The organism is Pseudomonas sp. LB3P93 (assembly GCF_054898025.1).
Genome location: NZ_CM142713.1, coordinates 6,532,753 through 6,590,423 on the forward strand (window position 1 = coordinate 6,532,753; position 57,671 = coordinate 6,590,423).

The following is a 57,671-nucleotide window of genomic DNA, read 5'->3' on the forward strand; positions in this document are numbered from 1 at the left end:
TGTAAGGCATGCCGTTGTTTAAAGCGTTTGCGAAAGAGTGCCTAACATCTCGTTAGCGGTAGAAATGACCGTTGCTGCCGCTTCACAGTTTGGTCGCAGAGTATACGTCCGCGTTTTCTGCGCGCGAGAATTTGAAACCAGTAATTGCAGCGTTCGCAATATTATTACCGGTGACCTCCAACTTTCTGTTGGCTGCATAGAGGCCGCTTCGGCCATTAAAAGACATACCTGCTCCACTTCTTGCCGTTTAGATTGACAACGGAGAAACCCCGTCTCCGGCATTTCTGCAGCGGGTTGCATTGTGTGCAGGGGATCATGTTGTTTTGCGGGAGGTTTTGTGGAGAAACGGTGGAGATGAGGATTTTTTACTAAGAACGGGGTATGGGGGGCGTAATAACCGTTACGGAGTTGAAACGGCCATCGGTTTTTTTAATTGTTAATAAAAAATCCGTGGTCATAACGCAAGGAAGCACTGTCTTTGGATATCTGGGGTATCGCACTCCGATAGAGCTAGCGATTGCTCGAGCACTTCTCGTGGCAGCAATGGATACTGCGCGCGCATATGCACAACATCTTCCGAAATTCACACACGGAGAATCTGGAAGATAGCTCAGCCAAAAAAATGGAAACCCCCGTAAATACGGGGGTCTTTGGATTTTGAGAATTAAAGCTGTCGCAGGTGGCCCCGCATTCCGCGGCCTGTAGCCCAGTTGTAAACAAACGCAAAACTGTCGCAGCCAAACACGCCGCGGCCTTCCGTCCGATCATGAGAATTCGTCGAGGGAGAGGCTAACCTAAGGTGTCGGCTAATCTTCCTGGCTTCCTGGCTTCCTGTTTGACCAGACTCCGCCTCACCCAAGACTCTTAGCCACTGTGAGTGATGGCACGAAGCCTTCCATCAAAGACCTGTGCACCCTATAACACACCCTGGGCTACTTCCGTGCAGGAACCTCTTCAAAACCAGCGGCGATCAGATTCGGGCGAAGTGCTTTCAAGCAAGTATGTGGCACGGCCAGCCAGAACAGGTTCCGCGCTCTGGTCACAGCAACATACCCGACGAAATATGCCCCTCCGTTTTCAGGCTCCCGATCGGCTTCATCCTCGCGGCCACAGAGCGAGTTGGCGATGGTGATGATTGGAGGCAGTGAGCGGTAATTGCGCGTGAGCTTGAAATCCTTCACCCCAGCACGGTTGTAATAAGTGCTCAGAAACGAACCGTCAGCTCCTGCGAAGCCGTAAATGCCCTGGTTCACGTCACCAATGAGCGAGACATGGACTCCAGCCTTGATGAGCAATTCCAAGATAGCCTGATGCAAGGTGCCCAGGTCCTGGGACTCATCGACCAAAAGCTGCGGATAGCGGGCGGCAAGCGCGCGCAAGATTGCAGGTTGCCCCACCAACGTTCGGTACACCCAGTACCAACCAAGCTCGTGCGTGTAGGCTCCAATGCGACCCAGGCGTTTGCGCGCCAATGTCGAGAACGTGCTGGACAAGCGTTACTGGAGTTCCGCCGGCGCTTCCGATGACAGCGAACCGGGGTTGACGCTGTCGACACCTCGGACTTATCTGCTGTCGGCGACTGTGGACTTCTGAGCAAGCAAGTTACATCGGCAATTGAATCAGGGCGGTGTGACACCGCCCTGATTGCTTTACACGCGTTACCGATCAAGCGTCGGGGATGCTTTGCAGGTCGCGGATCATCTGCTCGATGACCTGTCCTGCGTGTTCGCCATAGCCATCGGCGTCCATGTCGATCCGCCCTGAAATATGCTCGTTATGCTCATCCAGAGTGATCTCGAAAGCGACCCGGCAGGTATCGTTCGGCAATAGCTGGAGGCTCATCCACTGGTTGTCACCCAGGTCGATGCGACTGCCTTCGCTGCGTGAGTTCCAGGCGTTGAACAACTGGGGAAACGGCAGTTCGAAGCCGGCGGTACGCGTAGACATGCCTTCGGGATACAACGCTGCCGGTTCGATGTGCTGCCGCGTCGCGGCATTGATCACCGCCCGCTGCACCCGCTTGACCACTGTTGCCAGCGGTTCGTCGGGTTCATGCCGGGTACTGACCGGGATGGTATTGGACAACGGCCCCACCACAGTCTGAGCGGCAGCATCCGGGCGATTGGCGAAGGGCACTCCCGTCACTACGGTCGCGACCCCACTGACGGCACTGATTGCCCGTTGATAGATGGCCAGCAGCAGCGCAAACGGCGTCACGCGCAAGGTTTTGGCATAGTCCAACACCCGGCTGCGGGCAACGGGGGCGGTGAACTTCAGACTCTGCATGCGCCCCTTGCCGCTTGTGTTTTTGCTGCGCACTGCATCAAGTCCGTAGGGGCCTGTTCCCGGGTAGATCTCCAGCTGCTGCGCTGTGCTCACGGGCTGCTCCGGCAGGTGCAGCCCCTGGCAATAGTCGTTCCATTCCGTGCAGGAAACCGGGGGCAGGCCCCGGTAATACCGGGTGATGTCATCGATCAACAGATCAATCGACGCGCCATCGCAGGTATAGATCCAGAAACCGATCCAGACATGCAGGCCAGCCGCGTCGACCGCCGACGCGATGCGCAGCCCGGGTTCGCCGGCGTGCCGGGCGCGATAGGCGAGGAAGTCCTGATCGCTGAGCGTGGCCTGCACCTGGCCCAATTGCTCACGCAACGCCTGACGCAATGCCTGCTCAGTGGGGGCTCGGCCGATCAGGTGTTCCTGTTCCAGCTCGAACCGGGCCGCGAGGATTGGATGTCGCGCCAGGGTCTGGGCCACGGCATCGAATACTTGTGCCTGGTCACACTCTGCGCTGAAGTCCAGACGCAGGGCGCCGCAATAGGCGCGCCCTGTCTGGTCAAGCATCGCCCCGGTCCATTTTTCCCGCAGTCCCGCGACGCTGGACAGCGTCGTGAGGGGGCCCTTGAAGGGCGGGATCAGGTAGTTCTGATGCATGACGGTTTCCTAAGGCTGGGGGCTCGACGGGGCTGGCTCGAGCGCCAGGGCATTGCGTCCGGCCCATATCAGCAAGGCGCCCCCGAGCATGGCCAGCGCCGACACGGCGAAGGCGGCCACAAAACCGTTCGCGGCGATGGTCGGCACGCCACTGTTGTCAGAGACCGCCAGCGCCACGGCTGCCAGCAGGGTGACCCCGAACACCTGGAACAGTTGCTGAAGGGTGGTGGTGATGCCCGACCCTGCACCGGCGTCGGCCTCGCTAAGGTCGCTGGTGGCCAACGACTGGGCGACCGGGGCGACACAGCCGAAGCCGATGGAGGTCACCAGCATCGCCGGAAGCATTCCCAGCCAGTAGCTGTGCAGGGGCACGCCGAAGGCAAACAAGGCGAAACCCAGAGCCGAAATTGCCAGGCCGACCACGGCGGCGGCCTGCGGATTCCAGCGCTGCATGACGAACTGCGAAAGGAAGATCCCAGGGAAGAAACCCAGGCAGAAGGGCAGCCACGCCAGGCCCGTCTGCATCGGCGTCAGGCCGAGATAGTCTTGCAGCAACAGCACGCCCAGATAGAACAGGGCGCCGGAGGTCGCTGCGAGAATAGCGACGATGGCGTAACCAGCCATGCGCGGAGAGCGCGTCATCAGGCGTGCCGGAATAATGCCGTTTTCCGAACGCTTGCAACGACGCAGTACCACCGCGATGCCCAAAACGCCCAGCAGCAGAAGCGCCATGCGCTGGCCAGGAAGATGCTCAATGCCAGAACCCATCACGGCCATGACGGTCGCGGCGACGGCCACGACCAGGATCAGCGCGTTGCCCAGATCCAGAGAGGTGGAACTGCGGTGGCTGAACTTGGGAATCATGACGGCGGCAGCCACGATCAGGAGCATGACAATCGGTACGTTGATCCCGAAGACCCAGCGCCACGAGAGATAGTGCGTCAGTACACCGGAGAGCAATACGCCGATGATCGAGCCCAGGCCGCCCAGTGCTGCCCAGATGCCAAACGCCTTGCCGCGTTCGGGGCCGGAAGGAAACAGCAGTGACACCATTGCCAGTCCGGTGGCTGACGCCAGGGCTTCACCGAGCCCCTGACCGGCACGGCTGATGATCAGCACGGTGGCGTCTTGGGCGAAGGTTGCCAGTAAGGAAAATCCGCCAAAAATCACTACGCCGACCTGAAAGGTGCGGCGCACCCCGAAGGCATCGCCGATCCGTCCGCCCAGCAGCAACAGCGAACCTGCGGTAATGAGGTAGGCATTGACGACCCAGGTCAGGGATCCGTCCGTGAGTCCCAGGTCGTGTTTGATCCGTGGCAGGGCGACGTTCACCACGGTGGCATCCAGCAGCAGAATCAACTGGATGATCGAGATGACAGCGAGTGCCTGCCATCGTTTTTCGTGCAGCGTTGTGTTGGTTGGTGTGTGCATCATGTTTATCCAATCCTTAGATTTAAAGAGGTGTCGACCGGCTTCCGGTCGGCACCCAGGGCTTTCTTCTTGAGCGATCAGCCCATGGCGTGGACGTTGGCCAACGCCAATGAGTTACGGATCATTTTGATCCCGTGGGCGGTGCCGACGCTCTCGGGGTGAAACTGCACGCTTTCGATCGGCCGGGTACGGTGCCGCGCCGCCATGTTGACGCCATCGTCCGAGTACGCCGTGGCCACCAATGGGCTTGATGTTTGCGGCTCGGTGATGGCCAGCGAGTGGTAACGCACCACAGTGACGGCCGACGGTACATCCTGGAAAACGCCGCGGCCGTCATGATGCACCTGGGCGTATTTGCCATGCTGGGTGGTCGGTGCACGGCTGAGCTTCCAGCCGAAATGTTCGCCCAGTGCCTGATGCCCCAGGCAGACACCGAAAATGGCCTGCTGCTCATCCATCGCGCGAATGATCTGCGGGTAGCCATGATCTTCGGGAGTGCCCGGCCCTGGACCCAGAACCAACAACTGCGGTTGCCACTGTCGGTATTGGGTGATCGGATCATCGTTGACGCGAACGACCCGGGTTTCTGCACCCACGGCCGAGTAATACTGCTCGATGACATACACAAAGCTGTCAAAGGCGTCGATCAACATCACTTTCATGCGCAGGCTCCCATCGCTCGGGAAAATGACTTGATCTTCGCTCCCGCTTCATTCCATTCATCCTCGGCCTCGGAGTCAGCGACGACTCCCGCCGCCGACTGCAACACATAGCGTCCGGCGTTGCCGACAATGGTGCGGATCGTCAGTGCCAGCACCGCGCTGTTGGGCCCGGTGATATAGCCGACACACCCGGTGTACAGCCCGCGTGCGGTGCCTTCCAGCTCGGCGATGATTTCCATTGCGCGGACCTTGGGTGCGCCGGTCATGGTTCCCGCCGGGAAATTGGCCACGATCAGATCCCAGACATCGCATTGCTCGCGTACCCTGGTTTCCACAGTGGACACCAGGTGCAGCAAGGACCCGTAAGTGTCCTGCTGCATGAACGAACTCACCTGGACGCCCCCGGGAACCGCGCACCGGGCCAGGTCGTTGCGCGCCAGATCGACGAGCATCAAGTGCTCGGCGGCTTCCTTGGGAATCTTGTCCAGCGGACTGCCGCGCTGATCCTCCCGGCTCATGGTGCCGGCGATGGGCCGGACCTGGGCCACGCCGTCCTGCAGGCGGATCATCAGTTCAGGACTGGATGACACGACATGCAGGTCGGCAAGGTCGAGGTAGTACATGTAGGGCGCCGGATTGACCGTTGCCAGACGCTCGTAAAGATCGACCGGAGCAATCGTCGCGCTGGACACGGCACGCCGGCACAACTGCACCTGATAGATGTCACCGGCGCGGATGTACTCCTTGGCCCTTAAAACGGCGGCACAGAAGTCCTCGCGATCAGTGACGTCCTCGATCACCGCGACTTCAGTGCCGAGTCTTGCAACAGGTGCAGTCACCGGCGGATTGCGCAGCACGGCGAGCAGGGCATCCAGTTGCGCTGCCGCGTTGTCGCCGGCATTGAGTACGTCGATCCGCGCCGGACCTTCGGGAGCTTCGTAGCGGACGACATGCCGATAGACCCGCACCACCACCTCCGGGACATCTGGCTCGATGGCAATCTCCGGCAGGTTTTCGACAAACCGCGCGGCGCTGTAGCCCAGCGCCAGCACCAGCGGAAAGCCCTCCGGCAGGGCCAGCGTCTGGGTGACGCGTCGCAGGCGTTCGCACAGGCTCGCCTGCGAATTGTTCAGCAACTGCTCGCACGCGGCCAGGGCCCACTGGAACGGCGCACCGGTCGACAAGTGCCAGGTGTCGTTGACCAGTTTCAACTCCAACAACAGGTCGATCATGAAGGTGGTCTGGTTGCCGTCGACCGGCAGAAAACCCGCACCGGTCTCGAACAATGCCGGGCACGGATACAGCCCCAGCAGGCCTCGCCGCACCTGGGCGAGCGGCGCCGCATCGCTGATTTCGTGGTGCTCCACGCTCCACAGGGGGATGGGTTGTAATGAGCTCACAGGGCGGGCTCCCGTTGATCGCGGATACGTGCGTGCTTCCAGGAAATGTAGGCACCGGTCTCGGTCCTCGGGTCCAGGTTCTGTGCCAGTTGCAATTGGACCGAGGTGCCGAAATGGCCGGCCATCTGCTCCTGTACCTCGGCCAGCGAACGCTCACCGATCCCTGCCACCATCGACACCTCGACATGGTCGCTGCCGTCGCTGGCGGAACAGATCCTGACCTCGTAGCCGGAGACCCACTCGGCCGCCGTCAGCACCGCCGACTCGATCAGAGCCGGGAGTACCTGGCGACCGGCCAGGGTCATCACATCACTCACCCGGCCAAAGACCCGCAGGCAACGCGAACGATTGCCGCATCCGCATTCTTCGGCAGAATGCAGGCGCGCCAGGTCGCCGGTGCGGTAGCGGATCAGCGGTTTGGCGCCGGGTACGAGCATCGTCAGGCACAGCTCGCCGATATCGCCGTCCATCCCGGGCACCGGAAGAATCTCCGCCAGATAGTTGGTCTCGGAAAAGTGCAGGTTGCCGTTCGGGCAACCGGTGGCCACCGCGTGGGCTTCCTGAGAGCCATACAGGCCGTGGGTGCAATGCGCATCCCAGACCCGGGCAATATTGCTCAGCATCTGCGGCGTGCACAGTTCGCCCAACACCATGATCTGCCCGACTGCTGTCGCGCGCGGATCGATCCCCTGACTCACATAGAGGCGGGCCAGGGCCAGCGCGACGGCGGGTGAGCAGATCAGCGAGCGGACACCGAGGTCGTTGATCAACTGGGCGGCTTTGACCAGGCCGACCCGAGGGCTTTCCGGCCATAGCCGTACGTAAGGAATGCCCAGATTGCGGCAGACCTCGCCATAGGTATCGCCGAACGCGTAGAGCTCCGACGGCCCCATGATCGCGGTGAGGGCATGAGTGGTGCCGAAGGTCGACTGATACAGGTCGGCAACAGCCTTCTGCACATAGGCGCCGCTGGTTTCGACATCGATCGCCGCGCGCGGGCAGGGGGTTGGCAGCCCGGTGGTCCCGGTGGTCTCGTAGTACACCGCGATCTGGTCGAACGGCAGGCTGCAGACCGAGCGGCCCACGGCGCGCAGGTCGTCCTTAGTGGTGAACGGTACGCCGTCCAGCGCCGGCAAGGCGCTCGGACTGCCCGCTTGCGAGCGCAGGTGATCGGCATAGAACGCCGAGCGTTGCGCGACATAGCGCAAGACTTCCCCGGCCCGTTGCTGCCCGTTGGCCTGCAGCGTCTGCGGCGTCGTGCGTCCATCCAGGTAGGCGTCCACATCATCCAGCCATTGCTGGTGCAGGTTGTCTCTGATCATGACTGGGTCTCCGCGTTCAGGCACTTGGCGAACTCATCGATGGTCTCGGTGAGCATGAGGTCCTCCAGCTCAATGGGCTGTGACAACCTGGAGCCAAGTTCGACCTTGATCTTCATTGCCGACAGCGAGTCGCCGCCCATGTCGAAGAAGTTGTCGTCGGGCAGTACTGGCTGTCCGAGATGCTGGCTGATCACACCAATCACGATGCGCAGGGTGGATTGCGAAGCCTTGCCATTGGGTTCTTTCATGTCATTCCTCATGGTTTCTCGCAGGGCCAGCACATCCACCTTGCCGTTCTTCGACAGGGGCAAGCGGGGCAACGACTGGACAGTTTTCGGCACCATGTACGCGGGCAGCCGTTGGCTCAGGGTCAACGTGATTGCAGGCGCCAGTCCGGGCTCGCCGACATACACCAGGGCAATCTGTTTGGGATGCCCGTCGGGCCCCGGCAGTGCTATCGCACAGGCCCGCGAGACGCCGGCGCAGGACTCGGCGACGCCCTCGATTTCTCCCAGCTCGATGCGCAGACCATTGAGCTTGATCTGGTTGTCGATACGTCCGAGGATCTCGATTTCGCCGTTAGGCAGGTAACGCCCAAGGTCGCCGGTGCGGTACATGCGCCGCCCGCTGCGCGGGTGCTGGACAAAGGCCTTGCCGGTCAGTTCCGGCTGGCCGATGTAGCCACAGGCCAGGGAAACATCGCTCTCCACCAGCATTTCCCCGGGCACCCAATCCGGGCAATCGGTCCAGTCGTCGGCCACGATGTGGTAGGCAGAGTTACGCATGGGCGCGCCGTAGATCACCGAACGCACTCGCTGGCCTTCTTGTTCGTCGATCTCGTGCAGCACCGACCAGTTGGTGGTCTCGGTGGGACCTCCGCAGGAATACAATCGCGCGTTCGGATACAGCGCCCTGGCGCGTGGCAACAGTGGCAGTGGAATCCAGTCGCCCGCCATGACGATGTTGGCCAGCGAATCCACCGCGCAGAAACTCCGTGCAGTTTCCGCAACACTGCACAGCAGGTCCATGATCGCCGGAACACAGGCCCAGAAGGTCACGCCGTGACGCCGCTGGAGTCGTAGCCAGGCATCGGGGTCCGGGCCCGCCGCCTGAGCTGGCACCACCACCGAGCCGCCGTGCAGCAGGGGGCCGAAGATATCGAAGACCGACATGTCGAAATGCAGGGCGGCAGTGGCCAGATGGCGAGTGGAGGCATCCAGGCCAAAGCGCTCGACGACGTCATAAACGTGGTTGACTACTGCGGCCTCCGGGATCTCGACACCCTTGGGATTACCGGTAGAGCCGGAGGTGAAGATCACATACGGCGAGTAGTCCGCAGCCAGAGGTGCGAGAGTCAGCTCCGTGTGCTCGGCAGTCCAGTAATGCAGGTCCTCATCGGTCAGTACCAGCCGCTGGATCTGCTCCGGCAACGGGGTATCGATACCGGCGATAACCGTGTGCACTCCGGCCTGCGACAGCACTGAACGAATACGCTCGGACGGCAGATCGATATCCACCGGCACATAACCGACCCCGGCCAGCAGGCAGCCATAGACAGCCGCGTAGTGGCCGCTGCCCTTGGGCAGGACGATGCCGACAAAACGTTCATCAGGGTTACGGGTGTGTTGGATCATCTTGCTGATCCGTGCTGCGGCCCGGCCGATATCACCCCAGCTGTAGCTGCGCCGGGTATCGATCACTGCGGTTTCCCCGGCGCGCTCGGCAATCCGTGCCAGTAGCAGGTCACGCAAGTGAACCTGCGGCACGGGGGCCTGAGTCGCGTTTACGGCGCGGCGTGCGTCAATCTGCGCGGCGGGGCGCAGGTCAAGCCAGGTGCGTTGCCAGATCTCGCTGTCGTCGGCCAGTTGCTGCAGCAATGTGCTGAATGCGCCGAACATCGACTCCACGACTTCGGGACGAATGACCCCGGTGAGGTAATCCCATTTGAAGTACAACGTGCCTTCGGATTCGCGCAGTTGCACATCGAGGGTGACTTGCGGTGTCTGCGAGACGCCGTAAACCTCTGGCCCAAGCAGCGCCGCATCATGGCGTCCTGGGTGCCCGAGCAGGCTGGTGAGGACGATCGGCATCAGTGGCGCGCCGCCACTGCGCCGGACCCGGGCCAGCTCGCGCAGCACCTCGACACCGTTGAACAGGCGATGATCCAGTGCCTGCCATATGGCGCCCTGCAGTTGCTGGCCACGAACCTCGAGGGTGTCGGCGGCCGCGGTTTCATAGGGCACCAGCAAGGTGTTGGTGAAGTCACCGACAACCTGGTCGATATCGGCAGTGACGGGCATCCGGTCGGAGACCGGGAAGTTCAGGGTGAAGCGGTCTTCTTCGCTCCAGCAGCGCAACACTTCGCACAAGGCCAGCGCGACCACGCCGGACGGAGAGATGTTGCGCGCCTGCGCCCGGGCCTGCAGTCGCTCCCAGGCATCGACGGCGAGGGTGCCTTCGTGTCGCTCGAAGCGCGACGTGCCGCTGAACTCTCCAGGTTCCAGTTGAGGCAGGCGCGGGGCTGCCGGCAGGTGATTGATCTTCTCCAGCCAGTATTCACGGTCGGCCTGGTACTGGGCGCTCTTGAGCACTTTTTGCCGATAGGCGACGTAGTCATGGAAGCTGGTCTGCAGCACCGGCAGTTGTGGATCATCTTCCAGATACAGATCAATCAGGTCGGGAATGATCACCTGGAAAATCGACCAGGCGTCGGCGATCAACATGTCGATGCACAGATGCACCCGGCTGGCGCTGGCACTGATGCGACTGATGCGGAACTGGAACAGCGGCCATTGCGTGGTGCCGATTTCTTCGTTGGCCATGCGGTCGCGAACCGCATCGATCTCGCGCTCGATCTGCGCGCCGTCCAGAGCACTGAGATCGACATATTTCACCGCTTGCGTGCCGTCGACGTCGCCGATGCTCTGGCGGCCGCTGGCATCGATGGTCATGCGCAGCATTGGATGGCGTTGCACTAGCAACCCCACAGCACGGGTGAAACGCTCGCTATCGAGGGCTTGCACTTCCCACTCGAAATACCCCTGGCAGCCGACGCCGCCGTAGTCGTAGAACGAACCACGACCGATCCACAGCGCCTGCTGACTTTCGTTGAGCTCGAACGGCAGCCATTGCTGCTCTGCCGGTAAGTGCTCGAACGTCGGCAACTGAGTGTTGTGCGAGGCATTGGCCAGGCGCACCAGATTCGCCAGGACCGGCTCCTCGAGGAACGCCCCCATTTGCACATGAATGCCATGCTTGCAGGCCAGTTCGCCGACCATGCGCAAGGCGCGCAGGGAATCGCCACCGGCGTCGAAGAAGCTCGCCTCCAGCATGGCTTCGTCACAGAGCGTCCAGGCCAGCCAGCAGTCACGTACCGCGTGGTCTGCCGGGCTCTGCGGGACAAAAACGGTCTGGTTCGCATCGCGCTCGATCGGGCTGACCTGCAACGCGCTGTAGTCCACCTTGCCATTGCGCCCGAGGGGCAGGGCGCCGGTCACGATCTGGCCGGGTTGGGCGGCCGGGTGCAAGCGCGCGGCCAAGTGCTGGCGAACCCGGGCGACCACTTCTTTGGCACCGGGAGCCAGCTCCAGGAACAATGCCAGCGTCGCGCCGAGGTCATTGCTCAAGCAATTGGCCGCGGCCTTCACCACGCCCGGAACTTGCAGCGCGGTGATCTCCAGTTCAGTCAGGTCGACCCGATGGCCGCGGATCTTGACCACGGAGTCGGTACGGCCAAAGATTTCCACGGTGCCATCGGCCGCCATGCGCGCCCGGTCGCCGGTGCTGTATTGCAAGGCCGACGTGGCGTCCAGAGTGTTGCCACGAAAGGCTTTCCTGGTGTCCTCGGGATTGACATAGCCCACCGACAGCGTTTCGCCGGTGATGATCAACTCACCGACACAACGGGCCGGCAGTTGTTGGCCATTGCGGTCGACCACGTACATCCGGGCGCCAGGAATCGCGCGGCCTACCGAGGGCAGCAAGGTGCGGCGCGGGGCGCTCAGGTCTTCGATGGAGACTACGGCGGCTTCTGCGGAGCCGTAGACATTGATCACCCGGTAGCCGAGGTCGCTCGGCGGCCATTGCTTGCAGCGTTCACCGGCGATCAGCATGGTGCGCAGACCGGTTCGGGTGCTCGTGGCCCACAATGCTTCGGCAATGGAAGTCATGGCCAGTGTGTGGTTCATGTCGCCTTCAAGCAGCCAGCGTGCCAGCAGGTTGACGTCCTGCAGCACCTGGGGCGAAGGGATGCATACCGTGCCGCCGGCACACAGAACCGGCAGCGGGTCGACTTCGACCATCCCGTAGCCGGGCGACGACAGCCATGAGCCGCGGCTATGCTCGCCAAGTCCGGCCTGCTCGATGACAGCGTCGAGGGTCGCGGCCATCCCCCGATAGGACAGGCAAACGGCTTTGGGCCGTCCGGTACTGCCGGAAGTCCCGGCGATAAAACAGGCTTCATTGGTGCTGTCGACCCACTTGCCGTGCTCCCAATCGACGAGGGTAGGACGGACCTGCACCTTATCGATATCCAGCAGCGGAAAGGTCAGCAGCTCGCGCGCGCGTTCGGTGGTGCTGCCGGCGGTCAACACCGCATGCGGACTGCACTCTTCGATGAAGGCACGGATGCGTTCATCAGGATGCGCCGGGTCGATCAGCACGCAGGTACCGCCCATGCGTTGCACGGCGATGATCGCGGCCAGATGCTGCCAGCCGCGTTCCAGGAACAACGCCAGGCGCGGGCTCGAACGGCGGGAGGTGACGCGCTCGCGTATGTGCTGGACCAATGCCTCGGAGGCGCTCCAGAGTTCGGCGTAAGTCAGGGTGCGATCGCTGTTGTCATCGACGATTGCCGCAGCCGAGGGTTTGCTCTGCACATGCCGGTAAATGCGCTCCACGAGAAACTGGCGCTCGACGGCTTCGGCCGGGGCCGGGCAGCCCGGTTGGAGCGCGGGCGCCGGCAGGGCCTTGGAATCAAGCACACGGGCGCAGGCGAAGGCCACCAACTCCAGCAATTCCAGGCTTACCGCCGGGGTCATGTAATCGCTGCGTACCGACAGTTGGCAGCGGCCCTCGTGCACCAACAGCCAGACCGGTGTTTGCGCCGCTGGCAGGTGCTTGCCATCGCTGATCTCGATATCGGCCCGCAATTGCGGCTCGCCATGGGACGCTTCGGCACTGTTGCGCAATTGCGAGATGTAGTCGCGAGCGTCTTCTGCAAGGTTCAATGTCATGCAATCAACGCTGAGCAGTGACGGCTTGGCGTCATCATGGATTGCCAACGTCAGCCGGCCTTCCGGACTGAGCAGGTAGCCCAGAACCGCGGCGACCGTGACCAGGTCATTCATGGTGGCCGTCAGGCCAGCGGGCAAGACGATCTCTTGCTGTTCTCGGGTGTTGTCCGCTGATTGCCCGGCCTGTGGCTGCGCAAACGCGTCCCACAGGCTGCGCTCACTCCCTGACAGCGATTGTGGCGCTTGGGGTACTGATGTCATGTCGTCCCTCATCTTGTTCATGCTTCCCTGTTTTCACGCTGTGAGTTCGTTTTCGATCTGGTGAATAGCCCCGATCTGCTCCGCCAGAACCGTGGCAGCCTCAAGCACGGCTGCACGTTCCTGGTCAGTCAGTGTCGAGGCATCGACTGCGATGACGCGTTTGCTGCCCTTGGCCGCCGTGTGCCAGGTTGCGGCAGCCCGGCCACCGATGAGCACCACCGGCCGGCCGTTACCGGCCGGGTCGTAGCCGCCGATGCGTTCCAGTTCAAGGCAGTCGCGCTGCCTGGAACCGGGCGCATAGCCCATGACCAACGGGTCCCAGGCCGGCAGAAAGCGGATCTGCTTGCTCGCGGGTTTCTGCTCGCGTTGCAGGAACTGCTCAAGACGCGCTTTCCCGGCCTCGCTATGCCACATCTGATCGGCGACCTGGCAGGCTGCGCAGGCTTGAAGCAGCGTGCGCGCGGTGTCCTTTGAAACCGCGAGCCACCAGGCGAGGTCATCGACCGTGACCGGTCCGTAGTGCTCGACGTAGCGCCCAGCGATGTCACGCAGCAACGAGTCGCGGTCCAGTGGCACACCGTCACCCGGCAACAGGCCTTCGGGTGCAGCCGAATACAGCCAGCGATTCGACCAATGATTGGCCGCCGGTATGCGAACCAACGCGCCGTCATAGGTCGCCACTGACGTCAACGCCCGCGCCTGGGGCGCCGGCAGCTCGAGGGCACTGGCGATGTCTTGCAGACGCACGGCGGCGCCTGTGCTCAAAGTGATCAGCGCCGGCAGCAGGCGTCGGTAATCGTCCAGGCCAAGCCCGACGTCCCGTAGCCGCCACTCGTGGTTGGTCAACGGCAGGCGAGTGGCCGCAAAGACGTTGCCTGCCAGCTCGCCGGGCAGCAGGAACTTGGAGCGCCGCATACCCGGGATACGCAACAACTCGCTGTCGTTTTCTTTCGCCAGTACGCTCTTGCGATCGAGGTTTTGATTGCGTGCCATGACCGCCAGCCAACTGGTGGGCCGCGCCGAATAAACGCCGACATAGGCCTGTGCTATCTGTGCCACCGTTGCTTGTGCCAGGCGCTCGAAGTGTTCCGACACCATCCATTCCCGCAGGAGAGTGTCGGTGAGGCCATTGCAGGCAGTTCTAATGCTCATATGATTCTCGATTGGCTCTGGGGCTGCGCTGTTCAGTCTCCGACGACATCGAAGTTGCAACTGCGAGTGGCCTCGACCTGGTACATGTCGGACTTGGTCGGGACGAAGAACTTGCCGTCGTTACCCTCGCGATGGCGTTCCCCAGGCACCGAGACCGGCAGCGCCGGCTGCCCGGTGAGTTGTTCGTAGTCGCGGATCAGACGCGTCATGGACACCATGCGATCGAGCATCCGACGCAGCATCTCCATGCCTTCCTTGTCACCCAGCACTTCGCCTTTCTTGTCGCCCACGAGCATCGCCGGGAAGCCGTAGCCGACCATGATCATGCGGTTGAGCAAGGCGCACTGGAGCATCTGGTTGTAGACCTCGACATGGCCCATGCGCCGACCAGTGACCATGACCCCGGCCACTTTGTTGGTGAGGGTGCGGTCGTGGCGCAGGAACCCGGTGCCGACCCGTTCCAGGAACGCCGACATCAGGGGGGTTGCGCCAAAGCCATGCACGGCACAGGCGAAGATCACGCCATCGCTGGCTTCCATGAGGTGCACGGCGCGCGCGGCGTCATCTTTCTGGGCGCAGGGTTCGTTGCGAAAATTGCAATCACCGCAGGCCCCGCAAGGGTCGATTTTGGCGTTGGCCAATGAGAAAACTTCGAGAATGACATCCTGTTTTTCCAGGTACTCGGCCGCCCACTCCAGCGCCCTGGCATTGTTGCCATCCACCCGTTCCGAGCCATTGATGGCGACATACTTGATCTTGTCCGTCATGGTGCTTCTCTCTCCTTAGAGTTTTACCTGTTCCCGGGCACGACGATCGGCGGACCGTCGTGCCATGCCTCCAGCGCTGCCGGAGACTTTTTTAGCGTGCGAGGTAATCGGCGATCGGATACTTCGCGCAAAGCGCCTCGGCCTCTGCGCAGAATTGCTGGCGCAGGAGCGGATCGAGGGTGAACTCGCTGTCACCGAGCGGCGTCACCGCGTCCAGGATCCGGCAGAGCAGGTCGACGATCTCCCGGCAACCCTGTGGGTCGACATGACGCTGGGCGAGGGCGCCGGTACCGATGCGCAGGCCACTGGTGACGAAGGACGAGCGGGTTTCGCCGGGCACACGGTTCTTGTTGACGACAATTCCACAGTGCTCCAGCGCGGTCTCGGCGATAGCGCCGGTCATCGCTGCACGCAGGCGGATCAGAATGGTGTGGTTCTCGCTGCGACCGCCCACCACTTCATAGTCCCGGGCCTGGAATTCGCTGGCCATTACGTCCGCCGCAGTGCGGATGCGCTGCATCTCGGCATCGAACTCAGGGGTCATGGCGTAACCCAGTGCCGCGGCCTTGGCAGCCATCATGTTGACGGCCGGTGCGCCTTGCATCCGCGGGAACACCGCCAGTTCGAGCACGCGGCTGAACGTCGCTTCACGGCCAGGGACTTTTCCGTGGGCGTCACGGCCCGAGAGAATCAGGCCACCACGCGGGCCGGCGAGCTGCTTGTGGGTACAGGTGGTGGTGACGTGCGCAGCGTCGATCGGGCTCGGATGCCGCCCGGTTGCCACCAGACCGGCAATGTGCGAGATGTCGGCCATCAGGATGGCTCCGGCTTCGTCGGCGATCCGGCGGAAGCGCTCGAAATCCACGACTCTGGAGTAGGCCGTGGCACCGCAGATGATCAGTCGCGGCCGATGTTCCAAAGCCAGCCTGCGGACTTCGTCGTAGTCGATCAGGCCTTCCTTGGTGGTGCCATAGCCGATGGCGTTGTAGTAAGTGCCCGAGAACGTCACGGGGCTGCCATGGGTCAGGTGGCCGCCGTTATCCAGAGCCATGCCCAGCAGCGTGTCGCCAGGCTCGAGCAAAGCCGCGAGTACCGAATAGTTGGCGCTGGAAGCCGAGTGCGACTGCACACCGGCGTACTGCGCAGAGAACAGCTCGCGGGCACGCTGGATCGCCAGAGACTCGACCAGGTCGACGTTCTCGCATCCGGCGTGATAGCGGCGTCCGGGCACACCTTCGGCGGTCACGTTGACCAGCACGGAGGACGACGCGGCCAGAGTGCGCGGCTTGACAGCGCAGCAAGAGGCCACCAGAGAGAGCGTGCGTTGCTGGCGAGCGACCTCGGCGTCGAGGATCCGCGCCAGTTCGGCATCATGTTCCTGCAGATCGGCCAGGCCACGCTTGAGCAGATCAGCCTGGGTCAGAAGTGGTTGATGATTGACTGTCATGACTTGCTATCCCTTCCTTTGGTGTTGTGTGCTGCAAAAGACAGCACGGTTTCCTCGACCTCGTGCGCATGGGTACGCACGAAGTAGTGCCCGCCACCGGCGAGGGTGGCGGCTTGGGTGACGTTGATGAACTTGCCCCATTGCGCCAATACGACTTCAGGCTCGGCGGTGGCCGGATCCTCGTCGCCCAGCAGCACCAGTGCCGATACGCCATTGGCCGGGTACTGCGTCAGGTAGCGATAGGCTTCGCAGGCGATCAGGTGGTCTCTTCGACCGCGAGCCAGCATGCTCTCGACCTGACTGTCGAGCAGTCCGGTGAAGGCCCCCAGCGATCGCAAGTAGTCGGTCCAGATCTGGTCCGAGGTGGTTTCAGCCGCACGAATCGCGGCGTCTGCATCCAGCACCGGGCGCGAGGCGGCCACCACCAGAGCGAGGTGGTTGTGGTGGGCGGCCATGTTTGAGGCAATGCACGCGGCGGTCGCCGCGCCTGCGCAGTGGCCATAGATCACCAGATGGGCAGCGCCGATTTCTTCGATGTCGCTGGCAAGGCTGTCGAGCAGACTTTGAAAATCCGCGGCGTTCTCCACCTCGGTATCACCGAAGTCCACGCCGAACACCTGCACATCCGGATTACCTTGAAACAGATTGCGGTAGGCCGTGGCGTCTCCGCCGCCGAAAGGCACCGCAATCACCGCGGTCGAACCCGCGGCTGCTTGCACGTCGCCAAAACAGACCAGACGTGCGGCTTGTCGGGCGGCGGCGCAGACAATGCGTTGAGCAAGACCCGCTGCCGTCGGGTGCTCGAAAAGAGTCACTATGGGCAAATTGCAAGACAGCCGCGACATCACGCGAATCGCGTCAAAGGAGTCGCCGCCGAGGTTGAAGAAGTTGTCCTCGTGGCCGACACTCGGCAGGTTGAGCACCTCGGCAAAAGTGGCGCAGACGCGAGCCACTTCATCAGCCAGAGCGTGTTCATCAAGCTGGATGTTTTCAGTCATTCCATTCACTCCTATCCATAAATACATCAGCGAGTTCATTGAGCAGATTGGTGGCTGCGCTGGCGTTGCAAAACGGTCCCTCGAGTTCCAGGAGCAGTTGCGAAGCGCCGGTACGCCGTATGTCGATGCCGACCGGAAAAGCGGCACTCATCACGTGTGAAGCCGGGATGCCGCGTCGACCGGCACCATTGATGAACAGCTCGGACGCGCGGCAGCAGGCCAGCGCCTGGCGCGCAGCCGGAGAGCGACGGGCGCATGCTTCAAGGCTGATTTGCCCGGGAAGCACAAGCGCTCCAAGGGTCGCCACGGAGTGTGGAACAAGACCCGTCATCATGCCGATGGCATCCTGCTGGTGAGCCTCGCGCCAGTTGTGCGACGAACACAGGGTGTCGCCCTCGGCGATGACACCGGCCCGCTGCAGGCAGCCCAGGAGTTTCGCCACGGGCGGCTTGTCGGCATTGATCGAGGCGATGTCCAGGGTGCGTTGCAGGCTGATGCGCTGCCGTTGGATGTCGAAGGCCAAGCGCCCGGTTTGCAGCAAACGCACGGGGGTCATGGCGTGCGCCGCAGCGGTCAGCTGCGCGCCATCAACTTCCGCGAGCTGTGCTTGTGCCTGGATGTATTCGCCATGGCGTTCGCGCCCTCGACGCATGCACATCAGGGCCGAGTCGATGTCTTCTGTTTGTAGCTGTCGTGCCAGCACCTCAAGGCTATGTTCGTCGGCCAACCCATGATGGATCGAGACCAGGCAGTGCACTCCAGTGCGGGTGGTCAGGCTGCCGGCGGCAAATAGCGCAGTGCCGGATCTGACAGCCAGCTGAACCTTGCGCAAGGCCTCTGGAGCGCCGTCTCCCCCCAGATCGAGCACTTCAAGATACTGGCCAAGCGCTTCGCCCCATCCAGCGATCACCAACTGACGCAAAAGTCCCAAATCCGGATGGATCGCAGTTTTGACCGGTATGACGATGGAAACTTCCTGAGCGACCCCGGCGTAGATGCCTTGGGCGACCATGGCCTTGGCCTCGACACTCAGCCTGGCATCGGCAAGTGCTTGCGTCATGCTCATCTGCTCGGTCGAATCTTTGGTCGAGCGTTCAACTGTTATTTTTGGCATGTCAGATCCTCGACGCACAGGCAGCAGCCGGCGGCGATCTCGATCCATTGGGGAGCACATTCCCGGGCACTCGCATCTCTCCCGTTCAGCGGGAAAGACATAAAACGCGCACAGGTTTTTGTACGACAGACTCAGTCAGTCATGTCGTAAAAATGTGTCGGTGATTTACTGGCTATGAGCGGGCCAATCAATTTCTAAGGCGCACGCTAAGGAGAGAGCCTGACGTCATCTCGGGCACGGCTCTGAGGGTATGGGAGTTATTGCTTACAGCAGTTCGCTCATGGGATGAGGTGCTGAAAGCCGGGGACACAAGCGAGTGCGGCAGGCATCGAGCCACAGTCATGTCGGCAGAGAAAAACATTTAGCCATTCCTTAGCTTTGGTCGAAAAGTGTCGCCTCTTGGCGATCTCAATAATGCATCCTTTGACACGGCTCCAAACTCGTCCTTATGGAGCCAAGGAACCCCTACGCGTCATGCGGAGTAACCTTAGTCGGAAATGTCGTAACCGCAAGTAAGATTTTTCCGATTATTAAGAATAATTGTCGGACGATCTGGAACTGCGGTTCAGCAGTGGAGAACAAACAGGGGTTGTTGTCAGTGCAGTATTGGAGGAGTGGTTCAACGGTGAAGTGCGCTACGGCCCGGTAACAGGCCGCAGCGCCGAGGTGAGGGGAGAGATAGAGGGAAGGGTTCAGCCGTGAATATGTTCAGCCGCATGCATGGCCAGGTAGGCATCCAGCTTCTTGTCGTTCAAACCCAAGGTGTCGAGAATTTGCGCCATGAAACTGACCGGCGCGCTGCCGGGAGCCGTGACCACACCCTGGTCGGCAACGGCGTACGGTACGTCCTGGTAATAATCTGCTCCGCGATAATGCACCTGCTTCAGGTTGTCAACGGAATTGGAGGTGTGCTGCAAGTGATCCAGCACTCCAGCCTTGGCCAGTACGCGGGTACCGTCACAGATTCCCGCCACGACGATGTTCCTGTCGTGGGCCTCACGGACCAGCGCCTCGATGGCGGGTGCCTTGTCTGTTTTCCAGATCGGGCCTCCCGTCACAATCAGCAAGTCGACATCGTCCAGCCGAATGGCCTCGATGGCCAGGTTGGGGATGATGGTCATGCCTCCGGATGATGTCACTTGCTTGCCACCGGGAGCGGCAAAACAAGTCTCGAAGCCATAGTAGGCGCGGCCCGTGGAGTTGATCAGCGCGGGCTCCCAGTCAGAAAAATTCTCGGTGAGAATAGTAACGGCACGTACCATTTGAGTGTCCTTCTCAAGTTTCCATGATAATCAGCAGCAACCTGCCCAGCAGGGTTGTCCTGGTGGGCATGGCCGTCGAGTGTAGACGCCAGCGGGGCTGATGAATGATGTGGCTGAGTATTGGCAGTGTGTGTTTCAACTGACAATGACAGTGATCAACGCGGCGGCATATTCAGGCGTGAAACGTTGAGAGGGTGTTTCGGTACGCTGCGCAGCCCGCCGTTCTTACCTGGGAGACTTAAAGCCAGACGCCCAGGTTCAAACAGGCTCCATTCGGGAAAACTGGCTTCTCAACCACGTATAGAGTTGCGAAACGGCAGGAGAAATCTGCTTGCGGTGCGGACAGACCATGCTTAACGGCGAAGCGTTGCCCGGATGATCCGCCAGCAACACGACCAGTCGCCCGGCGCTCACGTCAGCGCTGACGTCCAGCCTGTTGGCGCCGGCGCCGAATTGACCCAGTTGCCGAGATATCACTGACCCGGGCAGACTCCTCGATAACCACTACTTTTACTGGATTTGTGTTGACTTGAGGGTGGGTTAATCGCACGTCAGCACGTGGGTCAATTCAGCGTTGGCGTTAACACCCGTGCGCTTATCAATTCTAGAAAGATTGTCGAATGGCGAAGATAAACAGGCAGTCTGCACATCCTTCAAAGTTACGATATCAACAATAAATAAGTTACTGCGTTCCGAACCGCATATTCGAGAGCTGTGGATGGCTCAGAGGAAATCGTCTAATACGAATGCTTACAGACAGGCATGGCTATCGGCGATGGAATCTTATCCTGACTTTGGTGTTAAACGAGTGCGCTCGTATATTCCTCACGCATATATCTGGCTCTATCGTAATGACCAGCTATGGCTAAACTCACAGATAGAGCAACTTCCCAGCGACCGGCGAGGAAATCATTCGAACATAGATTGGTTGAAACGGGACGCTGAATTATTCGAATCCATTCAGTGAGTTGATCGATACGCTTGTAGGTCTCATAGAGCGAAATCAGGTCTCCTTGTACCATGACGTCCAAAGGCGAACGACCGTCGAAAAACGCGTTGCCGTTTGGAATCCCTGGACAGTTCGTAACATTCGCCTGGTTGGCAAAAACCGTCCGCAGCGTGGCGTGGATGCGCAGGATAAGCCCGATTCGCTGCTGGTCGACGTCCAAACTGAGGGCGGTGCGTATTTCCTCTTCGGCGCGGCGGAGGGTAGAACGAGAAATTCGCAGGATCTTACAGGCGTGCCCAGGCGACGCCTGCCAGCCGCGGATTATCCGAAGAACAGTCTTGAGTCCTACCGTAGCCTGCTCTTGGGTTAGCTACTGGACGCTCATCACACTCTTCAATTAAGGTTTGTGGTTAAGTCTATCTCTGGCTCTCTGAGCTGTCAGAGGCAGCTCACGCCCGTCGACGCCACCATCGGAATTCCGGGGAGTGGTGCGACTGTGATCGGCTTCAGGTCATTCAGCCTACCTGTAGGGTGCGGGAGGTTGTAGCACGGGTAGATTTTTTGGCGCCGGCAGCAGTAACCGTCAGCGCTAGTGTGCTCGCCCGAGTGCGGACTGGGATTTGGACAGGACCAATATCCCACGCCGTGCTCATAGTTTTCATCGACAAAATGGGCTGACTCGCTGCCGCCTGATTGGTAGGTGCACCACAGTGAGTCGGCAGCCCGACCGCCCTGCGCCAACGATCTGAGGTCCGCTGCAAAGTCATCACAGCTCTCATACACCCCCACCACCGCATCGCAAATCCGAGCATTCACGTTGGCCATAATTTGGTCCCTGCCACCGGTCCGCGTGGCCTCCAGCGCGTTGCGTAACATCCCCAACTCGTCGTGCAGGGACTCCATTTTTGCAGCTGCTGCACCTTGCATATCTGGGATGAGTGCAGCGGCTTTCTCCCAAGCAGCGTCGGCCGCATGCACATTGGAAATGTGACGGGTTGAGGTGCAAAGCTGGTGGTAGATCTTTGCGCGACGAAATGCCGTGGGATCTTCATTGGGTACCGTAGGTGTGTCAGCGAGGTGCCGGCCGCGGCACTTTCTCCACATGACATCGAGGTCATGCCCCACGCGGTTGAAAGGCTTATCACAGAATGGGCACTGATGATGGAGGACTGCGTTGTGCTTGAAGCATACGGTCGCATAGGGGGCGACGTACCGCCGCCAGTAGGAGAAGCCGCGAACCTTCAGGTCCTCACGGACACATTCTGGACAGAACGAGGCATCCCACACGCTGAAGCGTTCACCTTCAGAAATGTACTGCTTTCCTGAGTAGGCGTGGTCCCAATGTCCTTTGAAGACGTGAGTCGACGCCATCATGGTGTGGCTGTGAACTAACCGATTGAAGCCGTAGCATCCTGACCAACCCATGGCCTCCGCGAGCCTTTTCACATCAATGGTTTTCAGCACGTGACGAGTAGCAAGCTGCTGGAAGGTGGGGGGAACGTTGATGTGCCAGCTGAGAAGAAGGTTACGCCGCACGTATGACGCGAGCGATTCATCGGGTTGTATTTGCAATGGCATTGAGGAGCGCCGAAGCAAGTTGCGTGAGAGGCAACGGTGAGGAAGGAAGACCGTCTCGAGAGAGGAAGTCAGGCGCGGCTCCCTCCCTCTGCGACAGTCTTTAATCTTTAGCGACAGTTTTTAATCTTCAAGATCAGTATCGTGCCCCTGCGTCTTTCGAATTACTCCACCGTCACCGACTTCGCCAGGTTCCGCGGCTGGTCAACGTCCGTGCCTTTCAACACCGCCACGTAGTACGACAACAACTGCAGCGGGATGGTGTAGAGGATCGGCGACAGGATGTCGTGGATATGCGGCATGTGCACAACGTGGGTGCCTTCGCCATTGGTCATGCCAGCTTTTTCGTCTGCGAAGACGATCAACTGGCCGCCACGGGCGCGGACTTCCTGGAGGTTGGACTTGAGCTTCTCCAGCAGTTCGTTGTTCGGCGCCACGGTGACCACGGGCATGTCGTTATCCACAAGCGCCAACGGGCCGTGCTTCAGCTCGCCCGCCGGGTAGGCTTCAGCGTGGATGTAGGAGATTTCCTTGAGTTTCAGGGCGCCTTCCATCGCTACCGGGAATTGCGCGCCACGACCGAGGAACAGGGTGTGGTTCTTCTCGGCGAACAGTTCGGCGATTTTCTCCACGGTGCTGTCCATGGCCAGGGCTTCGCCCAGACGGGTTGGCAGGCGACGCAGTTCTTCAACCAGGGTCGCTTCGACGCCTTTGGCCAACGTGCCGCGAACCTGACCGAGGGACAGGGTCAGCAACAGCAAACCGACCAATTGAGTAGTGAACGCTTTGGTCGAGGCCACGCCGATTTCGCGACCGGCCTGGGTCAGCAGGGTCAGGTCGGATTCACGCACCAGCGAGCTGATGCCGACGTTGCAGATTGCCAGGCTGGCGAGGAAGCCCAGTTCCTTGGCGTTGCGCAGGGCGGCCAGGGTGTCGGCGGTTTCGCCGGACTGGGAGATGGTCACGAACAGGGTGTCTGGCTGGACCACGACTTTGCGGTAGCGGAATTCGCTGGCGACTTCGACCTGGCACGGGATACCGGCCAGTTCTTCCAGCCAGTAACGGGCAACCATACCGGCGTGGTAGCTGGTGCCGCAGGCAACGATCTGCACGTTGCGCACTTTGGCGAACAACTCGGCAGCTTGTGGGCCGAAAGCTTGTACCAAGACACCGTTGGGGCTCAGACGACCTTCGAGGGTGCGTTGAACCACGGCCGGTTGCTCGTGGATTTCTTTGAGCATGAAGTGGCGGAACTCGCCTTTGTCGGCTGCTTCGGCGCCGTCACGATACTGCACGGTTTCGCGCTCAACGGCTTGGCCGTTCACGTCCCAGATGTGCACGCTGTCACGGCGAATTTCGGCAATATCGCCTTCTTCCAGGTACATGAAACGGTCGGTGACCTGACGCAGGGCCAACTGATCGGAAGCGAGGAAGTTTTCACCCAGGCCCAGGCCAATCACCAACGGGCTGCCGCTGCGCGCTGCTACCAGGCGATCCGGCTGATCGGCGCTGATAACGGCCAGACCATAAGCACCGTGCAGCTCTTTGACGGTGGCTTTGAGGGCCACGGTCAGGTCGCGCATGTCCTTGAGTTTGTGGTTCAGCAGGTGAGCGATGACTTCGGTGTCGGTGTCGGAAGTGAACACGTAACCCAGTGCTTTCAGTTGTTCGCGCAGGGCTTCGTGGTTTTCGATGATGCCGTTGTGCACCACGGCCAGGTCGCCGGAGAAATGCGGGTGCGCGTTGCGCTCGCACGGCGCACCGTGAGTGGCCCAACGGGTGTGGGCGATGCCGAGGCGACCAACCAGCGGTTCGGCTTCAAGGGCGATTTCCAGCTCGCTGACCTTGCCTGGACGACGCATGCGCTCAAGCTTTTCATCGTTGGTGAAGACCGCCACACCGGCGCTGTCATAGCCACGGTATTCCAGGCGCTTGAGGCCTTCGAGCAGGATGGCGGTGATATTACGTTCTGCAACTGCGCCGACAATTCCACACATGCTATTTCTCCTGACTGACAGCCGCGCAAATCAAATTGATGCCGCGGGCCTGAATCTGATCGCGTGCCGCAACCGGCAGGCGTTCATCGGTAATAAGGGTATGGACGCTGCTCCAGGGCAGTTCCAGGTTGGGAATCTTGCGGCCGATCTTGTCGGCCTCCACCATCACGATCACTTCACGGGCGACATCAGCCATAACCCGGCTCAGCCCCAGCAATTCATTGAAGGTGGTGGTGCCGCGAACCAGATCGATGCCATCGGCACCGATGAACAACTGGTCGAAATCGTAAGAGCGTAATACCTGCTCGGCGACCTGCCCCTGAAAGGATTCGGAATGCGGATCCCAGGTGCCACCGGTCATCAACAGCACCGGTTCGTGTTCGAGTTCGCTTAATGCATTGGCAACGTGCAGGGAATTGGTCATCACCACCAGACCCGGCTGCTGGCCGAGTTCCGGAATCATGGCGGCGGTGGTGCTGCCGCTGTCGATGATAATCCGCGCATGCTCGCGAATCCGCGTAACGGCGGCACGGGCAATGGCTTGTTTGTATTTGGAGACCGGTTGGCCGATATCGGCGACCAGTTCCTGAGGCATGGTGATCGCTCCGCCATAACGGCGCAGCAACAGGCCATTACTCTCAAGCGCGGCCAAATCCTTGCGAACCGTAACTTCCGAAGTTTCGAAGCGCTTGGCCAGCTCGTCCACACTGACTTCGCCCTGCTCAGTAAGCAAAGCGAGGATATTGTGGCGGCGTTGGGGTGTATTGCGTTTCGACATGAGCGGGTAAGTTTCGATTCGAAAGATAACGGAAGCAATCAAAACCTATCGGCGAAATTTCGTCAAGCCTGCGCAAGAAAAATTCTGTGGATAAAAGCATCGCGGGCAAGCCCGCTCCCACAAGGTCCAATAAAAACTTTGTAGGAGCGGGCTTGCCCGCGATTACAACTGATCAGGTTGTGAATAACTCAAGCCTGAGAATCCATTGTGGATAACTCAGCTCTTCTTGATCTTCACAGGCCGTTTCCAGCCATCAATGTTCTTCTGACGAGCCCGACCCACCGCCAACTGTGCGTTATCCACATTCTGGGTAATGGTCGAACCGGCCGCGGTGGTCGCACCGGAAGAGATATCCACAGGCGCCACCAACGAGTTGTTGGAACCAATGAACACATCCTCACCCAACACGGTTTTCCATTTGTTGGCGCCGTCGTAATTGCAGGTGATGGTGCCCGCACCAATGTTGGTGCGCGCGCCGATCTCGGCGTCCCCAAGGTACGTCAGGTGACCAGCCTTGGCGCCTTCACCCAGATGAGCATTTTTCAACTCGACAAAGTTACCCACATGCGCGCGCGCCTCAAGCACTGTACCTGGACGCAGGCGTGCGAATGGACCGGCATCGCTGCCTTCGCCCAGAATCGCGCCTTCGATATGGCTGTTGGCCTTGATCACTACGCCTTTGCGCAGGGTGCTGTCCTTGATCACGCAGTTCGGGCCGATCACCACGTCATCTTCAATGACGACCTTGCCTTCGAGGATCACGTTGATATCGATCAGCACGTCGCGGCCAACGGTGACTTCACCGCGTACGTCGAAACGGGCCGGGTCACGCAGGGTCACACCTTGAGCCATCAAACGGCGACCGGCGCGCAATTGATAGTGACGCTCGAGCTCGGAAAGCTGCTTGCGATCGTTGGCGCCCTGCACTTCCATGGCGTCATGGGGTTGCTCGGTGGCCACCACCAGACCATCGCTGACCGCCATCGCGATCACGTCTGTCAGGTAGTACTCGCCCTGGGCATTGTTGTTAGAGAGACGGCTCATCCAACCGCCCAGTTGCGCGAAAGGCAGCGCCAGGATGCCGGTGTTGCCTTCGGTGATTGCGCGCTCGGTTTCGTTGGCGTCTTTCTGCTCGACGATGGCCGTGACCTTGCCGGCGGCATCGCGGACGATGCGGCCATAACCGGTCGGGTCGTCCAGCTCAACGGTGAGTAAGCCCAGTTGCTGTGCAGCGACTTTCTTCAGCAGACGTTGCAGGGTTTCGACTTCAATTAACGGTACGTCACCGTACAGGATCAGCACGGTGTCGGATTCGATGAACGGCACAGCCTGAGCCACCGCATGACCGGTACCCAACTGTTTGTCCTGCAGGACGAAATTCAGATCGTCCGCCGCCAGGCGCTCGCGCACCGCTTCGGCGCCATGGCCAATCACCACGTGGATGCGCTGTGGATCAAGTTGTCGGGCGCTGTGGATAACATGGCCAAGCATCGAATTGCCGGCAATCGGGTGCAGGACTTTTGGCAATGCCGAACGCATGCGAGTGCCTTGGCCGGCAGCGAGGATAACGATTTCAAGAGACATGACTGGCTACCAATCCTGGGTGGTCAGCGGCTGCGACCAGTTTATGAAAGTCGGAAAAGAAAAAAGGGTAGCCGAGGCTACCCTTTTTAATCAATCGCGCAACAAGCAATGGCCTATTAGTGGCCAAACTTCTTGCGGATCTGCTGGACGGTGCGCAGCTGAGCTGCAGCCTCGGCCAGACGTGCGGCAGCAGAACCGTAATCGAATTCCGCGCCCCGCTCATGCAAGGCCTTCTCGGCAGCCTTAACGGCTTCCTGAGCGGAGGCTTCGTCCAGGTCGGCAGCACGTTGCACGGTGTCGGCAAGAACCTTGACCATGTTCGGCTGAACCTCGAGGAAACCACCGGAGATGTAATACACCTCCTCTTCCCCGCCCTGCTTGATCAGGCGGATCGGACCCGGCTTGAGATTGGTGATCAGCGGCGCGTGACCCAAGGCGATACCAAGATCACCCAGTGCACCGTGCGCAACCACCATCTCGACCAGACCGGAAAAGATTTCTCCTTCCGCGCTGACGATATCGCAATGGACTGTCATAGCCATCTGATTGCCTCAACCTAAATGAGCGCCCGTTGCCGGGCGCCGGGATTACAGTTTCTTGGCTTTCTCGATCGCTTCTTCGATGCCGCCGACCATGTAGAACGCTTGTTCTGGCAGGTGGTCGTAGTCACCGTTGAGGATGCCTTTGAAGCCAGCAATGGTGTCTTTCAGGGAAACGTATTTACCCGATGCACCGGTGAAGACTTCAGCCACGAAGAACGGCTGCGACAAGAAACGCTGGATCTTACGAGCACGGTTTACCAACTGCTTGTCGGCTTCCGACAGCTCGTCCATACCCAGGATCGCAATGATGTCCTTCAGTTCTTTGTAACGTTGCAGAACATACTGTACGCCGCGAGCGGTGTCGTAGTGGTCCTGGCCGATTACGTTCGGGTCCAGCTGGCGCGAAGTCGAGTCGAGTGGATCGACCGCTGGGTAGATACCCAGGGAAGCGATGTCACGGGACAGAACGACGGTAGCGTCCAAGTGGGCGAAGGTGGTCGCTGGCGACGGGTCAGTCAAGTCATCCGCAGGTACGTATACCGCTTGGATCGAGGTGATCGAACCGTTCTTGGTCGAAGTGATACGCTCTTGCAGAGTACCCATCTCTTCGGCCAGGGTCGGCTGGTAACCTACTGCGGAAGGCATACGGCCCAGCAGTGCGGATACTTCAGTACCGGCCAGGGTGTAACGATAGATGTTGTCGACGAACAGCAGAACGTCGTTACCTTCGTCACGGAACTTCTCGGCCATGGTCAGGCCGGTCAGTGCTACGCGCAGACGGTTACCCGGCGGCTCGTTCATCTGACCGTAAACCAGTGCCACTTTGTCCAGAACGTTGGAATCCTTCATCTCGTGGTAGAAGTCGTTACCCTCACGAGTACGCTCACCCACACCGGCGAACACGGAATAACCGCTGTGCTCGATGGCGATGTTACGGATCAGTTCCATCATGTTTACGGTTTTGCCTACACCGGCACCACCGAACAGACCGACTTTACCACCCTTGGCGAACGGGCAAACCAGGTCGATAACCTTGATGCCGGTTTCCAGCAGGTCGTTGCCGCCCGCTTGTTCAGCGAAGGTTGGCGCAGGACGGTGAATGCCCCAGCGCTCTTCGGTGTCGATCGGACCAGCTTCGTCGATCGGGTTACCCAGAACGTCCATGATCCGGCCCAGAGTCGCTTTACCGACCGGTACGGAGATGGCAGCGCCAGAGTCGGTGACTTCCAGACCGCGCTTCAAGCCTTCGGTGGAACCCATCGCAATGGTACGAACCACGCCGTCGCCCAGCTGTTGCTGAACTTCGAGGGTGGTTTCAGCCGCGCTCACTACTTTCAGCGCGTTGTAGATGCTCGGTACGCTGTCGCGTGGAAATTCCACGTCGATAACGGCGCCGATGATTTGAACGATACGTCCGCTACTCATAGCTGGATCCTCTGAATATTTGAACCGTTAAACCGCAGCAGCGCCGCCGACGATTTCCGAGATCTCTTGGGTGATCGCAGCCTGACGCGCCTTGTTGTAGACCAGCTGCAAATCGCTGATCAAATCACCGGCGTTGTCGGTAGCGTTCTTCATCGCGATCATCCGCGCAGCCTGTTCAGCCGCGTTGTTCTCGACCACCGCCTGGTAGACCTGCGACTCCACGTAACGGACCATCAAGCCGTCAAGCAGCTCTTTGGCGTCCGGTTCGTACAGATAATCCCAGTGGTGCTTGAGTCCTTGATCCGGGGTTGCCACCAGCGGAATCAACTGCTCCACCGTAGGCGTTTGCGTCATGGTGTTGATGAACTTGTTGGACACCACGGACAGGCGGTCAATACGGCCGTCCAGGTAGGCATCCAGCATCACCTTGACGCTGCCGATCAGGTCATTGATCGACGGCTCTTCACCCAGGTGGCTGATAGCTGCAACGACGTTACCGCCGAAGTTGCGGAAGAAAGCCGCACCCTTGCTACCAACTACACACAGATCGATCTCGACGCCGTTTTCGCGGTTTACCGCCATGTCCTTGACCAGGGCCTTGAACAGGTTGGTGTTCAAGCCACCACACAGACCACGGTCACTGCTCACCACGACATAACCGACGCGCTTTACTTCACGGTCGAGCATGAACGGGTGGCGATATTCCGGGTTGGCGTTGGCCAGATGGCCAATAACCTGGCGGATGCGCTCCGCGTAAGGACGGCTAGCAGCCATGCGCATTTGTGCCTTGCGCATTTTACTGACCGCCACTTTTTCCATGGCGCTGGTAATCTTTTGCGTGCTTTTGATGCTCGCAATCTTACTGCGAATCTCTTTTGCGCCTGCCATGTAACACCTATCAGGTTAGCAAGCGGGAGCCTTTCGGCCCCCGCTGCGGCTTACCAGGTTTGGGTGGCCTTGAACTTCTCGATACCGGCTTTCATGCCAGCGTCGATTTCGTCATTGAAGTCACCCTTCACGTTGATCTTCGCCATCAAATCGGCGTGATCGCGGTTGAAGAAAGCAATCAGCGCTTGTTCAAAGCTGCCGATCTTGGCGATTTCGACGTCAGTCAGGAACCCACGCTCAGCGGCATACAGCGACAGCGCCATGTCAGCGATCGACATTGGTGCGTATTGCTTCTGCTTCATCAGCTCGGTAACGCGCTGACCATGCTCAAGTTGCTTACGGGTCGCTTCGTCCAGGTCAGAAGCGAACTGGGCGAATGCCGCCAGTTCACGGTACTGAGCCAGAGCGGTACGGATACCACCGGAGAGCTTCTTGATGATCTTGGTCTGAGCGGCACCACCCACACGGGATACCGAAACACCGGCGTTCACAGCAGGACGGATCCCGGAGTTGAACATGGCCGATTCCAGGAAGATCTGACCGTCGGTGATGGAAATCACGTTGGTCGGAACGAACGCGGAAACGTCGCCAGCCTGGGTTTCGATGATCGGCAGTGCGGTCAGGGAACCGGTTTTGCCGGTCACTGCGCCGTTGGTGAACTTCTCTACGTATTCTTCCGAAACGCGGGATGCGCGCTCCAGCAGACGGGAGTGGAGATAGAACACGTCGCCTGGGTAAGCTTCACGGCCTGGTGGACGGCGCAGCAGCAGGGAAATCTGGCGGTAAGCCACTGCTTGCTTGGACAGATCGTCATAAACGATCAGCGCGTCTTCACCGCGGTCGCGGAAGAATTCACCCATGGTGCAACCGGAGTACGGTGCCAGGAATTGCAGTGCTGCAGATTCCGAAGCGCTCGCTGCCACGACGATGGTGTTAGCCAGTGCGCCGTTTTCTTCCAGCTTGCGAACCACGTTAGCGATGGTCGATTGTTTCTGACCGATTGCTACGTAGACGCAGAAAATGCCGCTGTCTTTCTGGTTGATGATCGCGTCGATCGCCAGAGCGGTTTTACCGATCTGACGGTCACCGATGATCAGCTCACGCTGGCCACGGCCGACAGGGATCATGGCATCGACAGCCTTGTAGCCAGTCTGTACAGGCTGGTCTACCGACTTACGCCAGATCACGCCTGGAGCAACTTTCTCGACCGCATCGGTCTCGGTGTTGTTCAGCGGACCTTTGCCGTCAACTGGGTTACCCAGTGCGTCGACTACGCGACCCAGCAGTTCCTTACCAACCGGAACTTCGAGGATGCGGCCGGTGCACTTGGCGCTCATGCCTTCAGCCAGAGACTGGTAGGAGCCCAATACAACGGCACCTACGGAGTCTTGCTCCAGGTTGAGAGCCATACCGAAGACGCCGCCCGGAAACTCGATCATCTCGCCGTACATGACGTCGGCCAGACCGTGAATCCGCACGATACCGTCAGATACGCTGACGACAGTGCCTTCGTTACGGGCTTGGGAGGTCACATCGAGCTTGTCGATGCGGCCCTTGATAATTTCACTTATTTCGGAAGGATTGAGTTGCTGCATTGCTCTGCTGCCCCTTCAAACTCAAGATTTCAATGCTTCGGCAAGGCTCGCGAGTTTGCCGCGAACCGAGCCATCGATAACCAGGTCGCCGGCGCGGATGACAATGCCCCCAATAAGGGATTTGTCTTCCTCGACTTGCAGGCGCACTTCCCGGTTGAGTCGTGCACTGAGAACCTTGGCGAGTTTGTCTTGCTGTTCTTGGTTCAATGCAAAAGCACTGGTGACTTCAACGTCTACCGATTTCTCTTGTTCGGCCTTGTACAGGTCGAACAGAGCGGCGATCTCCGGCAACAGCGGGAGACGGTCGTTTTCGGCAACGACGTGAATGAAGTTCTGTGCCTTGGCATCAAACTTGTCGCCGCACACGTCAATAAACGTGGCGGCCTTGTCTGCGCTCGTCAGTCGCGGGGCCTTGAGCACGCGCTGCATAGTGTCGTCTTGCGACACTGCTGCAGCCAGGCCGAGCATGGCTGACCAAGAGGCCAGTTGCTGGTGGGCCTGGGCGTGCTCGAAGGCTGCCTTAGCGTAAGGTCGGGCCAACGTGGTCAATTCTGCCATGATCGCCCTCGCTTAAATTTCAGCAGCCAGTTTGTTTACCAGCTCCGCGTGCGCGTTTTGATCGATTGTGGAACCCAGGATCTTCTCGGCGCCGGAGACTGCCAGGCTACCCAGTTGGGTACGCAGCGCGTCTTTGACACTGTTCAGTTCCTGCTCGATCTCGGCCTGAGCCTGAACCTTCACACGGTCAGCGTCGATGCGGGCTTTTTCAACAGCCTCTTCGACGATCTGGTTACCGCGTTTCTTGGCTTGCTCAATGATTTCGGCTGCCTGAGCTTTTGCTTCGCGCAGTTGCTGACCCGCTTTATCTTGGGCCAGCTCCAGGTCGCGAGCTGCTCGGGCGGCAGCGTCCAGTCCATCCGCGATCTTCTTCTGACGTTCGTGCAAAGCCGCGATGACCGGAGGCCACACGAACTTCATGCAAAACAGTACAAAAATGAAGAACGCAACGGACTGGCCAATCAGGGTTGCATTAATGTTCACGCCAACACCTCGCTCGTTCGTTGCACATCACACCAATTACTCGAAGGTTCGAGTAATTAGCCAGCGAGTTGACCAACGAATGGGTTCGCGAAAGTGAAGAACAGAGCGATACCAACACCGATCATGGTTACGGCGTCGAGCAGACCGGCAACGATGAACATTTTAACTTGCAGCATTGGAACCATTTCTGGCTGACGCGCTGCGCCTTCCAGGAACTTGCCGCCCAACAGGCCGAAACCAATTGCGGTACCCAGTGCGCCCAGGCCGATCAACAGTGCAACAGCGATAGCGGTTAGACCAACTACAGTTTCCATCTTTCCTCCCGACTTTTACGTCGTATGGTTTAGGTTTTTTAGATTTTAAAGCGGTAAAACAAATCGTTTCATAGCCCTGTTCGGGCACCCACTCGTTTGACCGAGTGGGACATCAGACTAGTCGAGACTGGTCTTAATGGTTCTCTTCGTGCGCCATCGACAAGTAAACGATGGTCAACATCATGAAGATAAACGCCTGCAGGGTGATGATCAGGATGTGGAACACAGCCCACGCCCACTGCAGAACTACGCCCAGGCCGCTAAGCCAGAGCAGACCGCTGCCGAACATCACAGCAATCAGAATGAAGACCAGCTCGCCGGCGTACATGTTGCCGAACAGACGCAGTGCCAGGGAGATAGGCTTGGCGATCAGCGTCACGAACTCCAGCAGGAAGTTCACCGGAATCAGCAGCGCTTGAAGAAAGATATTCTTGCTGCCGAACGGGTGCAGGGTCAGTTCGCCGATGAAGCCGCCGATGCCCTTGACCTTGATGCTGTAGAAAATGATCAACGCGAACACCGACAGGGCCATGCCCAGGGTAGCGTTCGGGTCAGTGGTCGATACGGCACGGAAAGGAATGTGCGCATCACCAGTGATCAGGATGGCCAGCTGAGGAATCCAGTCGACCGGGATCAGGTCGACGGCGTTCATCAGGAAGACCCAGACGAAGATGGTCAGTGCCAACGGTGCAATCACCGGGCTACGGCCATGGAAGCTGTCTTTCACGCTGCCATCGACGAATTCGACCAATACTTCAACGAAGTTCTGCAAAGCACCAGGCTGACCCGAAGTCGCCTTCTTTGCCGCCATGCGGAAAAGAAGAACGAAGATCAGACCCAACGCGACCGACCAGCCGAGGGTATCGACGTGGAAAGCCCAGAAGCCCATTTCTTTGGCTTCTGCTGCGGTGTGGGCAAAACCCCACCCGCCAGTTGGGTGCTGACCGAAGGTCAGGTTCTGCAAGTGGTGCTGGATATAGCCCGAAGCGGTTGTCTCTGCCATGGTTGCCTCAAACGCCCTAAGGTCTCGAAAGTCTTGTTCTCATCAGCAGGGGCGCGAACCAGCTGACCAGTTGGGTCAACACGAAGACGCCGAATACAGCTAGCGGCGCCAATGGCTTCACACCTGCGAACGTCAATGCAAAGAGCACTGCCGTCAAAATCAGTTTGCCCGCCTCACCGGCATAAAAAGACCGGACGATGGCTTGAGCTGCTCGGGCGCCGGAAAACCGAAATGCCCTGTGAGCGAAATAAACATTGGGCAGCAAGGCTATCAGGCCTCCGCAGAGTCCTGAGTACCCGGCTACGACTCCATGCCAGTACCAGAGCGCCAAAGCGGCCAGTACCAAAACGACAAATTGAGCCAGTAAGACCGGAAAAACTGCCAGGCGATGGAACGGCAAGCGGTTTGGCGTGCGGCTCTCCATCGTTTTTGCTCCCCAATGATCGGCTGCCAGAATTCAATAACTTGGCATAATTTGTGCCGACAAAATGCGCGCAGAGTATAGGGGCGGTTCAGCCCCTATTCAACTGTCAGGTAGTGATTTCCGACTGCACGCTACATGAGGAAATGTTTCAGCGAATGTGCGCGAGCACACCCTGAAGCTCATCGAGGGAGTTGTAACCAATGACCAACTGCCCTTTCCCCTTCTTTCCGTGGCGGATCTGCACCGCAGAGCCTAGGCGTTCAGCCAGGCGCTGCTCGAGTCGGGCGATATCCGGGTCCGGTTTAACCGGTTCAGCAGGCTCCTGTTTGCCACTCAACCACTGGCGAACCAGTGCCTCAGTCTGGCGCACAGTCAGCCCCCGTGCGACAACATGTCGCGCCCCTTCAACCTGTTGATTCTCCGGCAAACCGAGCAAAGCACGGGCATGACCCATTTCCAGGTCACCGTGCGACAGCATGGTTTTGATAACTTCCGGCAACGCGATCAAGCGTAGCAGGTTGGCCACGGTCACGCGGGATTTGCCCACGGCTTCGGCCACTTGTTGCTGAGTCAGCTGGAATTCCTGCTGCAAACGCTGCAAGGCCACGGCTTCTTCGATCGGATTGAGGTCTTCACGCTGGATGTTTTCGATCAGCGCCATGGCGATCGCGGTTTCATCCGGCACATCGCGAACCATCGCCGGGATGGTTTCCTGGCCAGCCTGCTGGCTGGCGCGCCAGCGGCGTTCACCGGCGATGATTTCGAAGCGACCGCTGCCGATCGGACGAACCACGATCGGCTGCATCACGCCCTGGGCCTTGATCGACTGCGCCAGCTCTTCCAGCGCCTGAGGATCCATGTCCCGACGTGGCTGGTACTTGCCGCGCTGGATCAGGTCCAGGGGCAGGTGCTGCAGCTCACGCTGATCAGCCTGCACCGCTTGTTCTTCCAGCGAGCTGACAGTCGGACCACTCAGCAGTGCATCCAGTCCACGTCCGAGACCTCGTTTCTTGACGGCCATGGGGATTCCTTAAGTTGCCTGAGCGGCGGCGGTGCGTGAGTTTTTGCGTTGACGGCGAACCATCTCGCCCGCCAATGCCAGGTAGGCAATGGCGCCCCGTGATGTCTTGTCGTACGCCAGCGCCGGCATGCCATAGCTTGGCGCTTCGGCCAGGCGGATGTTGCGCGGAATGACGGTGTCGTAGAGCTGCTCGCCGAAGTGTTCCTTGAGCTGCGCCGATACGTCGTTCATCAGGCTCAGGCGCGGGTCATACATGGTCCGCAACAGGCCTTCGACTTTCAGGTTCGGGTTGAGCAATTCAGCGATGCGTTTGATGTTATCCACAAGGTCGCTCAAACCTTCGAGCGCAAAGTACTCGCATTGCATGGGGATAATCACCCCGTCCGCCGCGACCAAGGCATTCAGCGTGAGCATCGACAGCGACGGTGGGCAGTCGATCAAAATGTAATCGTAGTTTTCACGGATCGGCGCCAGCGCACTGCGCAGACGGCTTTCCTTCATCTGCATTTCCAGCAGAACCACTTCGGCAGCGGTCAGGTCGCGGTTGGCCGGCAACAGCTGGTAACCACCGTGCTCGGAGTAGTGCATGGCCTGGGCCAGGTCGCACTCGCCGATCAACAGGTCGTAAACCGAGTTTTCCAGCCCGTGTTTATCCACACCGCTACCCATGGTGGCGTTGCCCTGTGGATCGAGATCGATCAACAGCACCCGGCGCTTGGTAGCGACCAGGGAAGCTGCGAGGTTGATGCAGGTGGTGGTTTTACCCACACCACCTTTCTGGTTCGCTATCGCGAATACCTTAGCCATTCTTGCTTGTGTTCCCAATCATGCCGTGCGGCGCAGTATCAGCAGATGGCGTTGGCCTTGGCAACCAGGTACGGCCAGGGCGTGTTCGCTATCGAGGTGGAAGTCTGCCGGCAATGCTACCAGCTCATCGGCCGGATGAACGCCCTTCATTGCCAGCCAGCGTGTATTGGCGTCGCCGAGGTGGCGAGTCCAGTTACTGAAGTTTTCCATGCTGCTGAACGCCCGGGAAATGATCCCGTTGAATGGCTGTGCAGGCTGGAAAGCTTCGACACGGCTGTGGATAACTTGCAGGTTATCCAGTTTGAGTTCGAGTTTGACCTGGGTCAGGAAGCGGGTTTTCTTGCCGTTGCTGTCCAGACAGGTCACTTGCGACTCTGGAAACAGGATGGCCAATGGAATACCGGGCATGCCGCCACCGCTGCCAACGTCCAGCCAGCGACCGTTTTCGACGAACGACATCACGCTCAAACTGTCGAGCAGGTGACGGGAGACCATTTCATCCGGATCGCGAACGGCAGTCAGGTTGTAAGCCTTGTTCCATTTGATCAACAGGGCCAAGTAACCCAGCAACTGCGCGTGCTGGGCTTCTGTCAGCGTGACACCGAGCTGGCGAGCACCTGTGGATAACTCTTCGGCATGTTGCGAGGTGACCAACGAACTCAAGCGCTTTGCTCCAACTGACGGCCCGCGCCGCGTTTTTTCAAATGAATCATCAACAGCGAAATCGCTGCCGGCGTTACGCCCGGGATACGCGACGCCTGGCCCAAGGTCTCTGGACGGGTCGCACCGAGCTTGCTCTGGATCTCTTTGGAGAGACCGGAAATGTTCGTGTAATCGATATCCACAGGCAGTTTTGTATCTTCGCTGGCCCGCAGACGGGCAATTTCGTCCTGCTGACGATCGATGTAACCGGCGTATTTGGTCTTGATTTCAACCTGCTCGGCGACTTGCGGATCTTCCGCGCCCCCACCGGTCACGGCGATCAGACCAGCGTAGTCGATTTCCGGACGGCTCAGCAGATTGAGCAAATTGTATTCGTGGGTCAGCGGCGTACCGAACTTCTCGGAAATCGCATCGCCCTGCTCGGTGCCCGGGCGAACCCAGGTGCTTTTCAGGCGTTGCTCTTCCAGGGTGATGCTTTCGCGTTTGGTGCAGAACGCCGCCCAACGCGCGTCATCCACCAGGCCCAGCTCGCGACCTTTTTCGGTCAGGCGCAGGTCGGCGTTGTCTTCACGCAGGATCAAGCGGTACTCGGCGCGGGATGTGAACATCCGGTACGGCTCTTGAGTACCGAGGGTAATCAGGTCGTCGACCAACACCCCGATGTACGCCTCATCGCGACGCGGACACCAAGCGTCTTTGCCTTGCGCACGCAGTGCAGCGTTGGCACCAGCCAGCAAACCCTGGGCGCCGGCTTCTTCGTAACCGGTGGTGCCGTTGATTTGCCCGGCGAAAAACAGACCGCCAATGACTTTGGTTTCCAGGCTGTATTTCAAGTCACGCGGGTCGAAATAATCATATTCGATGGCGTAGCCCGGACGAACAATGTGCGCGTTTTCCATGCCGCGGATCGATTGGACGATCTGCAATTGCACGTCGAACGGCAAGGAGGTGGATATCCCGTTCGGGTACAGCTCGTGCGTGGTCAAACCTTCCGGTTCGATGAAGACCTGGTGGCTTTCCTTGTCGGCAAAGCGATGGATTTTGTCTTCGATCGACGGGCAATAACGCGGGCCGATGCCTTCGATCAAGCCTGCATCGGAATACATCGGCGAGCGATCAAGGTTGGCGGCAATGATTTCGTGGGTACGGGCGTTGGTGTGGGTAATCCAGCAGCTCACCTGTTTCGGATGCTGCTCTTTGGAACCCATGAACGACATCACCGGGATCGGTGTATCTCCGGCTTGTTCGGTCATGACCGAGAAATCCACAGTACGACCGTCGATACGCGGCGGTGTACCGGTTTTCAGACGACCAACGCGCAGCGGTAATTCACGCAAACGGTGAGCCAGGGCGATTGATGGCGGATCACCGGCACGGCCACCGGAGTAGTTCTGCATTCCGATGTGGATAAGTCCACCGAGGAAGGTGCCAGTGGTCAACACCACGGAATCGGCGAAGAAACGCAGACCCATTTGGGTGACAACACCGCGCACTGTTTCCTGTTCGACGATCAGGTCATCGGCAGCTTGTTGAAATATCCACAGGTTCGGCTGGTTTTCCAATGCTTCGCGGACAGCGGCCTTGTACAGAACCCGGTCTGCCTGAGCGCGAGTCGCTCGTACGGCCGGGCCTTTGCGGCTGTTCAACACGCGAAATTGAATACCACCTTTGTCGGTGGCCATGGCCATCGCGCCGCCAAGGGCATCGATTTCCTTGACCAGATGGCTTTTGCCGATCCCGCCAATGGCGGGGTTGCAGCTCATGGCACCAAGGGTTTCCACGTTATGCGTCAGCAACAGGGTTTTTGCACCCATACGTGCTGAGGCCAGTGCTGCCTCGGTACCGGCATGACCGCCGCCGATGACGATCACTTCAAAACGGGAAGGGAAATCCACCACGCACCTCGTGCCTGCTTCAGTAGGTAATCAGGAATAGTTTGAGCTCAGGTTTCTATACCTGGTCGGCAAGTATAGGGACTTCGCCCTTCCTAAAGAACCCTTTGCACAAAATTTAACCAGCTGTGGAGAAGTCGGGGTTATAGAAATTAAAAAGAGAGAAATTTATTAAATCTTTGTTTTTATGTTTATTTCTACTGAGGCACCTTTCTGTGGATAGATCTCTACAGGCCTTTATATTCAATATGTACGGAGATTCAAAACCCTGTGGCCATGTACCAAGGAGGCCCTTGGATAACCGGTTTAAGCCTGTGGATTAAAGGGTTGGTTATCCACAGGGACGGTTATCTTCAGTTTTCAGGCCCTGTTATCAACTGCCCTTAGTGGCAGTTACTCACAGGGCTTAATCCACAGAAAAGCGCTGATCGAGCAAATTCCGCACAAGGAAAATTCGCTCAAGCAGAAAGAATCTGCTCAGCACTGGAGGAAGATCTAAGAGAAGGGAGGGAACAGACAGGCGCGAATGGCCTGTCTGTGGACAACGGAAGGACTATTTACCGATGCAGAAGCTGGAAAAAATGCGTCCCAGCAGGTCATCGGAGCTGAATGCACCGGTGATTTCACCCAAAGAGTGCTGAGCCTGGCGTAAATCTTCGGCCAGCAGTTCACCGGCGCCCGCGAGGGTCAGCTGTGCTCGACCATGCTCAAGGGATGCGCTGGCATGCCGCAAGGCCTCAAGGTGACGCCTGCGTGCACTGAAGCTGCTTTCCGAGGTCTGCTCGTAACCCATGCAGGCCTTGAGGTGATCGCGCAGCAATTCCAGGCCATCACCTGCAGACTTGGCACTCAGGCTGATGGTGACATGGCCATCGTCACTGACCTCGAGGGCAATGGCTTCACCCGTCAGATCAGCCTTGTTACGAATCAGCGTGACTTTGGCCGGGTCCGGGCGGGTTTCGAGGAATTCCGGCCACAGCGCGAACGGATCAAGTGCCTCAGGAGCAGTCGCATCGACCACCAACAGCACGCGATCTGCCTCGCTGATGGCTTTCAACGCCCGCTCTACGCCGATTTTCTCAACCTGGTCATCGGTATCCCGCAGACCAGCGGTGTCGACCACGTGCAACGGCATGCCATCGATGTGGATATGTTCGCGAAGAATGTCCCGGGTGGTGCCGGCAATCTCGGTCACGATCGCGGCTTCTCGACCGGCCAGGGCATTCAGCAGGCTGGACTTGCCGGCATTCGGCCGGCCAGCAATGACCACGGTCATCCCATCGCGCAGCAAGGCACCTTGGCCTGCTTCACGAAGCACTGTGGATAATTCATCGCGTACTTTGTCGAGCATCGCCAGTACGTGGCCATCGGCCAGGAAGTCGATTTCTTCTTCCGGAAAGTCGATGGCAGCCTCGACGTAGATGCGCAGGCCAATCAACTGCTCGGTGAGGTTATGCACACGCTGGGAAAAGGCGCCTTGCAAAGAACGCAGTGCATTTCGCGCAGCCTGTGCAGAACTTGCCTCGATCAAGTCGGCGATGGCTTCCGCCTGCGCCAGATCGAGCTTGTCATTGAGGAAGGCACGCTCACTGAATTCACCTGGCCTTGCCAGACGGCAGCCAAGTTCCAGGCAACGTTTGAGCAACATATCGAGAACGATCGGCCCGCCGTGACCCTGCAGTTCAAGCACGTCTTCGCCGGTGAAGGAGTTCGGTCCCGGGAAATACAGCGCAATACCTTCGTCCAGCACCTCTTCGTTTTCATTGAGAAACGGGCCGTAGTGGGCGAATCGAGGTTTCAGTTCGCGACCGCTGATTGCCTTGGCAGCAATGCTTGCCAACGGCCCGGAAATACGGACGATGCCCACACCGCCGCGGCCTTGAGCGGTGGCGACAGCTGTAATGGTTTCCCGAGGAACGCTCATAAACCGGTATCCAGACAAAAGTGACAGATAGCAAAACGCCCCACTAGGGGGCGTTTTGAGTGGTTATCCACAGTGTAAATCAGGCAGCTGCTTTAGTAGCCGCTTCGACTTTACGCGTGATGTACCACTGTTGGGCGATGGACAGGCAGTTGTTGACTACCCAGTACAGCACCAGACCAGCCGGGAACCACAGGAAGAAGAAGGTGAAGATGATTGGCATCAGCTTCATTACCTTCGCCTGCATCGGATCCGGAGGAGTCGGGTTCAACTGCTGCTGGATGAACATGGTTGCACCCATGATGATCGGCAGAATGAAGAACGGATCCTTGATCGACAGGTCAGTAATCCACAGCATGAACGGCGCTTGGCGCATTTCAACGCTTTCCAGCAGAACCCAGTACAGCGAAAGGAAAACCGGCATCTGCACGAGGATTGGCAAGCAACCACCCAGCGGATTGATCTTCTCTTTCTTGTACAGCTCCATCATGGCTTGCGACATTTTCTGCCGGTCATCGCCATGTTGCTCTTTCAGCGCGGCCAGTTTCGGTGCCACTGCACGCATGCGCGCCATGGATTTGTAACTGGCAGCCGACAACGGGAAGAAAATCCCTTTGATCAGCATGGTCAGGAAGATGATCGACCAGCCCCAGTTACCGATCAGTGCGTGGATGTGTTGCAGCAGCCAGAAGATTGGCTGGGCAATGAACCACAGGATGCCGTAGTCGACGGTCAGTTCCAGACCTGGGGACAACTCTTTCAGCACAGCCTGGCTTTTCGGACCGGCGTATAGAACAGCGCTGGTTTCGGCTTTTGCACCTGGCGCGACAGTCATTGCCGGTGCGGTGTAGCCGATGATGTAATTGCCTTTGCTGTCTTTACGGGTCTGGACGAGGTTGTTCTCGCCTTTTGCCGGAATCCACGCGGTCACGAAGTAGTGCTGCAACCATGCAACCCAACCACCGTTAACGGTTTCTTTCAGCTGAGCCTTGTCCATGTCGCTCATCGACACTTTCTTGTACGGCTCGTTACTTGTCCACAGGGCAGCGCCCAGGTAAGTCGCGGTGCCGGTGGCAGTGCTGGAAGAAGGGTCGGAGCTGGCGTCGCGCTTCAGCTGGGCGAACATCGCACCCGACCAAGGCTTGGCGCTTTCGTTGTCGATCAGGTAGGAAACGGTTACGTCATACAGGCCACGTTTCACAGTGAAACGCTTGATGTAGTTGACGCCGTCCTTGCTGAACTTCAGGTCGACGACCATTTGGTCCTGACCGTCAGCCAGTTGATAGATCTTCTTCTCCGAGGAGTAAACCGGACGACCGGCAGGACTTGCGTCCGGACCATCAGTACCGATCAAACCGCTCTGGGCCAGGTAAGTCCGCTCGTTGCCGTTATCGAACAGCTGGAATGGAATTTCCGGATGGTCCTGGCGACGTGGATACAGCGGCAGCGTCAACTGGGCAACATCACCACCTTGTGGATCGATAGCCAGGTTGAGCACATCCGTTTTGATCTGGATGAGGTCTTTGCTTGCAGCTACTGGGGTTTCAGCAGGTGCAACGGCACTGGTTTCGCTTGCGGCGCGTGGAATGTCGTCACTGACAGAAGCATTATTGCCAGTCGCCGTGTCCGGTAGGCCCGGTGCGGAAGTACTGGAAGCAACATTCTGAGTCGGCAGGGCAGCCTGACCATAGTCCTGGTTCCATTTAAGAACCATAACGTAGGACACGATTGCCAGGGCGACGATCAGGATCGTGCGTTTGATATCCATGATTACTCGGCCATCGAAGAAGAACGGGAGGTAGGGATAGATGGAACCGGGTCATAACCACCGGGATTCCACGGATGACAGCGACCTAAACGACGAAAGGCCAGCCAGCCACCGCGCAGAAGGCCATGATTTTCTATGGCTTCATACGCGTAGCAGGAACAACTGGGGTAGAAACGACAGTGACTGGCCATCAGGGGACTAATGGCATAGCGATAAAACTGGATCGGAACGAGTGCCAGTTTACGCATCGGGACTGTCTACCCCTACAGTTTCGGTTTTGACTGCTGGTACCGGCTTGCTACGTGCCAGACGCTTCCAGAGCTTGCCGAAATGCTGAATCAATTCGGGGTTTTCTACGTCACCCAAACCTTTGCGCGCGACGATAACGATGTCCCAACCGACCAATGAATCCTGGTTCAGCCGAAACGATTCGCGCATCAGACGTTTGAGGCGATTGCGCTCGACGGAGAGCTTTACGCTCTTTTTCCCGATAACCAGCCCTAGACGGGGGTGATCAAGATCGTTGTTGCGCGCAAGGAGCAGGAGATTTTTCCCCGGAACCTTGCCGGTAGGGGAGTCAAAGACTGCCTTGAAATGCCGGGGAGTTAGCAGACGCTTTTCCCGACTGAAGTCCTGACTCACCTCCAGTGCCGGCTTATCAAACTGCCAGACGCGCACGACCTTTGGCGCGACGACGCGACAGAACGGCACGACCGTTCTTGGTAGCCATGCGAGCACGGAAACCGTGGGTACGAGCGCGTTTGATAGTGCTTGGTTGGAAAGTACGTTTCATTGTCGTGTTACCTGGTTCGTCCACAACGGGCCGGAATGGCCCCCGTTTTAAGAGACCGGGGATTCTAGAGAAAGCAAGCCTCTAGGTCAATTTCCAACCAGCGTTTCCTTGTAAATAGATCTCCAGGGGATTTCTCGTCCGCAGGTCCTTCGCTAGATATAGAAATAAAGAAGGAAGTTATTTAAAGCTTTTCTGTAAAGCTTATAAAAGCTAGGGGCACGATCATCTGTGGATAACTACCTTTAGCCCTTCTATCTCGCACTGTACAGAGAATGACAACTACGGTGGAAAACAGGGGGCAGCCTGTGCTGCGCTGTCGGATAAGCTGTGTGTGGAATGGTCAGTTATCCACAGGCAGGTTATCCACCGAGTTTCGCCCCCACTTGTCCAGTGCCCTCATGGGCGGTTATCCACAGAGCTTATGCACATACCATTGGTCGTCTTTTTTGCGGTTAACGCGTTGATAATTCATGGCCTGTGCGCAACCTGCATGTGGATAAGTGGGCGTGTGGCCGCTACAATGGCCGCTTGTTTTTGCCTCACCGGCTTTCAACTTAGGGGATATCCGTGTCAGTGGAACTTTGGCAGCAGTGCGTGGAGCTTTTGCGCGATGAGCTGCCTGCCCAACAATTCAACACTTGGATCCGTCCACTACAGGTCGAAGCCGAAGGCGACGAGTTGCGTGTTTACGCACCGAATCGTTTTGTTCTCGACTGGGTCAACGAAAAGTACCTGGGCCGCGTCCTTGAACTGCTGGATGAGCATGGCAATGGCATGGCGCCTGCGCTCTCCTTATTAATAGGCAGCAAACGCAGTTCGGCGCCCCGTGCGGCGCCGAATGCACCGTTGGCCGCCGCTGCTTCCCAGGCTCAAGCGCCTGTCAGTGCTCCGGCCCCAGCCCCGGCGACCGCACCGACCAAGCGTGCGACTCAAAAAGTTGCCGAGGTCAGTGAAGAGCCGTCTCGTGACAGCTTCGACCCGATGGCCGGGGCCAGTTCGCAACAGGCGCCGGTTCGTTCCGAGCAGCGCACGGTGCAGGTCGAAGGCGCGCTCAAGCACACCAGTTACCTGAACCGTACCTTCACCTTCGAAAACTTCGTCGAGGGTAAGTCCAACCAACTGGCCCGGGCTGCGGCCTGGCAAGTGGCGGACAACCCGAAGCACGGTTACAACCCGCTCTTCCTTTATGGCGGCGTCGGTCTGGGTAAAACCCACTTGATGCACGCGGTGGGTAACCACCTATTAAAGAAGAACCCGAATGCCAAGGTCGTGTACCTGCATTCCGAGCGTTTCGTGGCCGACATGGTCAAGGCGCTGCAACTGAACGCGATCAACGAGTTCAAGCGCTTCTACCGTTCGGTGGATGCATTGCTGATCGATGATATTCAGTTCTTCGCCCGCAAAGAGCGTTCCCAGGAAGAGTTTTTCCACACGTTCAACGCCCTGCTTGAAGGTGGCCAGCAGGTCATTCTCACCAGTGACCGCTACCCGAAAGAAATCGAAGGCCTTGAAGAACGCCTGAAATCCCGCTTTGGCTGGGGCCTGACGGTTGCCGTCGAGCCGCCGGAGCTGGAAACCCGCGTAGCGATCCTGATGAAGAAGGCCGACCAGGCCAAAGTCGATCTGCCACACGATGCAGCGTTCTTTATTGCCCAGCGTATTCGCTCCAACGTCCGTGAGCTGGAAGGCGCGCTCAAACGCGTCATCGCCCACTCGCACTTCATGGGCCGCGATATCACCATCGAGTTGATTCGCGAATCCCTGAAAGACCTGTTGGCGCTGCAAGACAAACTGGTCTCTGTGGATAACATTCAGCGCACGGTCGCCGAGTACTACAAGATCAAGATCTCCGACCTGCTGTCCAAACGTCGTTCACGTTCGGTCGCACGTCCGCGGCAGGTTGCAATGGCGTTGTCCAAAGAGTTGACTAACCACAGCCTGCCGGAAATCGGTGATGTGTTTGGCGGCCGCGACCACACCACCGTTTTGCACGCCTGCCGCAAGATCAACGAACTTAAGGAATCCGACGCGGACATCCGCGAGGACTACAAGAACCTGCTGCGTACACTGACCACTTGATGAACACCAGCGCAGCTTATTAAGGCAAGGGACTAGACCATGCATTTCACCATTCAACGCGAAGCCCTGTTGAAACCCCTGCAACTGGTCGCAGGCGTCGTTGAGCGCCGACAGACCTTGCCGGTGCTTTCCAACGTGCTGCTGGTTGTCGAAGGCCAGCAGTTGTCGCTGACCGGTACCGACCTGGAGGTCGAGCTGGTCGGTCGTGTGCAACTTGAAGAGCCTGCGGATCCGGGTTCCATCACCGTGCCTGCGCGCAAGCTGATGGACATCTGCAAGAGCTTGCCGAACGATGCGCTGATCGACATCAAGGTCGACGAGCAGAAGCTTGTGGTGAAGGCCGGCCGTAGCCGCTTCACCCTGTCGACACTGCCAGCCAACGATTTCCCGACAGTCGAAGAAGGCCCTGGCTCCCTGACTTGCAGCCTGGAGCAGAGCAAACTGCGTCGTCTGATCGAACGCACCAGCTTCGCCATGGCCCAGCAGGACGTGCGTTACTACCTGAACGGCATGCTGCTGGAAGTTTCTGAAGGCATCATCCGCGCAGTGGCCACTGACGGTCACCGTCTGGCCATGTGCTCGATGAAAGCCGATATCGGTCAGCCGGATCGCCACCAGGTCATCGTGCCGCGCAAGGGTATCCTTGAACTGGCGCGACTGCTGACTGAGCCGGACGGCATCGTCAGCATCGTTCTGGGCCAGCACCACATCCGCGCCACTACGGGTGAGTTCACCTTCACGTCGAAGTTGGTCGACGGCAAATTCCCGGACTACGAGCGTGTTCTGCCTAAAGGTGGCGACAAGCTCGTGCTCGGTGACCGCCAAGCCCTGCGTGAGGCATTCAGCCGTACCGCAATTCTGTCCAACGAGAAGTACCGCGGTATCCGTCTGCAATTGGCCAACGGTCAGCTGAAGATCCAGGCGAACAACCCGGAGCAGGAAGAAGCTGAAGAAGAAGTGGGTGTTGAGTACAACGGCGGCAATCTGGAAATCGGCTTCAACGTGAGCTATCTGCTCGACGTGCTGGGTGTGATGACCACCGAGCAGGTTCGCCTGATCCTGTCCGACTCCAACAGCAGCGCACTGGTGCAAGAGTCCGACAACGACGACTCGGCCTACGTTGTTATGCCGATGCGTCTGTAATCATGCTCAGCAGAAGCTAGATGTCCTTAAGTCGCGTCTCGGTCACCGCGGTGCGCAATCTGCACCCGGTGACCATCTCCCCCTCCCCCCGAATCAATATTCTTTACGGCGCCAACGGCAGCGGCAAAACCAGTGTTCTGGAAGCCATTCACCTGCTGGGGCTTGCCCGTTCGTTTCGTAGCACCCGTCTGTTGCCCGTTATTCAATACGAGCAACTGGCATGCACAGTGTTTGGGCAGGTTGAATTGGCCGAAGGTGGCCACAGCGCATTGGGGATATCTCGCGACCGTCAGGGTGAGTTCCAGATCCGCATCGATGGCCAGAACGCCCGCAGCGCGGCGCAACTGGCAGAGATCCTGCCGCTTCAGTTGATTAACCCGGACAGCTTCCGTTTGCTGGAGGGCGCGCCGAAGATTCGTCGGCAGTTTCTCGACTGGGGCGTGTTCCACGTGGAACCGCGATTCATGTCCACGTGGCAGCGCTTGCAGAAGGCCCTGCGCCAGAGAAACTCTTGGCTGCGGCATGGTACACTTGACGCCGTTTCGCAAGCGGTTTGGGACAGGGAACTGTGCCAGGCCAGCGCTGAAATAGATGAATACCGCCGCGCTTACATCAAAGCCTTGAAACCAGTCTTTGAACAGACCTTGAGCGAACTGGTTGAGCTCGAGGGCTTAACGCTTAGCTATTACCGCGGTTGGGACAAGGACCGGGAGCTGAGTGCAGTGCTCGCCGGGTCCCTTCAGCGGGATCAGCAAATGGGTCATACCCAGGCCGGACCACAACGTGCTGATTTGCGTCTTAGATTGGGCGCACATAACGCCGCGGACATCTTGTCCCGTGGACAGCAGAAGTTGGTGGTCTGTGCGTTACGGATTGCCCAAGGGCACCTGGTGAGCCAGGCCCGACGCGGTCAGTGTATTTATCTGGTGGATGACCTGCCGTCCGAACTGGACGAGCACCACCGCCGCGCGCTTTGCCGCTTGCTGGAAGACTTACGCTGCCAGGTGTTTATCACCTGTGTAGATCACGAATTATTGAGGGAAGGCTGGCAGACGGAAACGCCAGTCGCTCTGTTCCACGTGGAACAGGGCCGTATCACCCAGACCCACGACCATCGGGAGTGAAGGCATTGAGCGAAGAAAATACGAATACCTACGACTCAACGAGCATTAAAGTGCTGAAAGGCCTGGATGCCGTACGCAAACGTCCCGGTATGTACATTGGTGACACCGACGATGGTAGCGGTCTGCACCACATGGTCTTCGAGGTAGTCGACAACTCCATCGATGAAGCGCTCGCTGGCCACTGCGACGACATCAGCATCATTATCCACCCGGATGAATCCATCACCGTTCGTGACAACGGTCGTGGCATCCCGGTAGACGTGCACAAAGAAGAAGGCGTTTCGGCAGCCGAGGTCATCATGACCGTGCTGCACGCCGGCGGTAAGTTCGACGACAACTCCTACAAAGTATCCGGCGGTCTGCACGGTGTAGGTGTTTCGGTAGTTAACGCCCTGTCCGAAGAGCTGGTCCTGACCGTTCGCCGCAGCGGCAAGATCTGGGAACAGACTTACATCCACGGCGTTCCGAAAGAGCCGATGAAAATCGTCGGCGAGAGCGAAACCACCGGCACCCAGATCCACTTCAAACCGTCTGACCTGACCTTCAAGAACATCCACTTCAGCTGGGACATCCTGGCCAAGCGGATTCGTGAACTGTCCTTCCTCAACTCCGGTGTCGGTATCGTCCTCAAGGATGAACGCAGCGGCAAGGAAGAGCTGTTCAAGTACGAAGGTGGCCTGCGTGCGTTCGTTGAATACCTGAACACCAACAAGACTCCGGTCAACCAGGTGTTCCACTTCAACATCCAGCGCGAAGACGGCATCGGCGTGGAAATCGCCCTGCAGTGGAACGACAGCTTCAACGAGAACCTGTTGTGCTTCACCAACAACATTCCGCAGCGCGACGGCGGTACTCACCTGGTGGGTTTCCGTTCCGCACTGACGCGTAACCTGAACACCTACATCGAAGCAGAAGGTCTGGCGAAGAAGCATAAAGTCGCCACCACCGGTGACGATGCCCGTGAAGGCCTGACCGCGATCATTTCGGTAAAAGTGCCGGATCCGAAGTTCAGCTCCCAGACCAAAGACAAGCTGGTTTCTTCCGAAGTGAAGACCGCGGTCGAACAGGAAATGGGTAAGTACTTCTCCGACTTCCTGCTGGAAAACCCGAACGAAGCCAAACTGGTCGTCGGCAAGATGATTGATGCGGCTCGCGCTCGTGAAGCGGCGCGTAAAGCCCGTGAGATGACCCGTCGCAAAGGCGCGCTGGATATCGCCGGCCTGCCGGGCAAACTGGCTGACTGCCAGGAAAAAGACCCTGCCCTCTCCGAACTGTACCTCGTGGAAGGTGACTCTGCTGGCGGCTCCGCCAAGCAGGGACGTAACCGCCGCACCCAGGCCATCCTGCCGCTCAAGGGCAAGATCCTGAACGTCGAGAAGGCGCGCTTCGACAAGATGATCTCTTCGCAAGAAGTGGGCACCTTGATCACCGCGCTGGGCTGTGGCATTGGCCGCGACGAATACAACATCGCGAAGCTGCGTTATCACAACATCATCATCATGACCGATGCTGACGTCGACGGTTCGCACATCCGTACCCTGCTGCTGACCTTCTTCTTCCGTCAGTTGCCGGAGCTGATCGAGCGTGGCTACATCTACATCGCTCAGCCACCGCTGTACAAGGTCAAGAAAGGCAAGCAAGAGCAATACATCAAAGACGACGACGCCATGGAAGAGTACATGACGCAGTCGGCCCTGGAAGATGCAAGCCTGCACCTGAACGAGGAAGCCCCGGGTATTTCCGGACCAGCCCTCGAGCGTCTGGTGAATGACTTCCGTCTGGTAATGAAGACCCTCAAGCGCCTGTCGCGCCTGTACCCACAGGAGCTGACCGAGCACTTCATCTACCTGCCGGCTGTCAGCCTGGAGCAATTGTCCGATCACGCAGCGATGCAGGATTGGATGGCCCAGTACGAAGTCCGCCTGCGCACCGTCGAGAAATCCGGCCTGGTCTACAAAGCCAGCCTGCGTGAAGACCGTGAACGTAACGTCTGGCTGCCAGAGGTCGAACTGATCTCCCACGGCCTGTCGAACTACGTCACCTTCAACCGCGACTTCTTCGGCAGCAACGATTACAAAACCGTTGTATCCCTGGGCGCCCAACTGAGCACCTTGCTGGACGACGGCGCGTACATCCAGCGTGGCGAGCGCAAGAAGCCGGTGACCGAGTTCAAGGAAGCCCTTGAATGGCTGATGGCTGAAAGCACCAAGCGTCACACCATCCAGCGATACAAAGGTCTGGGTGAAATGAACCCGGATCAGCTATGGGAAACCACCATGGACCCAAGTCAGCGCCGGATGCTCAAAGTGACCATCGAAGACGCCATTGGCGCAGACCAGATCTTCAACACCCTGATGGGTGATGCGGTCGAGCCTCGCCGTGACTTCATCGAAAGTAATGCTCTGGCGGTATCCAACCTGGACTTCTGATCCGGGATTAATTGGACACATTCAGTAGCTCACTAAAATAAACCCCGGCCTTTTCGTCGGGGTTTTTTTTCGTTAATAGGTTGAGAATAGAACCGCTGACCTGAACACCACGGCATTGAGCTGATGAACGACGAGGGATGAGAATAATGGACGAGCAATACCAGTCTTTTGAAATGCAAAAGCAGATCGACGAGCAAGGAGCGGAATATTGGTCTGCGAGAAACCTTTCAAAGCTGCTCGATTATTCTGAATATCGCCATTTTCAGTCCGTATTGAATAGAGCTAAAGAGGCTTGTTCGAACAGCGCTCAGACTATTCAGGACCATTTCGAGGATGTGCTCGTAATGGTCAGGATTGGTTCAGGGGCTCAAAGGGAACTGCGGGATGTGATGCTTTCGCGCTACGCCTGCTATCTAGTTGTACAAAACGGTGATCCGTCGAAGCCAATTATTGCTGCTGGGCAAACCTACTTTGCCATTCAGACACGTCGGCAGGAGCTCGCCGATGACGCTACCTTCCAGCAACTGAAGGAGGACCAGAAGCGCTTACTGCTGCGCAATGAGTTGAAGGAGCATAACAAGCAGCTTGTGGAGGTTGCGCAGCAAGCTGGTGTGGAAACCGGCCTAGACTTCGCGATTTTCCAAAACCATGGATATCAGGGGCTCCATGGGGGACTTGATCAGAAAGCTATCCACAAGCGTAAAGACCTCAAGAGGAGCCAGAAGATTCTTGATCATATGGGCTCTACTGAATTGGCTGCCAATCTGTTCCGTGCTACGCAAGATGAAGAAAAGCTTCGTCGCGATGACGTCAAGAACAAGCAGCACGCAAATCAAGTTCACTTAGAAGTTGGTAAGAAGGTCCGCGAAACCATCGCAGATTTGGGAGGTACCATGCCGGAGGATCTCCCCACCCCCGAAAATAGCATCAAGCAAATAGCGTCCGCTGTGAAAAAGCTGCAGAACAAACCCTCTGCGGAATGAGCGGTATCCATGTCTTAGTCTTTAGTGCATAGCTAATCCCAAGCATAAAAAAACCGGCTATATCAGCCGGTTTTTTTGCGCCCGAAAAAAACTTATGCACCATTTTACGAGTTTTATGAGTTTAAGAAATATGTATATAAATCATAAAGATAAAATCAAAAACCGTTAGTTTTCAGCAAAACGGTACACAGGTTATCCACAGAATCTCAGACAGCCACTTGATCACTGGCAGCCGGCGCTTGCGGAGCGGGCGGAATAGAGCCCATTTCCCGTTGCATCTGCTCGTTCCAGCTTTGCACCCGGTCATTCAGATCGGCAATGGCGCGCGGCCCAGTGCCCACGGCGTACATCGGCTCTCCGATGATTACGGTGATGACACCCTGCTTCTTCGCCCAGCCGGTTTTCGGCCAGAACTTGCCGGCATTGTGCGCAATCGGCAGCACTGGAAGTGCGGCGTTGACCGCCAACGCGGTGCCACCGCGTGAGAACTTGCCGATGGTGCCATAAGGAACGCGAGTCCCTTCAGGGAAGATCAGCACCCAGACGCCATCCTTCAGCAGTTCGTCGCCCTTCTTCGCTACATGCTTGAGCGCGGCTTTCGGATTGTCGCGGTCGATGGCGATCGGTCGCAGCATGGCCATGGCCCAGCCGAAAAACGGCACAAACAGCAATGAGCGCTTGAGCACTTGGCTCAAAGGCTCGAAGTAGGCGGAGAGGAAGAATGTTTCCCAGGTGCTCTGGTGGTTCGACTGAATCACGCAAGGCTGGTCCGGGACGTTCTCGGCGCCCTTCACTTCATAGCTGATGCCCAGGAACACTTTGCTCAGCCACAAGGCGCAGCGGCACCAGTACACGTTGATGAAGCGATAGCGTGCCTTGAATGGCAGGAATGGTGCGATAAAAAAGCTCAGGCTGCACCAAAGCAAAGAGCTGGTGCCCAGCAACAGATAAAAGAGGAACGTTCTGATGGCCTGCAGTATCGACATGGTGACGTTTACCGTGCGGGCTCTGCCCGTCTTTATAAAGCGCACTTCCGATCAATCCATAACCGGAACAATCGAAGCACTCTAATTGTGGATAAGTTCTGCGGCAATCGCCGCCAGATCGTCAAATATCAAGGTGCCTACCGGTAGGGTCTTGCCCAAAGTCTTTTCGCCTTTCCCGGTCCTTACTAAAACTGGCTGAGAATCGACGGCTTTTGCGGCGTCCAGGTCACCAAGACTGTCGCCGACAAACCATAAATCAGTCAGCGATACGTTGTAATGAGCGGCGATGGTTTTAAGCATCCCGGGTTTTGGCTTGCGGCAATCGCAGCCCTCGTCCGGCCCGTGCGGGCAATAGACGATCAGCCCGACCTCGCCGCCCTGCTCCGCCACCAGCGAGCGCAAGCGCTCGTGCATGGCGTCCAGGGTAGCGATGTCGTAATAGCCACGAGCAATGCCCGACTGGTTGGTAGCGACCGCCACCGTCCAGCCGGCCTTGCTCAACTGCGCGATGGCTTCGATCGAACCGGGGAGCGGAATCCACTCCTCCACCGACTTGATGTAAGCGTCGGAGTCGTAATTGATCACCCCGTCCCGATCGAGAATCAGCAGTTTCAACAGCAGTCCCTCAGCCCAGCATCGAAATATCGGCGACGCCGAGGAACAGCCCACGAAGGCGCGCCAGCAACGCATAACGGTTCGCGCGGACCTTAGCGTCTTCCGCGTTGACCATTACCGCTTCGAAGAACGCATCTACCGGCTCGCGCAAGGCAGCCAGACGTGCCAGCGATTCGCTGTACTGACGCGCAGCGGCCATCGGTTGCACAGCCTGGTCAGCTTGCTGGATCGCCGAGTACAGGGAGAACTCGTTGGCGTTGTCGAAGTACTTGGCTTCCACGACCGACGGAACAGAGCCTTCGACCTTGCTCAGCAAGTTCGAAACGCGCTTGTTCACCGCGGCCAGGGCAGCCGCTTCCGGCAATTTGCGGAACGCCTCTACCGCTTGTACGCGCTGGTCGAAGTCCAGGGCAGAACCCGGCTTCAGGGCACGGACCGACAGGTAAGTCCCGACATCCACGCCTTCATCTTCATAACGGGCACGCAGACGGTCGAAGATGAACTCCAGCACCGAATCGTTCAGGCCGGCAGCCTTGACCTTGGTACCGAACGCATTCACGGCGAACGCCACGGCATCGTTCAGGTCGAGGTCGAGTTTCTTGTCGATCAGGATGCGCAACACGCCGAGTGCAGCACGGCGTAAGGCATACGGGTCTTTGCTACCGGTAGGCAACATGCCAATGCCGAAAATGCCCACCAGCGTGTCGAGCTTGTCGGCGATCGCCACGGCCGCACCGGTCAGGGTGGTCGGCAGTTCAGCACCGGCACCGCGCGGCATGTACTGCTCGTTCAGTGCCAGTGCGACTTCTTCCGGCTCGCCGTCGTTGAGGGCGTAGTAGTAACCGGCGACACCTTGCATCTCCGGGAACTCACCGACCATCTCGGTCGCCAGGTCGCACTTGGACAGCAGGCCGGCACGGGAAGCCCAGGCTGCGTTGCCGCCAATGCGTTGCGCGATGAACGCGGCGAGTTTGGAAACGCGCTCGGCCTTGTCGTAGACGCTGCCGAGTTTTTCCTGGAACACCACGTTTTGCAGACGCAGGTTGAAGTCTTCGAGTTTCTGCTTCTTGTCTTGCTTGAAGAAGAACTCGGCGTCGGTCAGGCGTGGGCGAACCACTTTCTCGTTACCGGCGATGATCTGCTGCGGGTCTTTGCTTTCGATGTTGGCCACGGTGATGAAACGTGGCAGCAACTTGCCGTCGGCATCCAGCAGGCAGAAATACTTCTGGTTGTCCTGCATGGTGGTGATCAGGGCTTCTTGCGGTACGTCGAGGAAACGTTCCTCGAACGAGCACACCAGCGGCACCGGCCATTCAACCAGCGCGGTCACTTCGTCGAGCAAGGCAGGAGGAACGATCGCAGTACCTTCCTGCATCGTCGCCAGCTCTTCGGTGCGCTTGCTGATCAGCTCGCGACGCTCGTTGGCGTCGGCCAGCACGTAGGCGGCACGCAGGTCGCTCAGGTAATTGGCTGGCGAGGTGATGCGCACGCTTTCCGGGTGATGGAAGCGGTGACCACGGGAATCACGGCCGGACTTCTGGGCGAGGATCGTGCAATCGATGACCTGGTCACCGAGCAGCATCACCAGCCACTGGGTCGGGCGAACGAATTCTTCCTTGCGAGCACCCCAGCGCATGCGCTTGGGGATTGGCAAGTCGTTCAGCGAATCTTCAACGATGGTCGGCAGCAGGCTCGCGGTCGGTTTGCCGGCGATGCTTTGGCTGTAACGCAGTTTCGGACCGCTCTGATCGATTTCGCTCAGCTCGACGCCGCACTTCTTGGCGAAGCCCAATGCTGCTTGAGTCGGGTTGCCGTCGGCATCGAACGCAGCCTGACGTGGCGGGCCGTCGAGGTTGATGCTGCGATCCGGCTGCTGGGTGGCCAGCGAAGTGATCAGCACCGCCAGGCGACGTGGTGCGGCATAGACGGTTTTGGTCTCGTAGTTCAGGCCAGCGGCTTGCAGGCCCTTGTCGATACCGGCCAGGAACGCGTCGGCCAGGGTGTTCAGGGCTTTGGGTGGCAGTTCTTCGGTGCCCAGTTCAACCAGAAAATCTTGAGCACTCATTGTGCAGCCTCCAGCTTGGCCAGTACTTCATCACGCAGGTCCGGGGTCGCCATCGGGAAGCCCAGCTTGGCGCGAGCCAGCAGGTAGGCTTGCGCGACGGAACGCGCCAGGGTGCGCACACGCAGAATGTATTGCTGACGCGCAGTCACCGAGATCGCCCGGCGCGCATCCAGCAGGTTGAAGGTATGGGACGCCTTCAACACCATTTCGTAGCTTGGCAACGGCAACGGCTGGTCGAGTTCGATCAGGCGCTTGGCTTCGCTTTCGTAGAAATCGAACAGTTCGAACAGCTTCTCGACGTTGGCGTGTTCGAAGTTGTAGGTCGATTGCTCCACTTCGTTCTGGTGGAACACGTCGCCGTAGGTGACCTTGCCCATCGGGCCGTCAGCCCAGACCAGGTCGTAGACCGAGTCCACGCCTTGCAGGTACATGGCCAGACGCTCGAGACCGTAGGTGATCTCGCCGGTCACCGGGTAGCACTCGATGCCGCCCGCTTGCTGGAAGTAAGTGAACTGCGTCACTTCCATGCCGTTGAGCCAGACTTCCCAGCCCAGACCCCAGGCGCCCAGCGTCGGCGATTCCCAGTTGTCTTCGACGAAGCGGATGTCGTGGACCAGCGGGTCCAGGCCGACGTGCTTGAGGGAGCCCAGGTACAGTTCCTGGAAGTTGTCCGGGTTCGGCTTCAGGACTACCTGGAACTGGTAGTAGTGCTGCAGACGGTTCGGGTTTTCGCCGTAGCGGCCGTCAGTCGGGCGACGACTGGGCTGCACATAAGCGGCGTTCCAGGTTTCCGGGCCAATGGCGCGCAGGAATGTAGCGGTGTGGAAAGTGCCGGCGCCTACTTCCATATCGTAGGGCTGAAGTACCACACAACCTTGCTCGGCCCAGTATTGCTGGAGGGCGAGGATCAAGTCTTGGAAGGTACGCACGGCTGGCGTAGGCTGGCTCACGAAATTCACCTGTTTCTTGGGCTGCGATTTAAAGAGCGGGAGTATACCCGATTCGGTCCTGCGCACGCCCCCTGGAGCCTTATGCCACGCTGCTTTTGGTGTTCCGAAGATCCGCTGTACATGGCTTATCACGATCAGGAGTGGGGTACGCCGCTACGCGATGCGCAGGGATTGTTCGAGTTGCTTTTGCTCGAAGGGTTCCAGGCCGGCCTTTCCTGGATCACCGTGCTGCGTAAACGTGAGCGATATCGTGAGGTATTGTTCGGCTTCGACGTCCAACGGGTGGCGCAGATGAGCGACGCGGAAATCGATGAATTGATGCTCGATCCGGGCATCATTCGCAATCGCCTCAAACTCAATGCGGCCCGTCGCAACGCCCAGGCCTGGCTGGCGCTGGAGGACCCGGTGGAGTTTCTCTGGTCCTTCGTCGGCGGGGCACCTGTGATCAATCATTTCAAGGATCGCACCGAGGTGCCGGCGGTCACGCCAGTCGCAGTGGAGATGAGCAAAGGCCTGAAAAAGGCCGGCTTCACGTTCGTCGGTCCGACCATTTGCTACGCGCTGATGCAGGCCTCGGGCATGGTCATGGACCACACGCAAGACTGCGACCGCTACGCTCAGCTCGCCAACGGCGGTTAGAATAGCCGCCTCGCGCACAGCACAAGATCAGGAGTGACCTGTGGATAAGTTTAAAGGCGCCTTGCTGGTAGGCGCTCTGCGGCTGTTTGCCCTGCTCCCGTGGCGGGCAGTGCAGGCAGTGGGCTCGGCCATTGGCTGGGTGATGTGGAAAACCCCCAACCGTTCCCGCGATGTGGTGCGGATCAACCTCGCCAAGTGTTTTCCGCAGATGGACCCGGCTGAACGCGAGCGTCTGGTCGGCCAGAGCCTGAGAGACATCGGCAAGTCCCTGACTGAAAGCGCCTGCGCCTGGATCTGGCCTGCCCAGCGTTCCATCGACCTGGTGCGTGAAGTCGAAGGGCTCGACGTGTTGAAGGACGCCCTCGCCTCTGGCAAAGGTGTCGTCGGCATCACCAGCCACTTGGGCAATTGGGAAGTGTTGAACCATTTCTACTGCAATCAGTGCAAACCAATCATTTTCTATCGTCCGCCGAAGCTGAAGGCTGTGGACGATTTGCTGCGCAAGCAACGGGTGCAACTGGGCAACCGCGTGGCCGCTTCCACCAAGGAAGGCATCCTCAGCGTCATCAAGGAAGTGCGCAAAGGTGGTGCAGTGGGCATTCCCGCTGACCCGGAACCGTCCGAATCCGCCGGGATCTTCGTGCCGTTCTTCGCCACGCAGGCGCTGACCAGCAAGTTCGTACCGAATATGCTCGCCGGCGGCAAAGCGGTCGGGGTGTTCCTGCATGCGCTACGGCTGCCGGACGGTTCGGGGTACAAAGTGATCCTGGAAGCCGCGCCAGAAGCCATGTACAGCACTGATACGGAAACGTCCTGCGCGGCCATGAGCCAGGTGGTCGAGCGTTACGTGCGGGCGTATCCGAGCCAGTACATGTGGAGCATGAAGCGCTTCAAAAAGCGGCCGCCGGGCGAAGAACGCTGGTATTGAGTTGATTGGCATGATCTGTGGATAACCTTGACCTCAAGGTTATCCACAACGGTTCATACAAGGGCGCAAAAGATGTCCGAACACCGCAAATCGTTTCGCATCAAGATCACTCACGAAAGCTTCGGCGAGTGCCTCGGCCAGACCCGCAACCTCTCGACCACGGGCGTCTACGTCAAGCATCCGGGTTTGTCGTCGTTGCCTAAAGGCGCGGTGGTTTATGGACAGGTGCAGGACTTACCCACAGGCGCGCCGCGAGTGCGCATGGAAGTGGTGCTTGTCGATGCCGATGGCATCGGGCTGCGCTACCTCTGATCAGTGCGCCTGACGCTCAAGCTTTTTCAGAAACACCGTCATCTCTTTCTCTGCCTGCTTGTCGCCATGGGCGCGGGCGGCTTCCAGGCCCTGCTCCCACGCCTGACGCGCAGCTGCAAAATCTGCCAGCGCCAGATGGGCCTTGCCTAACAGCTTCCAGGCCGCCGAATACTTTGGATCGAATTCGACGCAGCGCTGGAAATGCTCGGCAGCCTTGGCGTTTTCCCCAAGGTCCAGATAGCCCTTGCCCAGGCCGAAGCGCAGCAAAGAGTTATCCACACCCTTGGCGAGCATTTTTTCCAGGGATTCGAGCATGGGTGTTTCCCCTCAGTCAGTGATCGTTCCCACTCTGCGTGGGAATGCAGCCCGGGACGCTCTGCGTCCCATCTAAAGCCGAACGCGGAGCGTCCGTTGAGGCATTCCCACGCGGAGCGTGGGAACGATCTGGTTG

General features: G+C 58.7%; 50 protein-coding genes and 3 pseudogenes. 10 read left to right on the top strand and 43 right to left on the bottom strand.

The window, feature by feature from the left end; genetic code table 11:
• Positions 1–85: 85 nt before the first annotated feature.
• Together ACYZT8_RS29895 and ACYZT8_RS29900 are read right to left on the bottom strand one after the other, a co-directional pair.
• Positions 86–226: pseudogene (locus tag ACYZT8_RS29895) on the bottom strand (flagellar basal body protein); the annotation flags it as partial.
• Positions 227–932: 706 nt separating this feature from the next.
• The gene (locus ACYZT8_RS29900) at positions 933–1,379 is read right to left on the bottom strand and encodes a UvrD-helicase domain-containing protein (RefSeq protein WP_461978087.1); all 447 of its coding nucleotides are present in this window, start codon (positions 1,377–1,379) and stop codon (positions 933–935) included.
• Positions 1,380–1,446: 67 nt separating this feature from the next.
• Here ACYZT8_RS29900 and ACYZT8_RS29905 point away from each other — a divergent pair, with 67 nt between their 5' ends.
• Complete coding sequence (locus tag ACYZT8_RS29905) at positions 1,447–1,593, top strand: hypothetical protein (protein WP_248804211.1); 147 nt, start codon at positions 1,447–1,449, stop codon at positions 1,591–1,593.
• 72 nt (positions 1,594–1,665) lie between these two features.
• On the opposite strand, the gene ACYZT8_RS29910 is transcribed toward ACYZT8_RS29905, so the two are convergent.
• The 13 genes and pseudogenes from ACYZT8_RS29910 to ACYZT8_RS29970 form a co-directional block, all read right to left on the bottom strand.
• On the bottom strand, positions 1,666–2,937 hold the full coding sequence (locus tag ACYZT8_RS29910; RefSeq protein ID WP_461978088.1) for a condensation domain-containing protein: 1,272 nt from the start codon (positions 2,935–2,937) through the stop codon (positions 1,666–1,668).
• A 9-nt stretch (positions 2,938–2,946) separates the two neighbouring features.
• Positions 2,947–4,371, bottom strand: coding sequence for an MFS transporter (locus ACYZT8_RS29915; RefSeq protein ID WP_346609076.1), 1,425 nt, complete (start codon positions 4,369–4,371; stop codon positions 2,947–2,949).
• Between the two features lie 74 nt (positions 4,372–4,445).
• A complete protein-coding gene (locus ACYZT8_RS29920) occupies positions 4,446–5,030 on the bottom strand; it encodes an aminodeoxychorismate/anthranilate synthase component II (protein ID WP_461978091.1) in 585 nt (194 codons plus the stop codon).
• The gene (locus ACYZT8_RS29925; protein WP_403100005.1) at positions 5,027–6,430 is read right to left on the bottom strand and encodes an anthranilate synthase component I family protein; all 1,404 of its coding nucleotides are present in this window, start codon (positions 6,428–6,430) and stop codon (positions 5,027–5,029) included. Before ACYZT8_RS29925 ends, ACYZT8_RS29920 begins: the two co-directional genes overlap by 4 nt.
• Positions 6,427–7,752 carry a phenylacetate--CoA ligase family protein gene (locus ACYZT8_RS29930; protein WP_403100006.1) on the bottom strand — a complete coding sequence of 442 codons (1,326 nt, stop codon included), beginning with the start codon at positions 7,750–7,752 and terminating at the stop codon, positions 6,427–6,429. The genes ACYZT8_RS29925 and ACYZT8_RS29930 overlap by 4 nt, the downstream gene beginning before the upstream one ends.
• The gene (locus tag ACYZT8_RS29935; RefSeq protein ID WP_461978093.1) at positions 7,749–13,247 is read right to left on the bottom strand and encodes an amino acid adenylation domain-containing protein; all 5,499 of its coding nucleotides are present in this window, start codon (positions 13,245–13,247) and stop codon (positions 7,749–7,751) included. The genes ACYZT8_RS29930 and ACYZT8_RS29935 overlap by 4 nt, the downstream gene beginning before the upstream one ends.
• A gap of 33 nt (positions 13,248–13,280) precedes the next feature.
• Positions 13,281–14,399, bottom strand: a complete 1,119-nt coding sequence (locus ACYZT8_RS29940) for a DNA glycosylase AlkZ-like family protein (RefSeq protein ID WP_461978095.1) — start codon at positions 14,397–14,399, stop codon at positions 13,281–13,283.
• A gap of 32 nt (positions 14,400–14,431) precedes the next feature.
• Positions 14,432–15,166 carry a flavodoxin family protein gene (locus tag ACYZT8_RS29945; protein ID WP_461978097.1) on the bottom strand — a complete coding sequence of 245 codons (735 nt, stop codon included), beginning with the start codon at positions 15,164–15,166 and terminating at the stop codon, positions 14,432–14,434.
• 91 nt (positions 15,167–15,257) lie between these two features.
• Positions 15,258–16,613, bottom strand: coding sequence for a serine hydroxymethyltransferase (locus ACYZT8_RS29950; RefSeq protein WP_461978099.1), 1,356 nt, complete (start codon positions 16,611–16,613; stop codon positions 15,258–15,260).
• On the bottom strand, positions 16,610–17,611 hold the full coding sequence (locus tag ACYZT8_RS29955) for a phosphopantetheine-binding protein (protein WP_461978101.1): 1,002 nt from the start codon (positions 17,609–17,611) through the stop codon (positions 16,610–16,612). The genes ACYZT8_RS29950 and ACYZT8_RS29955 overlap by 4 nt, the downstream gene beginning before the upstream one ends.
• Positions 17,604–18,725, bottom strand: coding sequence for a hypothetical protein (locus ACYZT8_RS29960; protein WP_461978103.1), 1,122 nt, complete (start codon positions 18,723–18,725; stop codon positions 17,604–17,606). The genes ACYZT8_RS29955 and ACYZT8_RS29960 overlap by 8 nt, the downstream gene beginning before the upstream one ends.
• Positions 18,726–19,417: 692 nt before the next feature.
• The gene (locus ACYZT8_RS29965; protein ID WP_461978105.1) at positions 19,418–19,987 is read right to left on the bottom strand and encodes a type 1 glutamine amidotransferase family protein; all 570 of its coding nucleotides are present in this window, start codon (positions 19,985–19,987) and stop codon (positions 19,418–19,420) included.
• A 258-nt stretch (positions 19,988–20,245) separates the two neighbouring features.
• A pseudogene (locus tag ACYZT8_RS29970) lies at positions 20,246–20,419 on the bottom strand (LysR family transcriptional regulator); the annotation flags it as partial.
• Positions 20,420–20,576: 157 nt separating this feature from the next.
• Between ACYZT8_RS29970 and ACYZT8_RS29975 the strand changes: the two are divergent.
• Positions 20,577–20,954, top strand: a complete 378-nt coding sequence (locus ACYZT8_RS29975) for a TnsD family Tn7-like transposition protein (RefSeq protein WP_461978107.1) — start codon at positions 20,577–20,579, stop codon at positions 20,952–20,954.
• Here ACYZT8_RS29975 and ACYZT8_RS29980 read toward each other — a convergent pair.
• The 23 genes and pseudogenes from ACYZT8_RS29980 to rpmH all read right to left on the bottom strand — a co-directional run.
• Positions 20,953–21,261 (bottom strand): annotated as a pseudogene (locus ACYZT8_RS29980) (hypothetical protein); the annotation flags it as partial. The gene ACYZT8_RS29975 and the pseudogene ACYZT8_RS29980 sit on opposite strands and share 2 nt — an antisense overlap.
• A gap of 113 nt (positions 21,262–21,374) precedes the next feature.
• Positions 21,375–22,514: a TniQ family protein gene (locus tag ACYZT8_RS29985; RefSeq protein ID WP_461978109.1), complete on the bottom strand. Its 1,140-nt coding sequence runs from the start codon at positions 22,512–22,514 to the stop codon at positions 21,375–21,377.
• Between the two features lie 161 nt (positions 22,515–22,675).
• Positions 22,676–24,508 (bottom strand): glutamine--fructose-6-phosphate transaminase (isomerizing), encoded by a 1,833-nt coding sequence (glmS, locus tag ACYZT8_RS29990; RefSeq protein WP_461978111.1) that lies wholly within the window; start codon positions 24,506–24,508, stop codon positions 22,676–22,678.
• Between the two features lies 1 nt (position 24,509).
• Complete coding sequence (locus ACYZT8_RS29995) at positions 24,510–25,286, bottom strand: DeoR/GlpR family DNA-binding transcription regulator (RefSeq protein WP_461978113.1); 777 nt, start codon at positions 25,284–25,286, stop codon at positions 24,510–24,512.
• A 216-nt stretch (positions 25,287–25,502) separates the two neighbouring features.
• Positions 25,503–26,870 (bottom strand): bifunctional UDP-N-acetylglucosamine diphosphorylase/glucosamine-1-phosphate N-acetyltransferase GlmU, encoded by a 1,368-nt coding sequence (gene glmU, locus ACYZT8_RS30000; protein WP_461978115.1) that lies wholly within the window; start codon positions 26,868–26,870, stop codon positions 25,503–25,505.
• Positions 26,871–26,986: 116 nt separating this feature from the next.
• Positions 26,987–27,412 carry a F0F1 ATP synthase subunit epsilon gene (locus tag ACYZT8_RS30005; protein ID WP_010465460.1) on the bottom strand — a complete coding sequence of 142 codons (426 nt, stop codon included), beginning with the start codon at positions 27,410–27,412 and terminating at the stop codon, positions 26,987–26,989.
• A gap of 45 nt (positions 27,413–27,457) precedes the next feature.
• On the bottom strand, positions 27,458–28,837 hold the full coding sequence (gene atpD, locus ACYZT8_RS30010; RefSeq protein WP_008155715.1) for a F0F1 ATP synthase subunit beta: 1,380 nt from the start codon (positions 28,835–28,837) through the stop codon (positions 27,458–27,460).
• 27 nt (positions 28,838–28,864) lie between these two features.
• The gene (gene atpG / locus ACYZT8_RS30015) at positions 28,865–29,725 is read right to left on the bottom strand and encodes a F0F1 ATP synthase subunit gamma (protein ID WP_461978118.1); all 861 of its coding nucleotides are present in this window, start codon (positions 29,723–29,725) and stop codon (positions 28,865–28,867) included.
• Positions 29,726–29,775: 50 nt separating this feature from the next.
• Positions 29,776–31,320, bottom strand: coding sequence for a F0F1 ATP synthase subunit alpha (gene atpA, locus ACYZT8_RS30020; RefSeq protein ID WP_008007884.1), 1,545 nt, complete (start codon positions 31,318–31,320; stop codon positions 29,776–29,778).
• A 21-nt stretch (positions 31,321–31,341) separates the two neighbouring features.
• Positions 31,342–31,878 carry a F0F1 ATP synthase subunit delta gene (locus tag ACYZT8_RS30025; RefSeq protein ID WP_109626976.1) on the bottom strand — a complete coding sequence of 179 codons (537 nt, stop codon included), beginning with the start codon at positions 31,876–31,878 and terminating at the stop codon, positions 31,342–31,344.
• A 12-nt stretch (positions 31,879–31,890) separates the two neighbouring features.
• Positions 31,891–32,361: a F0F1 ATP synthase subunit B gene (locus ACYZT8_RS30030; protein ID WP_131059033.1), complete on the bottom strand. Its 471-nt coding sequence runs from the start codon at positions 32,359–32,361 to the stop codon at positions 31,891–31,893.
• A gap of 56 nt (positions 32,362–32,417) precedes the next feature.
• Positions 32,418–32,675 (bottom strand): F0F1 ATP synthase subunit C, encoded by a 258-nt coding sequence (gene atpE / locus ACYZT8_RS30035; RefSeq protein ID WP_002555987.1) that lies wholly within the window; start codon positions 32,673–32,675, stop codon positions 32,418–32,420.
• 133 nt (positions 32,676–32,808) lie between these two features.
• Positions 32,809–33,678 (bottom strand): F0F1 ATP synthase subunit A, encoded by an 870-nt coding sequence (gene atpB, locus ACYZT8_RS30040; RefSeq protein WP_162437614.1) that lies wholly within the window; start codon positions 33,676–33,678, stop codon positions 32,809–32,811.
• A 16-nt stretch (positions 33,679–33,694) separates the two neighbouring features.
• On the bottom strand, positions 33,695–34,102 hold the full coding sequence (locus tag ACYZT8_RS30045) for a F0F1 ATP synthase subunit I (protein WP_007948092.1): 408 nt from the start codon (positions 34,100–34,102) through the stop codon (positions 33,695–33,697).
• Between the two features lie 148 nt (positions 34,103–34,250).
• Complete coding sequence (locus tag ACYZT8_RS30050; protein ID WP_008027541.1) at positions 34,251–35,123, bottom strand: ParB/RepB/Spo0J family partition protein; 873 nt, start codon at positions 35,121–35,123, stop codon at positions 34,251–34,253.
• Between the two features lie 9 nt (positions 35,124–35,132).
• Positions 35,133–35,930 carry a ParA family protein gene (locus tag ACYZT8_RS30055; RefSeq protein ID WP_027926208.1) on the bottom strand — a complete coding sequence of 266 codons (798 nt, stop codon included), beginning with the start codon at positions 35,928–35,930 and terminating at the stop codon, positions 35,133–35,135.
• 18 nt (positions 35,931–35,948) lie between these two features.
• Positions 35,949–36,593 (bottom strand): 16S rRNA (guanine(527)-N(7))-methyltransferase RsmG, encoded by a 645-nt coding sequence (rsmG, locus tag ACYZT8_RS30060; protein ID WP_461978120.1) that lies wholly within the window; start codon positions 36,591–36,593, stop codon positions 35,949–35,951.
• The gene (gene mnmG, locus ACYZT8_RS30065) at positions 36,590–38,488 is read right to left on the bottom strand and encodes a tRNA uridine-5-carboxymethylaminomethyl(34) synthesis enzyme MnmG (RefSeq protein ID WP_461978122.1); all 1,899 of its coding nucleotides are present in this window, start codon (positions 38,486–38,488) and stop codon (positions 36,590–36,592) included. Before mnmG ends, rsmG begins: the two co-directional genes overlap by 4 nt.
• 550 nt (positions 38,489–39,038) lie before the next feature.
• Complete coding sequence (gene mnmE / locus ACYZT8_RS30070; RefSeq protein WP_461978124.1) at positions 39,039–40,409, bottom strand: tRNA uridine-5-carboxymethylaminomethyl(34) synthesis GTPase MnmE; 1,371 nt, start codon at positions 40,407–40,409, stop codon at positions 39,039–39,041.
• Between the two features lie 79 nt (positions 40,410–40,488).
• Positions 40,489–42,174 (bottom strand): membrane protein insertase YidC, encoded by a 1,686-nt coding sequence (gene yidC, locus ACYZT8_RS30075; RefSeq protein ID WP_461978126.1) that lies wholly within the window; start codon positions 42,172–42,174, stop codon positions 40,489–40,491.
• 2 nt (positions 42,175–42,176) lie between these two features.
• Positions 42,177–42,422, bottom strand: a complete 246-nt coding sequence (gene yidD / locus ACYZT8_RS30080) for a membrane protein insertion efficiency factor YidD (protein WP_074872215.1) — start codon at positions 42,420–42,422, stop codon at positions 42,177–42,179.
• Positions 42,415–42,816, bottom strand: a complete 402-nt coding sequence (rnpA, locus tag ACYZT8_RS30085) for a ribonuclease P protein component (RefSeq protein ID WP_010465490.1) — start codon at positions 42,814–42,816, stop codon at positions 42,415–42,417. Before rnpA ends, yidD begins: the two co-directional genes overlap by 8 nt.
• Before the next feature lie 16 nt (positions 42,817–42,832).
• Positions 42,833–42,967, bottom strand: a complete 135-nt coding sequence (gene rpmH / locus ACYZT8_RS30090; protein ID WP_003213577.1) for a 50S ribosomal protein L34 — start codon at positions 42,965–42,967, stop codon at positions 42,833–42,835.
• A gap of 567 nt (positions 42,968–43,534) precedes the next feature.
• On the opposite strand from rpmH, the gene dnaA reads away from it, so the two are divergent.
• The 5 genes from dnaA (at position 43,535) to dinD (ending at position 50,725) form a co-directional block, all read left to right on the top strand.
• Positions 43,535–45,046 carry a chromosomal replication initiator protein DnaA gene (gene dnaA, locus ACYZT8_RS30095; RefSeq protein ID WP_461978128.1) on the top strand — a complete coding sequence of 504 codons (1,512 nt, stop codon included), beginning with the start codon at positions 43,535–43,537 and terminating at the stop codon, positions 45,044–45,046.
• A 39-nt stretch (positions 45,047–45,085) separates the two neighbouring features.
• Positions 45,086–46,189 (top strand): DNA polymerase III subunit beta, encoded by a 1,104-nt coding sequence (gene dnaN, locus ACYZT8_RS30100; RefSeq protein WP_008155702.1) that lies wholly within the window; start codon positions 45,086–45,088, stop codon positions 46,187–46,189.
• 20 nt (positions 46,190–46,209) lie between these two features.
• Complete coding sequence (gene recF / locus ACYZT8_RS30105) at positions 46,210–47,313, top strand: DNA replication/repair protein RecF (protein WP_131059041.1); 1,104 nt, start codon at positions 46,210–46,212, stop codon at positions 47,311–47,313.
• 5 nt (positions 47,314–47,318) lie between these two features.
• Positions 47,319–49,742: a DNA topoisomerase (ATP-hydrolyzing) subunit B gene (gene gyrB / locus ACYZT8_RS30110; protein WP_008155700.1), complete on the top strand. Its 2,424-nt coding sequence runs from the start codon at positions 47,319–47,321 to the stop codon at positions 49,740–49,742.
• Positions 49,743–49,888: 146 nt separating this feature from the next.
• Positions 49,889–50,725: a DNA damage-inducible protein D gene (dinD, locus tag ACYZT8_RS30115; protein ID WP_461978130.1), complete on the top strand. Its 837-nt coding sequence runs from the start codon at positions 49,889–49,891 to the stop codon at positions 50,723–50,725.
• Positions 50,726–50,931: 206 nt separating this feature from the next.
• Here dinD and ACYZT8_RS30120 read toward each other — a convergent pair whose 3' ends face one another.
• From ACYZT8_RS30120 to glyQ, 4 genes are all read right to left on the bottom strand, one after another.
• Positions 50,932–51,711 carry a lysophospholipid acyltransferase family protein gene (locus ACYZT8_RS30120; protein ID WP_461978132.1) on the bottom strand — a complete coding sequence of 260 codons (780 nt, stop codon included), beginning with the start codon at positions 51,709–51,711 and terminating at the stop codon, positions 50,932–50,934.
• A gap of 81 nt (positions 51,712–51,792) precedes the next feature.
• Entirely contained in the window at positions 51,793–52,332 is a 540-nt protein-coding gene (gmhB, locus tag ACYZT8_RS30125) for a D-glycero-beta-D-manno-heptose 1,7-bisphosphate 7-phosphatase (RefSeq protein WP_461982651.1), read from the bottom strand.
• Between the two features lie 4 nt (positions 52,333–52,336).
• Positions 52,337–54,391, bottom strand: a complete 2,055-nt coding sequence (gene glyS / locus ACYZT8_RS30130; protein WP_461978134.1) for a glycine--tRNA ligase subunit beta — start codon at positions 54,389–54,391, stop codon at positions 52,337–52,339.
• A complete protein-coding gene (gene glyQ, locus ACYZT8_RS30135) occupies positions 54,388–55,341 on the bottom strand; it encodes a glycine--tRNA ligase subunit alpha (protein ID WP_008155694.1) in 954 nt (317 codons plus the stop codon). The genes glyS and glyQ overlap by 4 nt, the downstream gene beginning before the upstream one ends.
• Before the next feature lie 81 nt (positions 55,342–55,422).
• Between glyQ and tag the strand changes: the two genes are divergently transcribed.
• From tag to ACYZT8_RS30150, 3 genes are all read left to right on the top strand, one after another.
• Complete coding sequence (tag, locus tag ACYZT8_RS30140; RefSeq protein WP_461978136.1) at positions 55,423–55,980, top strand: DNA-3-methyladenine glycosylase I; 558 nt, start codon at positions 55,423–55,425, stop codon at positions 55,978–55,980.
• A 40-nt stretch (positions 55,981–56,020) separates the two neighbouring features.
• Complete coding sequence (locus ACYZT8_RS30145) at positions 56,021–56,908, top strand: lysophospholipid acyltransferase (protein WP_461978138.1); 888 nt, start codon at positions 56,021–56,023, stop codon at positions 56,906–56,908.
• Between the two features lie 72 nt (positions 56,909–56,980).
• Positions 56,981–57,220 (top strand): PilZ domain-containing protein, encoded by a 240-nt coding sequence (locus ACYZT8_RS30150; protein WP_094469847.1) that lies wholly within the window; start codon positions 56,981–56,983, stop codon positions 57,218–57,220.
• Here ACYZT8_RS30150 and ACYZT8_RS30155 read toward each other — a convergent pair whose 3' ends face one another.
• On the bottom strand, positions 57,221–57,535 hold the full coding sequence (locus ACYZT8_RS30155) for a tetratricopeptide repeat protein (protein WP_109627002.1): 315 nt from the start codon (positions 57,533–57,535) through the stop codon (positions 57,221–57,223).
• Positions 57,536–57,671: the final 136 nt, after the last annotated feature.

What these genes read in the sequence shown, in the direction of transcription:
- recF (WP_131059041.1), top strand. Translation starts at nt 46,210, where the DNA reads ATGTCCTTAAGTCGCGTCTCGGTCACCGCGGTGCGCAATCTGCACCCG.
- ACYZT8_RS29985 (WP_461978109.1), bottom strand. Translation starts at nt 22,514, where the DNA reads ATGCCATTGCAAATACAACCCGATGAATCGCTCGCGTCATACGTGCGG.
- atpE (WP_002555987.1), bottom strand. Translation starts at nt 32,675, where the DNA reads ATGGAAACTGTAGTTGGTCTAACCGCTATCGCTGTTGCACTGTTGATC.
- ACYZT8_RS29935 (WP_461978093.1), bottom strand. Translation starts at nt 13,247, where the DNA reads ATGACATCAGTACCCCAAGCGCCACAATCGCTGTCAGGGAGTGAGCGC.
- ACYZT8_RS29945 (WP_461978097.1), bottom strand. Translation starts at nt 15,166, where the DNA reads ATGACGGACAAGATCAAGTATGTCGCCATCAATGGCTCGGAACGGGTG.
- atpB (WP_162437614.1), bottom strand. Translation starts at nt 33,678, where the DNA reads ATGGCAGAGACAACCGCTTCGGGCTATATCCAGCACCACTTGCAGAAC.
- ACYZT8_RS29915 (WP_346609076.1), bottom strand. Translation starts at nt 4,371, where the DNA reads ATGATGCACACACCAACCAACACAACGCTGCACGAAAAACGATGGCAG.
- tag (WP_461978136.1), top strand. Translation starts at nt 55,423, where the DNA reads ATGCCACGCTGCTTTTGGTGTTCCGAAGATCCGCTGTACATGGCTTAT.
- atpG (WP_461978118.1), bottom strand. Translation starts at nt 29,725, where the DNA reads ATGGCAGGCGCAAAAGAGATTCGCAGTAAGATTGCGAGCATCAAAAGC.
- ACYZT8_RS30005 (WP_010465460.1), bottom strand. Translation starts at nt 27,412, where the DNA reads ATGGCTATGACAGTCCATTGCGATATCGTCAGCGCGGAAGGAGAAATC.
- yidD (WP_074872215.1), bottom strand. Translation starts at nt 42,422, where the DNA reads ATGCGTAAACTGGCACTCGTTCCGATCCAGTTTTATCGCTATGCCATT.
- atpA (WP_008007884.1), bottom strand. Translation starts at nt 31,320, where the DNA reads ATGCAGCAACTCAATCCTTCCGAAATAAGTGAAATTATCAAGGGCCGC.
- yidC (WP_461978126.1), bottom strand. Translation starts at nt 42,174, where the DNA reads ATGGATATCAAACGCACGATCCTGATCGTCGCCCTGGCAATCGTGTCC.
- ACYZT8_RS29995 (WP_461978113.1), bottom strand. Translation starts at nt 25,286, where the DNA reads ATGTCGAAACGCAATACACCCCAACGCCGCCACAATATCCTCGCTTTG.
- ACYZT8_RS30055 (WP_027926208.1), bottom strand. Translation starts at nt 35,930, where the DNA reads ATGGCTAAGGTATTCGCGATAGCGAACCAGAAAGGTGGTGTGGGTAAA.
- ACYZT8_RS29905 (WP_248804211.1), top strand. Translation starts at nt 1,447, where the DNA reads ATGCGACCCAGGCGTTTGCGCGCCAATGTCGAGAACGTGCTGGACAAG.
- glmU (WP_461978115.1), bottom strand. Translation starts at nt 26,870, where the DNA reads ATGTCTCTTGAAATCGTTATCCTCGCTGCCGGCCAAGGCACTCGCATG.
- ACYZT8_RS29920 (WP_461978091.1), bottom strand. Translation starts at nt 5,030, where the DNA reads ATGAAAGTGATGTTGATCGACGCCTTTGACAGCTTTGTGTATGTCATC.
- dnaN (WP_008155702.1), top strand. Translation starts at nt 45,086, where the DNA reads ATGCATTTCACCATTCAACGCGAAGCCCTGTTGAAACCCCTGCAACTG.
- ACYZT8_RS30045 (WP_007948092.1), bottom strand. Translation starts at nt 34,102, where the DNA reads ATGGAGAGCCGCACGCCAAACCGCTTGCCGTTCCATCGCCTGGCAGTT.
- glyS (WP_461978134.1), bottom strand. Translation starts at nt 54,391, where the DNA reads ATGAGTGCTCAAGATTTTCTGGTTGAACTGGGCACCGAAGAACTGCCA.
- rpmH (WP_003213577.1), bottom strand. Translation starts at nt 42,967, where the DNA reads ATGAAACGTACTTTCCAACCAAGCACTATCAAACGCGCTCGTACCCAC.
- glmS (WP_461978111.1), bottom strand. Translation starts at nt 24,508, where the DNA reads ATGTGTGGAATTGTCGGCGCAGTTGCAGAACGTAATATCACCGCCATC.
- ACYZT8_RS29955 (WP_461978101.1), bottom strand. Translation starts at nt 17,611, where the DNA reads ATGACTGAAAACATCCAGCTTGATGAACACGCTCTGGCTGATGAAGTG.
- ACYZT8_RS29960 (WP_461978103.1), bottom strand. Translation starts at nt 18,725, where the DNA reads ATGCCAAAAATAACAGTTGAACGCTCGACCAAAGATTCGACCGAGCAG.
- ACYZT8_RS29930 (WP_403100006.1), bottom strand. Translation starts at nt 7,752, where the DNA reads ATGATCAGAGACAACCTGCACCAGCAATGGCTGGATGATGTGGACGCC.
- ACYZT8_RS30050 (WP_008027541.1), bottom strand. Translation starts at nt 35,123, where the DNA reads ATGGCCGTCAAGAAACGAGGTCTCGGACGTGGACTGGATGCACTGCTG.
- ACYZT8_RS30025 (WP_109626976.1), bottom strand. Translation starts at nt 31,878, where the DNA reads ATGGCAGAATTGACCACGTTGGCCCGACCTTACGCTAAGGCAGCCTTC.
- ACYZT8_RS30120 (WP_461978132.1), bottom strand. Translation starts at nt 51,711, where the DNA reads ATGTCGATACTGCAGGCCATCAGAACGTTCCTCTTTTATCTGTTGCTG.
- ACYZT8_RS29950 (WP_461978099.1), bottom strand. Translation starts at nt 16,613, where the DNA reads ATGACAGTCAATCATCAACCACTTCTGACCCAGGCTGATCTGCTCAAG.
- dinD (WP_461978130.1), top strand. Translation starts at nt 49,889, where the DNA reads ATGGACGAGCAATACCAGTCTTTTGAAATGCAAAAGCAGATCGACGAG.
- ACYZT8_RS30150 (WP_094469847.1), top strand. Translation starts at nt 56,981, where the DNA reads ATGTCCGAACACCGCAAATCGTTTCGCATCAAGATCACTCACGAAAGC.
- ACYZT8_RS30155 (WP_109627002.1), bottom strand. Translation starts at nt 57,535, where the DNA reads ATGCTCGAATCCCTGGAAAAAATGCTCGCCAAGGGTGTGGATAACTCT.
- atpD (WP_008155715.1), bottom strand. Translation starts at nt 28,837, where the DNA reads ATGAGTAGCGGACGTATCGTTCAAATCATCGGCGCCGTTATCGACGTG.
- ACYZT8_RS29965 (WP_461978105.1), bottom strand. Translation starts at nt 19,987, where the DNA reads ATGGTACGTGCCGTTACTATTCTCACCGAGAATTTTTCTGACTGGGAG.
- ACYZT8_RS29910 (WP_461978088.1), bottom strand. Translation starts at nt 2,937, where the DNA reads ATGCATCAGAACTACCTGATCCCGCCCTTCAAGGGCCCCCTCACGACG.
- ACYZT8_RS29940 (WP_461978095.1), bottom strand. Translation starts at nt 14,399, where the DNA reads ATGAGCATTAGAACTGCCTGCAATGGCCTCACCGACACTCTCCTGCGG.
- mnmE (WP_461978124.1), bottom strand. Translation starts at nt 40,409, where the DNA reads ATGAGCGTTCCTCGGGAAACCATTACAGCTGTCGCCACCGCTCAAGGC.